This is a genomic window from Gammaproteobacteria bacterium, from assembly GCA_017999615.1.
In the GTDB taxonomy this organism is placed as follows: Bacteria; Pseudomonadota; Gammaproteobacteria; order JAABTG01; family JAABTG01; genus JAGNLM01.
Window position 1 is genome coordinate 55,223 of the sequence record JAGNLM010000008.1, and the last position, 44,967, is coordinate 100,189.

The window sequence follows — 44,967 nt, forward strand, 5'->3', positions numbered from 1 at the left end:
CGACCGTCTCGCGAAGCTCCTCCGGGTCGTCAGGGTAGAACATCCCCGCCACGGCGGGCCTGCGCACGACGCTCATGCTTGATTTTCCTCGCCACGAGGCCTACTTACGACGAGTATAGGAAAGTGCGGCGCGCGTGGGAGGGCCGGTCGTGACTTTCGAGGCGCAGGCGGTATCGTTGCGGGACCCCGGGGTGGTGCCGACCCGGTACTGGCACCGGCTCGAGGACGGACGCGTGCAGTGCGACGTGTGTCCCCGGTTCTGCAAGCTCCACGAGGGGCAGCGGGGTCTGTGCTTCGTGCGGGCGCGGGTCGAGAACCAGATCGTTTCGACCACGTTCGGGCGCTCGAGCGGTTTCTGTGTCGACCCGATCGAAAAGAAGCCCCTCAACCATTTCCTGCCGGGGACTCCGGTGCTCTCGTTCGGGACGGCCGGCTGCAACCTCGCCTGCAAGTTCTGCCAGAACTGGGACATGAGCAAGTCCCGGGAGATGGACACCCTGATGGATGCCGCGGACCCCGAGACCCTGGCGCGGGCCGCGGAGCGTCTCGGCTGCCGCAGCGTGGCGTACACCTACAACGACCCGGTGATCTTCCTGGAGTACGCGGTCGAGACGGCGAAGGCCTGCCGGCCCCGGGGGATCCAGTCGGTGGCCGTGACGGCAGGCTACGTGACCGCCGAGCCGCGGCGGGAGCTCTTCCAGTGGATGGACGCGGCCAACGTGGACCTGAAGGGATTCCGCGACGACTTCTATCAGCGGCTCTGTGGCGGGCACCTGCAGCCGGTGCTCGACACTCTGGTCTACCTGAAGCACGAGACCCGGGTCTGGCTGGAGCTCACCACCCTGTTGATCCCGGGGGAGAACGACTCGAGCGAGGAGATCGAGGCCATGACGCGCTGGGTGGTCGGGGAGCTCGGCCCCGACGTCCCCATGCACTTCACGGCCTTCCACCCTGCCTGGAAGATGACGGAGACCCCGGCGACCCCGCACGCGACGCTCACGCGCGCGCGCCGCATCGCGATGGAGAACGGGGTGCGCTACGCCTACGTCGGGAACGTCCACGACCCGCAGGGGGAGAGCACGTACTGCCATCAGTGCGGGCAGGTCCTGGTCGGGCGAGACGGGTACGTGCTGTCGACCTGGCACCTGACGGCCGACGGGCGCTGCGACCGTTGCGGGACACCCTGCGCGGGCGTCTTCGAGGCCCGGCCCGGCCAGTGGGGCGGCCGCCGGCAACCGGTTCGCCTCGCCTCCTACTCTGCCTGAGGATTCGAGCCCTGCGCCGGGCGGTGCGGTCCTGCGCGACGGCGCCGCGGCGCGACGGCGCGGGCCCCCCGAATTGCGCCGGGACCCTGGTACACTCCGGGCGAGACCGGGGGCCGCCGGCTGCGGCGGCCGGTGCGGCTGGAAGGCGCAGGCGAACGACACGGGAGAGGGGGCACATGGGCGGGCTGTGGACCGGTGAGGAGTGGACGGTGGCGGTGGTGCCGTTTCTGGCGGGGTTCGCCATCGGTGCCTTCACCGTCTACCTGGTGCTGCTCCCCGACCATCTGCAGCGGCGCCGGCTCCAGGCGGAGATCGACCGGCTCAACGCGGAATTGAAGGCCTACCGGGAGCAGGTCTATCAGCACTTCCGGCGGACCTCGGACCTGTTCCAGGGGCTCACCTCCTCCTACCGGGCCATCTACGAGCACATGGCGGGAGGGGTGCGGTCCCTCTGCAGTGCCGAGAGTCCGGCGCCGGCCCTGGAACTGCCCGAGAGGGGGCTTCTGGGGGGGGCAGAGGGCCTGGGCGGCCTGGGCGAAGAGCCTTCCGCGGACGCGTCCAGGAAGGGGTCAACGCCTTTCGGGTGACCCGGGGCGGGGGCGCGAAAGGGGGCGCCGGTGGGGCGCCCTCAGACGAACCGGCCGCTGCGCAGCAGCTCGATGATGTTCCTGCGGTTGCGCAGCAGCACCGCGAGGACCTTCGCCTGTGCCCGGTCTTCCTCGCCGTCCTGCGCCAGAAGCGTATCCATGCGTGACTGCAGTTCGTCGATGTTGCGTTCCAGGTCGTCTTCACTGACCCGAGGGACGTTGCCCAGCGCTTGCTCGTTTTCGAACATGACCTCTACCTGGCCGTTGCAGGGACCGCGCAGCAACCCCGCCCCCCATTCCCACCCCGGGAACGGTGCAGCGGCGAGGGCCGTGCGCCGTTGCGGCGCGTGCGCTGGCGCGAAAATGTAACAGGCCCGTCCCGCGCTGTCACCCGCCAGGGGGCGTCCCACGCATCGGGTCTGCCTTACTGCTTGTGCCTGTTCAAGCCTGCCATTACACTAAGCGGGTTCGGGTGCGGGGTGGAGCAGTCTGGCAGCTCGTCGGGCTCATAACCCGAAGGTCGCAGGTTCAAATCCTGCCCCCGCTACCAAGTTCGAAGAGAGGCCCCGACGTCGGGGCTTTTCTTTACGGTCGGCCAGGCAGTCCCCGGCCGGCGAGGTCGCCAGTGCGGACGTGAACAAGTGGGCCTCGCGCCCACTTTTTGTTTCTGAGGCCGGAAATGCGCAATGAGGCGGAGCGGCTACGCCGCCTTCTCGAGCCGAGCGTGGTGGGTCTGGGGTACGAGCTCGTGGGCGTCGAGCTCCAGGGGCAGGGGGTTCGCTCGCTCCTGCGCCTGTACATCGACCGGCCCGAAGGGGTGACGCTCGAAGACTGCGAGCGGGTGAGTCGCCAGGTGAGCGGCGTGCTGGACGTGGAAGACCCCATCCGTGGGGCCTACACGCTGGAGGTGTCCTCGCCGGGACTCGAGCGCCCGCTGTTCACGCCGGCGCACTTCGATCGTTTCGCGGGCGAGCGGGTCAAGGTGAAGCTGGACGTCCCGGTGGAGGGGCGGCGGAGCGTCACTGGCGTTCTGCGCGGGATGCGGGAGGGTTGCGTGGTCGTGCTGGAGGATGGGGTGGAAAGGGTATTGCCGCTCGATGCGATCCGGCGGGCGCACCTCGCGCCCGACCCGGCCTTCGGAAAGCGCTGATGGGGGCCTGGCGATGAGTAAAGAGATCCTCATGGTCGTGGACGCCGTCTCCAACGAGAAGGGCGTTGGCAAGGAGGTCATCTTCGAGGCGATCGAAGCGGCGCTCTCGAGCGCGACGCGCAAGAAGCACGGCGGCGAGATCGACGTGCGCGTGTCGATCAATCGGGAGACCGGCGCGTACGACACCTTTCGCCGCTGGGAGGTCCTCCCCGACGAGGCCCCGGTGACGGAGGAGGCGCCTTTCGTCCCCGAGCGGCAGATCCGGCTGAGCGAAGCGGTGCTGCGCAAGCCGGGTGTTCAGGCGGGCGAATTCATCGAGGAACCGATGGAGTCCGTCGCGTTCGGTCGGATCGAGGCGCAGACGGCCAAACAGGTGATCGTCCAGAAGGTCCGTGAGGCCGAGCGGGCCCAGGTCGTGGAGCAGTACCGTGAGCGCCAGGGCGAGCTCGTGACGGGCGTGGTGAAGCGGCTCGATCGGGGCAACGTGCTCATCGACCTGGGCGGTAATGCCGAGGCGGTGGTCCTCAAGGAAGAGCTGATCCCCCGCGAGGCGATTCGCCCCGGCGACCGGCTGCGCGGGTACCTGCGGGAGGTGCGCTCGGAGCCCCGCGGTCCGCAGTTGTTCGTGAGCCGCACGGCGCCCCAGTTGCTGATCGAGCTCTTCCGCCTGGAGGTGCCGGAGATCGCGGACGGGCTGATCGATCTGAAGGCCGCGGCGCGCGACCCGGGCTCGCGCGCGAAGATCGCGGTGCGCACCCGCGAGCAGCGCATCGATCCCATCGGGGCGTGCGTTGGCATGCGGGGCTCACGGGTTCAGGCGGTGTCGAACGAGCTCGCCGGCGAGCGTGTGGACATCGTGCTCTGGGACGAGAACCCTGCGAAGTTCGTCGTCAACGCGATGGCGCCCGCCGAAGTCTCCTCGATCGTGGTCGACGAGGAGGCGCACAGCATGGACGTCGCGGTCGCGGAGAACCAGCTCGCGCTCGCGATCGGCCGTGGCGGCCAGAACGTGCGGCTCGCCAGCGAGTTGACCGGGTGGACGCTCAACGTGATGACCGAGGGCGAGGCCGACGAGAAGAGCGAGGCGGAGGTCCAGGCGCTGCAGCGTTCGTTCATGGATCAGCTCGACGTCGACGAGGAGGTCGCGGCCATCCTGGTGCAGGAGGGCTTCACCACCGTCGACGAGGTCGCCTACGTTCCGCTGGACGAGATGCTGAAGGTCGAGGAATTCGACGGCGACATCGCCAGGGAGCTGCAGTCGCGCGCGCGCGACGTGCTCCTGACCCGCGCGATCGCGAGCGAGGAGACGGCCGCGGACCTGGACGAAACGTTGCTCGCCGTGGAAGGGATGACGGTCGACCTGGCGCGTTCGCTCGCCTCGCACGGCGTGGCGACCGGGGACGACCTGGCGGAGCAGTCGGTGGACGAGTTGGTGGAGCTGGTCGGGATGGACCCTGGAGAGGCGGGAAAGCTCATTATGGCCGCGCGAGCGACCTGGTTCGCCGAAGACCAAGCGGCGCAGGAGAGTTAGGCAGTCGAGGCTCAGGATTATGGCGAGCGTGACGGTAAGACAGTTTGCCGAGGTGCTGAAGGTCCCGGTCGAGCGGCTGCTCGGGCAGCTGCAGGAGGCGGGCCTGGCGCACAAGGAGGGCGAGGACCGCATCAGCGAGGAGGAGAAGGTCCAGCTCCTCGACCACCTGCGGGGCCGCCGCGGCAAGCCTGCTCCGACCGAAGAGCCCGCTGCGCATCCGATCACGCTCAAGCGCAAGACCGTCAGCGAGATCTCCGTCAGCGCGGAGAAGAAGGCGCGTGGCACGCTTGCGCCGCCCACGCGCAAGACGGTGACGGTGGAGGTTCGCACGAAGCGTGCCCTGGGCCGGCGGACGGAGTCGCCCACCATCGAGAGCCTCGAGCGCGGCCTGAACGACGAGGACATGCGCCGCCAGATGGACGTGGCCAAGCAGGCGCTGCTGGAAGAGGCACGCCGACGCCACGAGGAGGTCGGGGAGAAGCTGCGCGTCGAGGAGGTCGAGCGCCGCGAGGCGGAGGCGCGCCGGCGGATCGAGATGGAAGAGGAGGCGCGGCGGCGCCGGGAGGAGGAGGCGCTGCGGCTCGAAGAAGCCCAGCGGGCGGCCGAGGAGGAGGCGCGGCGCAAGGCCGAGGAGGAGACGCGGGCGCGCGAGGCGGCCGAGGAGCGCCACCGGGAGCGCAGTGCGCGCCCGACGCGAGAGCAGCGCGTGCTCGAGGCGGCGGTCGAGGACCTTCAGGAGGTCCCGGCTGCGCGCAGTGAGCTGCACGTGGCGAGCGACAAGAGCGGCCGCCGCCCGAAGAAGAAGACGCGTCCTCGGGGTGGGGTCGTCACGCCGGCGGCGCCTCGGCACGGGTTTGCCCGGCCGACGGCCCCGATCGTGCGGGAGGTGAACATCCCCGAGACCATCACCGTGGCCGAGCTCGCCCAGCGCATGTCGGTCAAGGCGACCGAGGTGATCAAGGCGATGATGCGCCTGGGCAGCATGGTGACCATCAACCAGGTGATCGACCAGGAGACCGCGGCAGTGGTGGTCGAGGAGATGGGACACCGGGGAAAGCTGCTGAAGGAGAACGCGCTCGAGGAAGAGGTGCTGGGCGCGGCCGAGGAGGATCGCGACCTGCTGCCACGACCGCCGGTCGTGACCATCATGGGGCACGTGGACCACGGCAAGACCTCGCTCCTCGACTACGTGCGCCGCACGCGGGTCGCCGCCGGGGAGGCGGGTGGAATCACCCAGCACATCGGCGCCTCCTCCGTGAAGACCCCGAAGGGGACCGTGACCTTCCTGGACACGCCCGGCCACGCGGCGTTCACGGCCATGCGCGCCCGGGGCGCGAAGGCGACGGACATCGTGGTCCTGGTGGTCGCGGCGGACGACGGCGTGATGCCGCAGACCGTGGAAGCCATCCAGCACGCGCGCGCCGCCGGCGTGCCCATCGTGGTTGCGGTCAACAAGATCGACAAGCCCGAGGCGGATCCGGACCGCGTGAAGCACGACCTCGCGAACCACGGGGTGATGCCCGAGGAGTGGGGTGGTGACGCGATGTTCGCGCACGTCTCGGCGAAGACCGGGGCGGGTGTGGACCAACTGCTCGAGGCCATCTTGCTGCAGGCCGAGGTGCTGGAACTGACCGCCCCGAGAGATGGACCCGCGGCGGGCGTCATCATCGAATCGCGGCTCGACAAGGGGCGCGGTCCGGTGGCGACCATGCTGGTCCAGAAGGGCACCCTGCGCCGCGGGGACATTCTGCTGTCCGGCCAGGAGTTCGGTCGGGTCCGCACCATGTTCAACGAGAGCGGTGGGGAGGTGGCGGAGGCGGGTCCCTCCATCCCCGTCGAGGTGCTCGGGCTCTCCGCGATGCCCAATGCGGGCGACGAGGCGGTGGTCGTTCCGGACGAGCGCAAGGCCCGCGAGATCGCGCTGTTCCGGCAGGGCAAGTTCCGCGAGGTTCGACTGGCGAAGCAGCAGGCAGTGAAACTCGAGGACGTCTTCTCGCAGATGGAGGAGGGGCAGGTTCACACCCTGAATCTCATCGTGAAGGCGGACGTCCAGGGTTCCTCGGAGGCCCTGCGCGATGCACTGGAGAAACTCTCCACGGATGAGGTCAAGGTGCGGATCCTGGCCACGGGTGTGGGCGGGATCAGCGAGACCGACGTGAATCTCGCGATCGCCTCGCGCGCGATCATGCTCGCTTTCAACGTGCGGCCGGACGGAGCCGCGCGCCGGGCCATCGAGTCGGGCGGCGTGGACGTGCGCTACTACAGCGTCATCTACGAGATCATCGACGACGTCAAGAAGGCGATGACCGGGATGCTGGCCCCGGAGGTGAGGGAGCAGATCGTCGGGGTCGCGGAGGTCCGGGACGTGTTCCGCTCGCCGAAGTTCGGCGCCATCGCCGGCTGCATGGTGGTCGAGGGCGTGGTGAAGCGCAACAACCCCATCCGTGTCCTGCGGGACAACGTGGTGATCTACGAGGGCAGCCTCGAGTCGCTCCGGCGCTTCAAGGAGGACGTGTCGGAGGTGAAGGCCGGCACCGAGTGCGGCATCGGCGTGAAGAACTACAACGACGTGCGCGTGGGCGATCACATCGAGGTCTTCGAGCGCGTCGAAGTGATGCGCACGCTCGGCTGAGGCGTGGCGGCACGTCCGTCATCGCTCGGGGCCCCCGCGCGGGGGCGAGGTGAGTCTGTCCCGCATGGGAAGGTGTCCCTGATTGGCTAGGGAATTCAGCCGTGTCGACCGGGTGGAGGAGGCGATCCACAGGGTCGTCGCCGAGTTGTTGCTGCAGGAGGTGGATGACCCGCGCATCAGCCACCTGACGGTGTCCCGCGTGCGGGTGTCCAGGGACCTCGCGAACGCCAAGGTCTTCGTCGTCGTGCCCGACGAGGAGGTCGCGGCGCGCGAGGCCCTGCGGGCGTTGCGCCGGGCCGCCGGGTTCCTGCGCCGGGGTGTGGCCCGCCGGTTGATGATGCGCATGGTGCCGGAGCTGCATTTCGCGCCGGATGCCTCCCTGGCGGAGGGCAATCGCGTGGCTGCGCTGATCGAGCAGGCAGCGGCCCGCGAAGAGGCGGACAAGAGAGAGGAAGATGACGAGGCAGCGGGCGAAGGGTAGGGACCTGGACGGCATCGTCCTGCTGGACAAGCCGCTCGGCCTCAGCTCGAACGACGCCCTGCAGCGTGTGAAGCGGCTGTTCAGCGCACGCAAGGCGGGGCACACGGGAAGCCTGGACCGGCTCGCCAGCGGTTTGCTGCCCATCTGCCTCGGGGAAGCGACGAAGATCTCCGGGTTCCTGCTGAATGCCGACAAGTACTACCTGGCCACCTTCCGGCTCGGAGAGCGCACGACGACCGGCGACGCCGAAGGCGAGGTGCTCGAGCGCCGCCCCCTCGAGGGGGTGACCCGGCAATCGGTGGAGGCGGCCCTCGCACGCTTCCTCGGTCCGATCGCCCAGATTCCCCCGATGCACTCCGCCATCAAGTACCAGGGCAGGCCCCTGTACAAGCTGGCCCATCAGGGCATCGAGATCGAGCGCCAGCCGCGCTCGGTGGTCATCCACGCGCTCGACCTGCTGGGCTTCGAGGGCCGCGACGCGGAAGTCTCGGTTCGCTGCTCCAAAGGGACCTACGTGCGCACGCTGGCCGAGGACGTGGGCGAGGCGCTCGGCTGCGGGGCCTATGTGTCCTCGCTGCGGCGGCTCGGGTCCGGCCCCTACCAGTCTCCTGAGATGGTGACCCTCGAGCGGCTCGAGGCCCTCGCCGCCGAGGGGACCGCTGCGCTCGACGAGGTCATCCTGCCCGTGGAGTCTGCGCTCGGGGATTGGCCGGGCATCCACGTGCCCGAGGACATGGCCTACTACCTGCGCCAGGGGCAGGCGGTCCTGGTGCCGCGCGCTCCCACGCGAGGCTGGGTCCGCATCTACGAGGGGGATGCCCGCCTGCTGGGTCTGGGGGAGGTGCTCGACGATGGCCGCATCGCGCCACGCCGGCTCTTCCACTCCCCGGAGTGAGGACGCAGGACCAGGAAATCACTTGTTCCCACAAGGCCGTGGGTAGTCTTTGGCCTTGTGACACCACGGGGGCGCGGCTAGAATAGCCCGCTCGCCAGAACGACGACCCGGGAGTAGGAATTCGATGCCCCTCACAGCGCAGCGCAAGGCGGAGATTGTCACCCAGTACCAGCGTGGACCGGCGGACACGGGCTCGCCCGAGGTGCAGGTGGCGCTCCTCTCCGCCGAGATCAACGAGTTGTCCGAGCACTTCAAGGTGCACCTGCAGGACCACCACTCGCGGCAGGGTCTGCTGAGGAAGGTCAGCCGGCGCCGTCAGCTTCTCGATTACCTGCGACGCACGGACGTGGAGCGGTATCGGGACCTGATTGGTCGCCTCGGTCTTCGTCGCTAGTACGTCGCCCCGACGACCCCATTCAGGCCAGGAAAAACCATGCCCGTGATCAAGAAGTCCATTCAGTACGGCTCACGCACACTTTCGCTCGAGACCGGCGAGATCGCCCGACAGGCCAGCGGCGCCGTCATGGCCGCACTGGGGGATACCTCGGTGCTCGTCACGGTGGTCTGCTCCAAGGAGCCGTCGCCCGAACGGGACTTCCTGCCGCTCACGGTCGACTACCAGGAGCGCACCTACGCCGCAGGGCGGATTCCCGGTAGCTTCTTCCGTCGTGAGGGGCGGCCCAGCGAGAAGGAGATCCTCACCTCCCGCCTGATCGACCGGCCCATGCGGCCGCTGTTCCCGAAGGGGTTCACCCACGAGATCCAGATCATCGCCACGGTGATGTCCCTCGAGCCCGAGGTCGACCCGGAGATCCCGGCCATGATCGGGGCCTCCGCGGCGGTCGCGCTGGCGGGTATCCCGTTCAACGGCCCCCTCGGCGCTGCGCGGGTCGGATACAAGGACGGACAGCTCCTGCTCAATCCGACCTTCAGCGAGCTCAAGACCTCCCAGCTGGACTTGGTCGTGGCAGGCACCGACAGTGCGGTGCTCATGGTGGAGTCCGAGGCGCACGAACTGCCCGAAGAGGTCATGCTCGACGCCGTGATGTTCGGGCACGAGCAGTCCCAGAAGGTGGTGCGGCTCGTCCGGGAGCTCGCCGCGGAGGTCGCCCCGAAGTCCTGGGGTTGGCAGGCCCCGGCCGTCCAGGCCGACGCATTGATGCAGGCCGTGGAAGGCCGGGCGGGGGCAGCGCTGCGGGAGGCCTACCGCATCGCGGAGAAGATGGATCGCTACGGGCGGTTGAACGCGGTGCGCTCCGATGTGGTGAAGGCGCTCAGCGAGGGCGATTTGCCTGCGTGGACCGCCCAACAGGTGGCGGCGGCGCTGGCCAAGCTGGAGCGGGAAACCGTACGCGGGCGCATCCTCGCCGGCGAGCCTCGGATCGACGGGCGCGACCGGAAGACGGTGCGTCCCATCAGCATCCGGGTCGGTGTGCTGCCGCGCACCCATGGCTCGGCCCTCTTCACGCGGGGGGAAACCCAGGCCCTGGTTATCACCACGCTCGGCACGGGGCGGGACGCCCAGATCGTCGACGCCATCGAGGGCGAGCGGCGTGAGCCCTTCATGCTGCACTACAACTTCCCGCCGTACAGCGTGGGCGAGATCGGACGGGTCGGCGCGCCGAAGCGCCGCGAGATCGGTCATGGGCGGCTCGCCAAGCGCGGTCTGCAGGCGGTCATGCCGAACATGGAAGAGTACCCGTACGTCGTGCGGGTGGTCTCCGAGGTGACCGAGTCGAACGGGTCGAGCTCGATGGCGACGGTGTGCGGCACCAGCCTGTCCCTGATGGACGCCGGGGTGCCCATCGGGGCGGGCGTGGCCGGCATCGCCATGGGGCTGGTCAAGGAGGGGGAACGCTTCTCGGTCCTCTCCGACATCATGGGCGACGAGGACCACCTGGGGGACATGGACTTCAAGGTGGCCGGGACGCGCAAGGGCGTCACGGCGCTGCAGATGGACATCAAGATCGACGGGATCACCCGCGAGATCATGGACACGGCCCTCGGCCAGGCGCGCGACGGTCGCCTGCACATCCTCGACAAGATGGAGGAGGTGATCCGTGAGCCGCGTCAGGAGATGTCCGACTACGCCCCGCGGATCATCACTCTGAAGATCAATCCGGAGAAGATCCGTGACGTGATTGGGAAGGGGGGGTCGACGATCCGGGCCCTGACGGAGGAGACCGGCACCACCATCGACATCAGCGACGACGGAACCGTGCGCATTGCGTCGGTGGACAGCGCGGCGAGCGCCGAGGCGCGCCGGCGCATCGAACAGATCGCCGCGGACGTCGAGGTGGGGGTGATCTACGAAGGCCGGGTCGTGAAGCTCATGGACTTCGGGGCCTTCGTGGCAATCCTTCCCGGCAAGGACGGACTGCTGCACATCTCCCAGATCTCCCACGAGCGGGTCCAGAACGTGAGCGACCGCTTGACCGAGGGCGACATCGTCCGCGTGAAGGTCCTGGAGGTCGACAAGCAGGGCCGCATCCGCCTCAGCATGAAGGCGGTCGAGCAGGAGTCCGAAGGCTGACGCCGAACGGGCCCGTGACCGCGGAAGAGAGGGGCCCGCGCGGCCCCTTCTTTCTGATATGCATCCCGACCTCCTGACTCGCGCCTTCCCGTACCTCGCCGCCGTGTTGGCGGCGGTGGCCGTGACGGATCCCGACCTGTTCCTGCCGTGGCGGGACGCTGTCGTCCCCCTCCTGGGGCTCGTGATGCTCGGCATGGGGCTCACCCTGAGCATGGAGAGCTTCGTCGCGGTGGCCCGGCGCCCGGCCCTGGTCGCCCTGGGCGTGGGGCTGCAGTTCCTCGTGATGCCGCTCGCGGGATGGCTGCTGGCCCTGCTGCTCGGGTTGCCGCCGCAGCTCGTGGCTGGCGTCGTGTTGGTCGGTGCGGCGCCCGGGGGGACGGCCTCCAACGTCATCACCTACCTGGCTCGCGGGGACGTCGCCCTGTCGGTCACCCTGACGGCGTCCTCGACCCTCCTGTCCGTCGTCCTCACGCCCGCGCTCACCTGGCTCTACGTGGGGCGCACCGTACCGGTGCCGGTCGGGGAGATGCTCCTCGGCATCGTCCAGGTGGTGCTCGCGCCCGTCGCTGTCGGGGTGCTCCTGAACCGCTGGCTCGGCCGGCGCCTGGACACGGTGCGGACCGTGTTCCCGGCGTTCTCGGTGAGCGCGATCTGTCTCATCATCGCCATCGTGGTGGCGACGAACCGCGAGGAGATCGGGCAGTTGGCGGCGGCCGCGGTGGCCGTCGTCGTGCTGCACAACCTGGTCGGGCTTGCCGCCGGTTACTGGGCTGCGCGCTGGCTCGGCTACGGGGAGGCGGAGTGCCGTACGCTCTCCATCGAGGTGGGGATGCAGAACTCGGGCCTCGCCGCCACGCTCGCGACGAAGTACTTCACCGCCGCCGCCGCTCTGCCGGGAGCGGTCTTCAGCGTCTGGCACAACCTCTCGGGCGCGAGCCTGGCGGCGCACTGGGTGCGGGGCGATCGGACGCGCGGACTCGGGCGGGAGAAGACTCCGGGCGGGTGACGCGCGCCGCGATGAACGCGGTGATCCGCCCCTCGAGCCACCACTGCGCCTGCCAGGGCCAGGGGCCGGCTACGAAGCCCACGTGTCCCCCGCCGCGATAGACCTCGAGCGTCAGCGTGGGGGGGATTTCGTCGTGCCCGGGTACGGCCGCGGGGCTCAGGAAGGGGTCGTCCAGCGCGTGCAGGACGAGGGTGGGCACACGGATCCCGCCGAGGTAGCGGCGGCTGCTCGATCGTGCGTAGTAGTCGTCGGCGCCGGCGAAGCCGTGCAGGGGTGCGGTGACGAGGTCGTCGAAGGTGCGGAAATCGCGCGCCCCAGCGTGGGCAGCAAAGGCCTCGGGCAGGATGCCGCGGGCCACCTTCTCCCGTACCCGGCGGGCCAGGCTGCGCATCAACCACCACTGGTAGAAGCGCGAGAAACCCCGCTCCAGACGGCGCGCGGCAGCGGCGAGATCGAAGGGTACCGAAACCGCGACGGCGCAGTCGACCGGGGCGGACTGCCCCGTTTCGCCGAGCCACTTGAGCAGCACGTTGCCGCCCAGGGAGTAGCCGACGACGGCCAGCGGCCGGGCGGGGTGCCTGGCGCGAAGGAGGGACACCACGTGGGCCAGGTCCCCGGTGTCTCCGGAGTGGTAACCCCGGGGTAACCGGTTCGGCTCCCCGCTACAGCCCCGGAAGTGCATGAGCACTCCCGTCCAGCCCTCGGCGTGGACCCGGGCCAGGAGTCCCCGCGCGTAGTGCGAGTTCGATGACCCTTCGAGGCCGTGCAGGACGAGCACGATCGGCGAGCCGTCCGCGTCCGCCGAGCGCCCTGTCTCCCCCTTCGGTCCCGCCCAGTCCAGGTCGAGGAAGTCGCCGTCGGGCAGTTCCTCGCGTTCCCGGATGAGCGGCACCCGGGGAAGCCTCCGGGCCACGGGGGGCCAGAGGGTCTGCAGATGGGGCGAAGGCAGCCACCAGGCGGGTCGGAACGGTTCGGCGCCGTCGGGAGGAGGGGGCGCGCTCGTCATGGGTCTGGACCCGGTCGCGGCTCCAGGTACCGGCTCGTGAGTCCCCCGTACGCGTCGATGCGGCGGTCCCGCAGGAACGGCCAGGCGCGCCGGACCTGCCCGGTGCGGGAGAGGTCCACCGCCACCACCTTCACCGCGGGCCGGTCGACGGGGGCCTCGGCGAGCACCTCCCCCTGGGGTCCGCACACGAAGCTCGCTCCCCAGAAGCGCTGTCCCCGGCCGGGGTGCGCTGGGTCGGGCTCCAGGCCCACGCGGTTGCAGGCTGCGAGCGGGATGCCGTTCGCGATCGCGTGGGCCCGCTGCACCGTGCGCCAGGCGTCGGCCTGGCGGGCCTGCTCCTCGGGGCTGTCCGCCGGGTCCCACCCGATGGCGGTCGGGTAGAGGAGGATCTCGGCCCCGGCGAGCGCCATCAGCCGGGCCGCCTCCGGGAACCACTGGTCCCAGCAGACGAGCACGCCCAGCCGTCCGAGGGAGGTGTCCACCGGGGTGAAGCCCAGGTCACCCGGGGTGAAGTAATACTTTTCGTAATAGCCCGGGTCGTCCGGGATGTGCATCTTGCGGTAGCGGCCCACCAGGCCCCGGTCGCGGTCCAGAACCACCGCGGTGTTGTGGAAGAGCCCTGCCGCCCGGTGTTCGAAGAGCGAGGCCACGAGGACCACGTCGAGCTCTGCGGCGAGGAGCGCGAGGGCCTCGGTCCCGGGGCCGGGCACGGGCTCGGCCAGGTCGAAGGCGGTGGGGTCTTCCTGCTGACAGAAATACCGGGTGCGGAAGAGCTCCTGGGTCAGCACCAGCCGCGCCCCGAGCCGGGCGGCCTCCCGCACCCCTTCCCGGCACCGCTCGAAGTTCTCGGCAGCGTCGTCACCGCAGGCGTGCTGCACCAGGCCCAGCGTCAAGGTGCGGTTCATGAAGGCCAGACTCCTCGTGGTATCTGCATGGTGGCACAGTGCAGGCTGCCGTGTTGAAGGACCAACGGCAGGCAGGGCACGCCCACCGCCGCGCGGTCCGGGAAGCAGGCTGCCAGCCGCTCGAGCGCCTCACGGTCGGCAGGGTCGTCGTAGGTCGGCACGAGGACAGCCCCGTTCACGACCAGGAAGTTGGCGTAGGTCGCGGGCAGCCGCGCGCCTTCGGGGTCTTGGCGGGCCCTGGGCCAGGGCAGCGGCACGAGCCGGTAGGGCTGCCCGTCCGCCCGGCGCAGTGCCCACAGCTCGGCCTCCATCGCGGAGAGCTCCGTGAAGTGGGAGTCGTGGGGGTCCGGGCAACGGACGTAGGCGATGGTGTCCGGGCTGCAGAAGCGCGCCAGGGTGTCGACGTGGCCGTCGGTGTCGTCGCCCTCGAGGCCGCCGTGGTGGAGCCAGATCATGCGCTGGGCCCCCAGCAGCGGCAGGATCTGGGCCTCGACCGATGCCTCGGTGGCGCCTGGTGCGGCGCGGGCGAGCAGGCAGCGCCGGGTGGTGAGCAAGGTTCCGGCGCCGTCGGAGTCGATGCTGCCGCCCTCCAGGACGATGCCCGGGGTGAGGAGGGCGCTCTCGCCGAACACGCCCTCGGCGTGCAGGCGGCGGGTGAGGGCGTCGTCCAGGCGCGCGGCATATTTTCCGCCCCATCCGTCGAAGGTGAAGTCGAGGAGCAGGGGCGTGCCACCCTCGAGGACGGTGATCGGCCCGTAATCGCGGACCCAGGTGTCGTTGCTGGGCACGATCGGCAGGTGGACGCGTTCCCGGGCCACACCGGCTCGGGAGAGGCGCTCGGCGACGTGCCGGGCGAGCCTCTCGTCGGCGCAGGCGATGACGAGAGGCTCCCGTGCGGCGATGGCGGCCGCCAGGGCCAGGTAGGTCTTCTCGACCTCCGCCAGCCGGGGCGCCCAGTCGGTGGCCGGGTGCGGCCAGGTGAGTAGCACCCCGTCCTGGGGCTCCCACTCGGCGGGCAGGCGCCGGGACACAGGTTGGGTTACCCCACCAGGGGCGACCGGGGCTTCGGGACGGGGGGGCCACTGGCTCACGCTCGGCTGCTCCGGGGCATGCTGGTCGGGGGTCTCGGCATGAGGTGTCCGCGCACCGCAGGGCCGCCTGACTTCGCGGGACGACCCGGGCGCCCGCGGGTGGAAGCAGGTGGGAATGGTATCACCCAACTGAGCTATGCTTGCCGCGAGGGCGCTCGCCCCCCCGACGAGAAGGACCTCGCCGATGCGTCACCCGGGACCCGACGACCCCCTGCATCTGACTCTGCGCGCCTCTCGCGGGCTCGCCCTGTTCCTCGTCGCGCTGCACGGGGGGGCCGCCGCCTGTGTGGGCCTCGCGTCGCTGCCGAGTGGGGTCCGTTGGGCCGGCCTCCTCGCCCTGGCTGCAAATCTGGGCCGTCACCTGCGGCGCCACGCCCTGCGCAGGGGGGCGGGGGCCGTGCTGGGCATCACTGCCGGCTCATCGGGGGATTGGACGCTGGTCCTGGCGAACGGCCGCGGGCTTACCGCCAGGCTCCTCCCCGGGAGCCTGGCACACCCCTGGCTCGTGGTGCTGCACCTCAGGGAGGGGACAGGGCGCCGGCGCTGGTCCGTCCCGGTCGCTCCGGACGCCGTCGACGAGGACACCCACCGCCGGTTGCGCATTCGGCTCGGCCTGCGGTCGGATGGGGGGCACTCAGGCCAGACACCCGATGTTCGTGCGGCCGGGACGGAGTAAACTGGGGCGGCCCATTCTGCCCTGGCTCGCCTGCGGGAGCGTCCATGGAGGTCTACTCCCTCGAAAAGCTCATCACCGAGGCCCGTCGGCTCGCCGCGGAGTATCGCCGCGCGACGGGTAAGTCTCTCGGCCTGACGAGCGAGATCGCGCGCTTCGACGCCGCGAGGCTCCTGGGCCTGGAGCTCGTTCCCGTGCAGGAGGGAGTCGCTTACGACGCCCTGGGCCGGGGGCGTTGGGAGGGCCTTCGGGTCCAGGTCAAGGGCCGGGCCATCTTTGAGGAAGGGAAGCCGGGCCAGCGTCTCGGACAGGTCAAGTCCGGACAGGACTGGGACGTGCTGATGTTGGTGCTCCTGGACGAGGGCTTCGAGCCCTTCGAGATCCACGAGGCGGACCGGGAGACCGTGCTCGAGGCCGTGGACGAGTCCCGCGACAGCCGGCGCAGCCGCCGCGGCCCGCTGTCGGTGGCCCGGTTCAAGGCCATCGGCCGACTCGTCTGGTCCCGGGCCAACGGTCTGGAGGACGAGGGCTACTGGGAAAACCGGGCCAGCGGCTAGGGGCCGCACCGGTGGGGGACGATCTTGGGGCTCTGGTGGCCGGGCATCTCGGCGAGGGAGGGTCGCTGTCGCGGCTCGTACCCGGCTTCGCCGTGCGTCCCGAGCAGGTCGAGATGTCACGCGCCGTGGCCCATGCGATCGGGACGGGGCGGACCCTCGTCTGCGAAGCGGGCACCGGCACGGGCAAGACCTTCGCCTATCTCGTCCCGGCGCTCCTCTGCGGCCGGCGGGTCGTGCTGTCGACGGCGACCCGCAACCTGCAGGAGCAGCTCTTTCACCGGGACATCCCCCTGGTGCGGCGGGCCCTCGGGGCCACCGCGCGCGTGGCCCTGCTGAAGGGGCGGCAGAACTACCTCTGCCTCGAACACCTGGAGCGTGGAGAGCTCGCCCCGCTGGGGGCCAGCCGGCGCGAGCTGGCGGCCCTCGCTCGGGTGCGCGAGTGGTCCCGGTTCACGCGCAGCGGGGACCTCGCGGAGCTGGTGGACCTGGCCGAGGATTCGCCCCTGCGGCGGGAGCTGACCTCGACGACCGATAACTGCCTCGGCCAGGACTGTCCGCACCTCGCAGATTGCCACGTGCTTCGGGCGAGGCATGCTGCGGCCGGAGCGGACGTGGTGGTGGTGAATCATCACCTGCTGCTCGCGGACCTGGCCCTGCGCCACGACGGGCTCGGGGAGGTCCTTCCCCCCTCGGAGGTGGTCGTCGTGGACGAGGCCCACCAGCTGGGTGAGCTCGTGAGCGAGCTCTTCGGCGAGACCCTCGGGAGCCGGCAGCTCCTGGAGCTCGCCCAGGACGCAAGCCGTGCCCACGCCCGGGAGGCGGGAGATCTCCCAGGCCTCGAGGCAGCCTCGGGGGCACTGGATGACGCGGTGTACCGCCTGAGGGAGACCCTCGGGTCGGAGTCCCGCCGGGTGCCCTGGGAGGCCATCGTCGAGGGGCATGCCGGGAGGGGCCTCGGTTTGCTCGCGGGGGCCCTCCGGCGTCTGGAAGAGGCCCTGAAGTCTGCTGCGGATCGGGGACCGACGCTGGGGCAGTGTCACCGGCGCGCCGAGCGCTACCGGGAGCGCTTGGATTCCATGACGGGGGCGGCGCCCGGGCAGCGGGTGCAGTGGCTGGAGGTGTTCCCCCGCGCGTTCGTGCTGCACGCGACGCCGCTCGAGATCGGCCCCGTCTTCGCGCAGCGGGCCCGTGCCCGGCGCTCGGCCTGGGTCTTCACCTCCGCGACGCTCGCGGTGGGGGCCAGCTTCGAGCACTTCTCCCGCACCCTCGCTCTCGAGGGTCGCGACGAGGCCCTGTGGGGCAGCCCGTTCGACTACCGCAGGCAGGCGCTCTGCTACGTGCCGCCCGGTCTGCCGGACCCCAATACCCCTGAATACACGGGACGCTGCACGGAAGCCGCTCTGCCGGTCCTCGAGGCCAGCGGGGGGCGGGCCTTCCTGCTCTTCACGAGCCATCGGGCGTTGCGGGAGGCGGCCCGGAGGCTCGGGGAGGTGGGCCGTTTCCCCCTGCTCGTACAGGGCGAGGCGCCCCGCTCGGAGCTGCTGCGCCGTTTCACGGAATCACCGGGGGCGGTCCTGCTCGGGACCAGCAGCTTCTGGGAGGGGGTGGACGTGCGCGGGGAGGCGCTGTCCTGTGTCGTGATCGACCGTCTACCCTTCGCGGCACCCGACGACCCGGTGGCGCGGGCGCGCGCGGCGGCCCTCACGAGGGCCGGGGGAAACCCCTTCCTCGAGCTCCAGTTGCCCCAGGCGGTGCTCGCGCTGAAGCAGGGGGTCGGGCGGCTGATCCGCGACGTTCACGACCGGGGGGTGCTCGTGCTCTGCGACCCGCGGTTGCTGCAGAGAAGCTACGGCCCGGTGTTCCTGCAGAGCCTGCCGCCCTTCCCCCTGACCCGGCAGCTGGCGGACGTACAGGCCTTTTTCGGGAGTGCGCCATGAAGATCCTCGCCTTCGAGACGTCGACGGACGCCTGCTCGGTCGCCCTCAGGGTCGGGGAAGAGACGCGGGAGCGCTTCGAGAAGGCCCCTCGCCGCCACGCCGAGCTGGTGCTGCCCATGGCCGAGAGCCTCCTCGCCGAGGCGGGCCTGGGGCCAGGGGACCTCGACGGGCTCGCGTTCGGGCGTGGCCCCGGGTCCTTCACGGGGGTGCGGATCGCCGCCGCGGTGGTCCAGGGGGTGGCGTTCGCCACGGGGTTGCCCGTCGCCCCGGTCTCGACGCTGCAGGCCCTGGCCGAGGGCGTCGCGCGCGAGATGGGCGAGGATTCCGTACTGGCGGTGCTCGACGCGCGGATGGGGGAGGTGTACTGGGGGGCCTACCGGCGGACGGCCTCGGGGCGGATGGAGGCCGTCGTCGAGGACACCTTGAGCGCGCCCGAGAGGGTCTCCGTGCCCGGGGCCGGGCCGTGGGCAGGGGCCGGAGACGGCTGGGCGGTGTACGGGGAAGTCCTGCGCGCGGTTCTCGGCGGTCGCCTGTCCTGCGAGCTCCCGGCGCGTCTGCCCAGGGCGGGGGACGTGGCTCACATCGGCACCGGGATCCTGGGGCGCGGCGAGGGCGTGCCGGCGGCTGCTGCCTTGCCCCTGTACCTTCGCGATCGGGTCGTGCACGTGTAGCATCACCCGGGGACATTTCGAAACCGAGGCATCATGTTCAGGCCCCTGGAGCTCTTCGTCGGTCTGCGCTACACGCGGGCCAAGCGGCGCAACCACTTCATCTCGTTCATCAGCCTCACCTCGATGCTCGGCATCGCCCTCGGGGTGACGGCGCTCATCACCGTACTGTCCGTGATGAACGGCTTCGAGAAGGAGCTGCGGGAGCGGATCCTCGGCATGGCGGCGCACGCGACGGTGTCGGGGGCGGAGGGGCGGCTCGAGGGTTGGCAGGAGGTCGCGGAGCGGCTCGCAGGCCATCCGAGGCTGCTCGGTCTCGCGCCCTACGTCCAGGCGGAGGGGATGCTCACCGAGGGTGACACGGTCCGGGGGACCCGGGTCCGGGGGATACTCCCCGAGGCCGAGCCTCGGGTCTCCACCGTCGGGTCCCAGATGATCGAGGGCCGGCTCGAAGACCTGGTGCCCGGCGCGTTCGGGATGCTGCTGGGGAAAGACCTGGCGCGGGTGCTGGGCGTGGGGGTGGGTGACCGGGTGACCCTGGTCGCGCCCCAGGCGAGGGTCACTCCGGCGGGGGTGCTGCCGCGCCTGCGCCGCTTCACCGTGGTCGGTGTCTTCGGGGTGGGGATGTACGAGTACGACGCGGGCCTCGCGCTCATCCACATCGAGGACGCGGCGAAGCTCTTCGGCCTGGGTGACGCGGTGAGTGGCCTGCGGCTGCGCATCGACGACATGTTCGCGGCGCCACGCGTGGCCCGGGAGGTCGCGGCGCAGCTCCCCGGGCGCTACTGGGTCTCCGACTGGACCCAGCAGCACGCGAACTTCTTCCGCGCGGTGCGCACGGAGAAGACGGTGATGTTCGTGATCCTCACGCTGATCGTCGCCGTGGCCGCGTTCAACATCGTCTCGACGCTCGTCATGGTCGTCTCCGACAAGAAGTCCGACATCGCCATCCTGCGCACCCTCGGGGCCAGCCCCCGCAGCATCATGGGGATGTTCATGGTGCAGGGCTCGATCATCGGCGTCGTGGGGACGGCCCTTGGAATCGTGGGTGGGGTGGCGCTCGCCCTGAACGTCGAGACGGTGGTCGCCGGGATCGAGGAGCTGTTCCGGGTCAAGTTCCTGTCGCCCGACGTCTACTACATCAGTGAGCTGCCTTCCGACATGCACTGGAGCGACGTGGCACGCATTGCCCTGGTCGCCCTGGTGCTCAGCCTGAGTGCGACTCTCTACCCCGCGTGGCGAGCGTCGCGCACCCAGCCGGCGGAGGCCCTTCGCTATGAGTGAGCCCGTCCTCGCGTGCCGCGGGCTGATCCGGGACTTCACCGAGGGCGGACTCTCGGTTCAGGTACTGAAGGGGCTCGACCTTGTGATCGAAGCCGGCGAGCGGGTCGCCATCGTCGGGCGGTCCGGCTCGGGCAAGAGCACGCTGTTGCACCTGTTGGGCGGGCTCGACACGCCGACTCGGGGCCGGGTCTGGCTCGAGGGGCGCGACCTCGCCACGCTCGGGGAGGTGGAGCGGGGCCGGCTGCGCAACCGCAGCCTCGGCTTCGTGTATCAGTTCCACCACCTGCTTCCCGAGTTCACCGCCCTGGAGAACGTGGCCATGCCGCTGCTCATCCGCGGCGCCTCGCCGGCCGCGGCCGCCGAGGCGGCCACCGACATGCTGTCGCGCGCGGGGCTCGGCGGGCGCCTGGAGCACAAGCCGGGCGAGCTGTCGGGCGGGGAGCGGCAACGTGCCGCGATCGCCCGGGCGCTGGTGACCGCTCCGCGGGCGGTCCTCGCCGACGAGCCTACGGGAAACCTGGACCGGGCGACGGCGGCCTCGGTGTACGACCTGATGCTCGAGCTGAACCGCGAGTCGGGCACCAGCCTGGTGGTGGTGACGCACGACGAGTCCATCGCGGCCCGCGCCGACCGGGTGCTGCACATGGTCGACGGGCGCTTGGAGGAGGGGATGGGCCAGACCCCGTGATGAGTGTGGCCCCGAGCGGCTGATGCCCTTTCGGAAGTCCGACGGGCTACGGGGAAGGGTTCAGGCGAAACGGTCGTCCGCGCGCTCGGGAAGAGGCGCGCAGGCGGCGACGGCGCAGGAGCGCCGCAACACAGGACGCAGGGACGCGTGCGCACAGGGGTTCTCGCCTTTCTTGCCGGGGTCCTGGCGGCCCTGCAGCTCGCGGAGCTGCCGGACCTGCGCCTGTGCTGGCTGTTGCCGGTCCTCCTCGGGCTTGCCGCGGCGAGCCGAATCGCGCGCCTGCCGGCCCTCGTGGTGGTCGGTTTCCTGTGGACCGTCCTGCGGGCCTCCTTCGCCCTGTCCGGGGCACTGCCCGCGGAGCTCGAGGGACGCGATCTCACCCTCGTGGGCACCGTGGTCGGCGTTCCCGAGCGCGAGGACCGCTCCTTGCGTTTCGAGCTCCGCGTGGACGAGGCCTCCGCGCACGGCGGCGCCTGGCGGCTTCCCGCCCGTGTGCGGCTCGACTGGTACGACTCGGCGCCCGAGCTGGCGCCCGGCGAGCGCTGGCGCCTGGCGGCCCGCCTGCGGCGCCCCAAGGGGCTCGCCAATCCCGGGGGGTTCGACTACGAGGCCTGGCTGCTGCTGCGCGGGGTGCGGGCGACCGGCTACGTGCGCCCCGGGCCCGGGGACGAAAGGCTGGACGCGCCAGGGGGCGCCCCCGTGTCCCGTCTGCGGGCCACCCTGGGGGCGGGGATCGACCGGGCGCTGGGTGCCCACCCCCACCGGGGCGTGGTGAAGGGGCTCGTCGTCGGCCTCACGGCCGAGGTCTCGCAGCGCCAGTGGGAGGTCTTTCGCGCGACCGGCACCACCCACCTGATGGCCATCTCGGGGTCGCACGTCGTCCTCGTGGCCGCCGCGGCCTACGCGGCGGCGCGCTGGCTATGGGCCGTCGCCGGGCGAATCGCCCTGCGGGTGGCGGCGCCGAAGGCGGCGGCGCTTCTCGCCCTGCTCGCCGCCGGCGGATATGCCGGGCTCGCGGGGCTCTCCGTGCCCACCCAGCGGGCCGTGGTCATGGTGGGCCTCGTGCTGCTGGCGCGCGCCTGGCGGGGCCGGGTGTCGGCCACGCACGCACTGGCGCTCGCACTGCTCGCCGTGCTGCTCGCAGACCCCCTCTCGCCCCTCTCACCGGGCCTCTGGCTCTCGTTTCTCGCCGTCGGGGTCCTGCTGCTCATCTCCCTGCCGGGCGGGGGTGAGCCGGGGCTGTGGGCGCGTTGGGGCCGGCCCCACGTACTGGTGGCGCTCGGGCTCCTGCCCGTGACCCTCGCGCTCTTCGGCGAGAACCCCTGGCTCGGCCCCGTGGCCAATGCCGTCGCCGTGCCCTGGGTGGAGCTGCTGGTGGTGCCCACGGCCCTCGTGGGGGGGTTGCTCACCCCGGTCTGGCCGGGGGCGGGTGGGCTGTTGCTGCGCTGGAGCGCGTGGGCGATGGACGGCCTCTGGCCGCTGCTGGAGTGGTTGGCAGGGCTCGACTGGACCTACCGGGGGCCGGTGGGGACCGGGGCCGCAGCCCTCGCTGCGGCGGGCCTGGGGGCGCTGGTGGCCCTGTTGCCGCGGGGGGTCCCGGGACGCTGGGTGGGGCTCCTGGGGTTCCTGCCCCTGCTCTTGCCGAGTCCCGCACGCCCGGCGGGGGGAGAGGTCTGGCTCACGCTCCTCGACGTGGGGCAGGGGCTGGCGGCCGTGGTGGAGACGGCGGGCCACACCCTGGTCTACGACACCGGACCCCGGTATGGCCCGGGGCGGGACGCCGGAGGCTCAGTCGTCGCGCCCTTCCTGCGCCACCGAGGTCTCTCTCGGGTGGACGTGCTGATGCTGAGCCACTCGGATACCGACCACGTGGGCGGTGCGGCCTCGCTCCTGCGGGCGACCCGCGTGGACGCGCTGGTGGGGAGCGGCGCGCCAGGCCGAGACCCCACGAGCCCCTGCCGGGCGGGGGACGGGTGGTCCTGGGACGGGGTGCGCTTTCGGGTGCTGCACCCCCCCGCCCTGGGCGAGAGGGGAGGCAACGACGCGTCCTGCGTCCTGCGGGTGGACACGGCGGGTGGGAGCCTCCTGCTGCCGGGGGACGTGGAGGCGGCCGCCGAGGCCGAGCTGGTGGCCTCCCAGGCCGATGTCCTGCGCGCCGACGTCCTGGTCGTGCCGCACCACGGTAGCCGGGGTGCCTCGTCCCAGGGCTTCGTGGCGGCCGTGCGCCCCCGGCACGCGCTCTTCTCGACCGGTTACGGCAACCGCTTTGGCTTCCCCTCCAGGGTGGTGCTGGCCCGGTATCGCGCCGTGGGGGCCTCGGTGCACGACACCGCGAGAGCCGGGGCGGTCACGGTGCGGATGGACGGGGAGGGGCGCACGGAACTGCGCCACCATCGCGTGGAGCAGCGGCGGTTCTGGCTCACGCCCCTGGAGACACCCTGAGACGGTCTCCCCGGACCGCAGGTGGGGTGCTAGAGTTACGCGTCACACCGGGAAGGGGATCGGGTCCGTGTACGAAATCATCAAGGCGGGCGGCTGGGTCATGTGGCCCATCCTGATCTCCTCGGTCGTGGCCACCGCCATCGTCCTCGAGCGTCTGTGGACGCTGCGCAGAGCCCGCATCGCCCCCGCAGGCCTGGTGCTCCAGGTCTGGCAGTGGGCGCGCGAGGGCAAGCTGGACGCGCGCCGTGTCCAGTCGCTTCGCGAGGGGTCGCCGCTCGGGCGGCTGCTGGCCACGGGGATCCTCAACCGGCACCACGGGCGCGCGGTGATGCAGGAGAGCATCGAGGACGTGGGCCGTCTCGTCATCCATCAGCTCGAGCGCTATCTGAACACGCTCGGTACCGTCGCCTCCGTCGCGCCCCTTCTCGGCCTGCTGGGCACGGTCTTCGGGATGATCCGGGTCTTCAACGTGATGACCCTGAAAGGCGTGGGCGACCCTTCGGCCCTGGCGGGGGGCATCGGCGAGGCCCTCATCACCACGGCCGCCGGCCTGCTGGTAGCCATCCCGGCACTCGCCTTCTACCGCTACCTGCGGGGGCGGGTGGACGAGCTCGTGCTGGTGATGGAGCACGAGGCGATGAAGCTCGTGGAGGTCATGCAGGGGCAGCGCGAGCGCGACGGAGAGGGCCTCTCGCTTTGAAGCTCCGCCGCAGAAGGAACGACGAGGCGCCGGAGGTCGTTCTCGTCTCCCTCATCGACGTGGTCCTCTCGCTGGTCATCTTCTTCATGGTGACGACGACCTTCAACCGCTTGGCTCCCATCGAGATCAGCCTGCCGGAGTCGAGCGCCGATCCGCGTGAGAAGCCGGAGCAGGCCATCGAGGTGAGCATCGACGCCCAGGGGCGCTACTACGTCGCAGGGCGGGAGCTCGTCAACACCCAGGTGGAGACCCTGAAAAGGGGTTTGCTGGAGGCGGCCACGGGGCGCACCGCCCCATCGGTCGTCCTGAGCGCGGACGCCAGGACCCCGCACCAGGCGGTGGTGACTGCCCTCGACGCGGCTCGGCAGGCCGGGCTCAACCGGCTCACGTTCGCTACCGCTCAGCGCGCCGACGAGGGTGGGCGCTGACGCCACGACGCTCGCCCGGGGCTCTCGCCGCGGCGCGGAACGGTGGGGGCGGGCCCTGGAGCGCCGCGTCACCGCGTGGGCCGAGCGGGTCTGGTACGCACGGCATCCTTCGGGCGTGCTGCTCGCGCCACTCGGCTGGGTCTACTGCGCGGCGGCCTCGCTGCGCAAACGGGCCCCCGGCACCGGCTGGGTGCGGCGGATGCGTCTGCCCGTGCCGGTTGTGGTGGTCGGCAACCTGACGGTCGGCGGGACCGGGAAGACCCCCCTGGTCGTCTGGCTTGCCCGCGCGCTCCGTGCGGACGGCCTGCGCCCCGGGGTGCTCGCTCGGGGTTATCGGGGGAAGGCGAAGGATTGGCCCCGTATCGTGAGCCCCGACAGCGACCCGGCCCAGGTGGGGGACGAGCCGGTGCTGCTCGCCCGCCGCACGGGATGCCCCGTCGTGGCCGGGCCCGACCGCGTCGCCGCCGCCCGACGGCTCCTGGAGACCGGGTCCTGCGACCTGGTGCTGTGTGATGACGGCCTGCAGGACCTGTCCCTCGCCCACGACGTGGAGATCGTGGTGCTCGACGGGGCGCGCCGACTGGGCAATGGCCGGTGTCTGCCCGCGGGGCCGCTGCGCGAGAGCGCCCGGCGCCTGGCCGAGGTCGACCTGGTCGTGTGCCGAGGGGAGGCGCGGTCCGGCGAGCTCGGCATGGCCTATCAGGCCGGTGTCCCCCGGAACGTGGACGACGAGGCGCAGGAGCGGGGCTTTGCCGAATTCCGCGGACGTGCGGTCCACGCGGTGGCCGGTGTGGGAAATCCCGAGGGGTTCTTCGGCCTCCTGCGGGGGGAGGGCCTCTCGGTGGTGGAGCACCGCTTCCCGGACCATCACGCCTTTGGCCCGGGCGATCTCGATTTCGGCGACGGTCTGCCGGTCATCATGACCGAGAAGGACGCGGTCAAGTGCCGGGGACTCGCGCCCGGCAGGGCATGGTACGTACCGGTCGAAGCCGTGCTGGAGGAGGCGTTCTCGGGGCGGCTGCGGTCGTTGCTGGCAAGAGGAGGGGAACGTGGACAAGAAACTGCTTGAGATCCTGGTCTGCCCGGTCTGCAAGGGGCCCCTGGTGTACCGCAGGAACGAGCTGGAGCTGGTGTGCTTCGGCTGCCGGCTCGCCTACCCGATCCGGGACGAGATCCCGGTCATGCTGGAAGAGGAGGCCCGGACCCTGGGGCCCGACGAGAAACGGGAGTAGCTGAAGCGCGATGGGCCGCCCCATGACGGAATTCACGGCCGTGATCCCGGCGCGCCTGGCCTCCACGCGCCTGCCGCGCAAGGTGCTGCTGGAGATCGGCGGCAAGCCGATGGTGCGTCACGCCTACGAGCGTGCCCTCGAGAGCGGTGCGTCGGAGGTGATCATCGCTACCGACGACGATGAGGTCGCGGGTGTCTGCAGGGCGTTCGGGGCGGACGTCCAGTTGACGGGAAGGCATCACCGCTCGGGGACCGATCGGATCGCCGAGGTGGCGGCGCTGCGCAAGCTCCCGCAGGACCGTATCGTCGTCAACGTGCAGGCCGACGAGCCGCTGCTCCCCCCGGCCCTGGTGCGCCAGACGGCCGAAGACCTGGAGGCTTCTCCCGGGGCGGGCCTGGCGACGCTCTGTACCCCCGTCACGAGCCGGGCCGAGGTCTTTGACCCGAACGTGGTGAAGGTCGTGGTGGACGGCGAGGGCTTCGCCCTCTACTTCAGCCGGGCCCCCATCCCCTGGCACCGGGAGGGTTTCCGCGAGGCGGCGCTGGGGTTGCCGGCAGGCGTGCCCTACCTTCGCCACGTGGGGCTCTACGCCTATCGCGTGGGGACCCTGCAGCGCCTGTCCGCCGAGCCTGCGGCCCCCCTGGAGCAGGCGGAATCCCTGGAGCAGTTGCGGGCCCTCACGGTGGGGGTGCGGGTCCACGTCGCGTTCGCGGCGGAGCCTCCCGGTGTCGGGGTGGACACGGCCAACGACCTGGAGCGCGTGCGGCGGCAGCTGGAAGCGCGAATGCGCTGACAGCAACGCCCGCCGACCCCGGTCATCCGTTCGCTGCGCCCCAACACCCTGCCGTTTTGTCGCGGGTTTTTACATCTCCGGAACCTCCGGGTCCGGAGTGTGACGCAGGTCTCGGAATCTTTTAGGGTTCTCGAACTGTGCACAGAACTTGCTTCGGCCGGCGGGTGACGCCTGTCCCGGAGTCCTCGGGACGAGCGTCGAATGGGTAGCCCGATCCAGCGTCCCGCCCCTCGACGAGGCCATGTTCGACGTCACCGCCTGTGCGGAGAACCCTGCAGTGATCCGCTTTCCGCTGAACGAGCGAGGGCGGGATTTCGTCGTGGGGGATATCCACGGAATGTTCGGGCACCTGGAAGCCCTCTTGGCCCGCACGGGGTTCGATTCGAGGGTTGACCGGCTCTTCTCGGTGGGCGACCTCGTGGACCGGGGCCCCGCGTCCCGGGACGCCCTGCGCTGGCTCTCTTACGGGTGGTTCCACGCCTGCCGCGGCAACCACGAGCAGTTCGCCATCGACTCCGTGCTGCCGGACGAGCTCGACCACTGGACTCAGTACAACGGCGGTGCCTGGTGGTCGCGGCTCTCACGCCTCGAGCAACGGATGTTCCGCGATGCGTTTCTCGCCTTACCGCTCGCGATGGAGGTGGAGACCGACGCCGGCCTGGTCGGGATCGTGCACGCGGACATCCCGCCGGCGCTGACCTGGGAGCGATTCGTGGGCTTGCTCGCCGCAGGGCACGAAGACGCGGCGCTCTACGCCCTGTCCTCGCGCTATCGCATCCAGGGTGAGAGGGCCCGCCTGGGACCGGTCGGCGGCGGGGTCGTCCGGGTCTACTGCGGGCACACGCCGGTGCGCGAGCCGCTCGCGATCGACAACGTCCACTTCATCGACACCGGGGCGGTCTACGTGCAGGACGGATACGGCGATGCGCGCCTGACCCTCATCGAGATCCAGCCCGAGCCCTATCGGGAGAGCTCCATCCGCTGCGACATGGAGCTCTGAGCCCCGAGGGCGGGGCCCGGCGCGAGAGGGGGGACGTCCGTGGCTGGCCGGAAAGCGCGGGGCGGCTAGCGGGCGCGGTATGTGATCCGGCCTTTGCTCAGGTCGTAGGGCGTGAGCTGCACGGTCACCCGATCACCCGTCAGGATGCGGATGTAGTGCTTGCGCATCTTGCCCGAGATGTGCGCCGTGACCACGTGTCCGTTGTCGAGCTGCACACGGAACGTGGTATTGGGCAGGGTCTCGACGACCATGCCTTCCATCTCGATTGCATCTTCTTTTGCCATGAGTCTCGACGGCCTGCCTCGCAGGCCGCGTAGTGTGCCAGAAGCGGTGGTGGGCCGAAAGGCGCGGCTTCGTGCGGCGCGGTGGCCGGGGGGCGCTGGCCGGTCCCGGCGCCCCCAATGGGGGTTCCTCAGGGCGGCTCGCGCCGCCAGATGCCCTCGTGCAGGAACTCCAGCGGCCGGTAGTCCGCCTTGTAGCGCATCTTCGGCGACTCCCGGACCCAGTAGCCGAGGTACAGCCAATCGAGTCCGAGCCGCCGCGCCTCCTGGATCTCCCACAGCACCACGAGAACCCCGGGGCTGCGGTCTGCCGCGTCGGGGTCGAAAAACGTGTAGACCGCGGAGAGGCCGTCGTCCAGCCGATCCACGACACCCACGGCGAGGAGCCCTGCAGGCGTTCGAAATTCGTAGAACGTGGTCTCCGACCAGGGGCTGGTCAGGAACTCGAGGTACTGACCGGGCGTCGGGGCGTCCATGCCCCCACCCGCATGGCGGGTCTTCACGTAGCGGGCGTAGAGGGCGTACTGCTCGGCGGTGAGCGCGGGTGCCACTGCACTCACCTGCACGTCGCCGTTGGCCCGCCACGCTCGACGCTGGCTGCGCCGGGGCTGGAACTCCTGCACCGGAACCCGGACCGGAATGCAGGCGTCGCAGTCGGGACACTGCGGCCGGTAGACGTGGGGACCGCTGCGGCGAAAGCCGTGGCGGGAGAGCGCGGTGAAGGTGGCGCGGTCGGGAGAGGACGCCGGGTGCGCGAAAACGGTCACCGCCTCCCGCCCCTCGAGGTAGCTGCAGGCGTGCGGGGGTGTCGCGAAGAACGCGATGGGCTCCGCTTCGCCGTGGGAGCTCACGCCGGGCGCCCGGGAAGCGCGGGGGCCGGTCCCGGCGCCTCGCACCAGGCGTCCAGGTGAGCGAGAAACAGCGGGCGCGGGATCTCGACGGCACCCATCCGCGCCAGGTGCTCGCTCGGCACCTGGCAGTCGATCAACCGGAATCCCATCCGGGCGAGGGCGACCAGCGCGACCTTGGAGGCGTCCGCCGCCAGGCTGAACATCGACTCGCCGAAGAAGACCCCGCCGAGCGCGACGCCGTAGAGCCCGCCGACCAGGACTCCGTTCTGCCAGGTCTCCACGCAGTGGGCTGCGCCCTCCCGGTGCAGTCTGGCGTAGGCAGTGGCCATGTCCTGCGTGATCCAGGTCCCGTCCCCACTGGCCCGGGGTGCCGCGCAGGCTTGTACGACGGCGTCGAAGGCGGTGTCCACCCGGACCTCGAACCGCCCCTGGCGCAGGACCTTGCGAAGGCTTCGGGACACCCGGATGTCCCCGGGATAGAGCACTGCCCGCGGGTCGGGTGACCACCAGAGGATGGGCTGACCGTCGCTGAACCAGGGGAAGATGCCGCGGCGATACGCCGCCCGCAGGCGGGCCGGGCTCAGGTCCCCGCCGAGTGCCAGGAGCCCGTTCGGCTCGGTGAGGGCACGGCTCAGCGGCGGGAAGGCGTCGGCCGGGGCGCCCGCCGGGATCAGGTGGGGGAGGAGGGCTCTCCTCATCCCGGCCCCTGTACCCCCCCTCAGCGCAGGGTGTCCAGATAGCGCTCTGCGTCGAGCGCCGCCATGCACCCGCTACCCGCCGAGGTCACGGCCTGGCGGTAGACCTGGTCCATGACGTCGCCGGCGGCGAAGACGCCGGGAATGCTGGTGGCGGTGGCGTTGCCCTCGAGGCCCGAGCGCACGCGGATGTAGCCGTTGACCATCTCGAGCTGGCCTTCGAAGAGCGCAGTGTTCGGCGTGTGCCCGATGGCGACGAAGATGCCGGTCAGCTCCAGGTCCCGCACCGTGCCGTCCTTGACGCTGCGGACCCGGGCCCCGGTGACCCCGCTGGCGTCGCCCAGCACTTCGTCGAGCACCGCATCCCAGAGCAGGGTGACGTTGCCGCTGCGTGCCTTCTCGAACAACCGCTCCTGCATGATCTTCTCGGCGCGCAGGGAGTCCCGGCGGTGGATGAGCGTCACGTGGGAGGCGATGTTCGACAGGTAGAGCGCCTCCTCGACCGCGGTGTTCCCCCCGCCGATGACGGCAACCGTCTGCCCCCGGTAGAAGAAGCCGTCGCACGTGGCGCAGGCCGAGACGCCGCGCCCCTTGAATGCCTGCTCGGAGGGCAGGCCGAGGTATCGCGCGGAGGCGCCCGTCGCGATGACGAGTGCATCGCAGGTGTACACCGCCGAATCGCCGTGCAGGCGGAAGGGCCGTTCGGTCAGAACGGCCTGGCTCACCTGGTCGAACACGATGTCCGTTCCGAAGCGCTCCGCGTGCCGGCGCATCCGCTCCATGAGCTCCGGTCCCTGGACGCCCCCGTCGTCGCCTGGCCAGTTGTCCACCTCGGTGGTCGTCATCAACTGGCCGCCCTGTTCCAGCCCGGTGACCAGGAGCGGCTTCAGATTGGCGCGCGCGGCGTAAACCGCTGCCGTGTAACCGGCAGGGCCGGAGCCGAGGATGAGCAGGCGAGAGTGTCGGACATTCGTCATGATGGGGATGCTCCAGAAAAGAACCCCGGCACGCCCGAAGAGGTGTTCGTGCGCGCGCTTGTAAATGTTGCCGGAAATGGTAAGGCATGGCGCGGGGTGGGGCAAAGGACGTGTCGCCCCGTCCTCGAGGCCGCGGTGGCCGGCCCCCCGTGAAGGGTGGTGATATCATCGGAGCCTCGAGGGCTGGGGTGGCCGGGCAAAGGCGCCCCGACTCGTGGCATACTAATTAGAGAGTTACGGGAAGATACTCGAGCGGTTTATCGTTTTGGCGCAGGCGATCCCCAAAAAAACCAACCGGTCGGTGGCCCTCGGGGCCCATCTCGGCCGTGGACTTCGCGAGGTCCTGTTCATCGTCGGTGGTGTCACTGCCGTCTACCTGCTGGTGTCGCTTCTCAGCTACCACCCGACCGACCCCGGGTGGTCCCAGGTCGGTACTGCGGGCCGCGTCGCGAACCGTGGCGGCATCGCCGGCGCCTGGCTCGCGGACGTAGGCCTCTATCTCTTCGGTTATCTCGCGTACCTGTTTCCGGCGCTGCTGGCCGTGGCGGGTTGGTCCATCTACCGGGGCGGCAAGCTCCCCACTCCCGGCTCGTGGCACGCCGCGGCGAGCCGGGCGAGCGGATTCCTGCTGACACTCACCGCCGGCTCGGGTCTCGCGACGCTGCACTTCGCCGCCCGCGGCCTGCCGCTGGCCGCGGGCGGGGCCCTCGGCGACGTGGTGGGCCGAGGGCTCGCGGGGCTCTTCAGCCCCCTCGGGGCCACGCTGTTCCTGCTGGCGCTGTTCCTCGTGGGCGTGACACTGTTCACCGGCCTGTCCTGGTTCGCCGTCATGGACGCGGTCGGGCACTTCACGGTCGAGGCGCTGTCCTGGGTCGCGGGTCTCCCCCGCAGGCTGAGGGAGGCGCTGCGGGCGCGCAAGGCGAGGCAAGAACGGGAGACGGTGGTCGCTCGCGCCAAGGCAAAGACCACGCGCCGCGCGCCACCTCGAATCGAGCCCGTCGCCGGTCCCTTGCAGCCGAGCGTTCGGGTCGAGAAGGAGCGGCAGGTGCCCCTCTTCGAGCCGTCTGGGGAGGGTGGGCTGCCGCCGCTGTCGCTGCTCGACCCCGCGCCCGTGTCCCAGACACCCATCGGGAAGGCGGCCCTGGAGGCCATGTCCCGGCAAGTCGAGGTGAAGCTGCTCGACTTCGGGATCGAGGTACAGGTGGTGGCGGTGCACCCCGGGCCGGTGGTCACGCGCTTCGAGCTGCAGCCCGCCCCGGGCCTGAAGGTCAGCCGCATCAGCGCCCTCGCGAAGGATCTGGCGCGCTCGCTGTCGGTGGTGAGTGTGCGCATCGTCGAGGTGATCCCGGGGAAGTCGGTCATCGGCCTGGAGATCCCCAACGAGCACCGGGAGCTCGTGGTGCTCAGCGAGATCCTGAAGTCCAAAGAGTACGACGAGCTCTCTTCGGCCGTCGCGCTCTCGCTCGGCAAGGACATCGGGGGACGCCCGGTGGTGGTGGACCTCGCGCGCATGCCGCACCTGCTGGTGGCCGGTACGACCGGATCGGGGAAATCCGTGGCCATCAACGCGATGGTGCTGAGCCTGCTCTACAAGTCTTCACCGGCCGAGGTTCGCCTCATCCTGGTGGACCCCAAGATGCTGGAGCTCTCGGTGTACGAGGGGATCCCCCACCTTTTGGCGCCGGTCGTGACCGACATGAAGGAGGCGGGGAACGCGCTGCGCTGGTGCGTGGCGGAGATGGACCGCCGGTATCGAGTGATGTCCGCCCTCGGGGTGCGTAACCTCGGTGGGTACAACCGTAAGGTCAAGGAGGCCTCCTCACGCGGAAGCCCGCTGCGCGACCCCGTGTTCAAGGGCGGGGAGGGCGAAGAGGTCCCGCTCCTGACGACGCTGCCGCTCGTGGTCGTGGTCATCGACGAGCTGGCGGACATGATGATGGTGGTGGGCAAGAAGGTCGAAGACCTTATCTGCCGTCTCGCCCAGAAGGCGAGGGCCTCCGGCATACACCTCATCCTGGCGACCCAGAGGCCCTCCGTGGACGTCATCACGGGGCTCATCAAGGCCAACATTCCGACCCGCATCGCGTTCCAGGTCTCCTCGAAGGTGGATTCGCGCACCATCCTGGACCAGATGGGGGCCGAGCACCTCCTGGGCCACGGCGACATGCTCTACCTTCCGCCGGGGAGCGGCGCTCCGATCCGGGTCCACGGGGCGTTCGTGTCGGACAACGAGGTCCACCGCGTCGTGGAGCACCTGCGCGCGCACGGCAAGCCGGACTACGTGCACGAGATCCTGCAGGCCGCGGAGGAGCAGGAGAACGGTGAAGGTGGCGAGGCCGCGGGAGGAGAGAAGGACCCGCTCTACGACCAGGCGGTGGTCATCGTCATGGAGAGCCGCCGCGCTTCCATCTCGGGCGTGCAGCGACGCCTCAAGATCGGTTACAACCGGGCAGCCCGCATGATCGAGGAAATGGAGCGGGCGGGTCTCGTGGGCCCGCTCCAGTCCAACGGCAGCCGCGAGGTGCTCGTGCCTTCGACGCCACGCTGAGCGCCGCGGCTGAAGCGCCTGTCAACCTCCCTCAGGTCCCTGCCCCTATGACCCCCATCTTGAAAGTCGCATTCCTGGCCGTACTGCTCTCGGTGAGCAGCGGCGCTGGCGCGGACGTCGCGCGGCTCAAGACCTTTCTCAGCGAGATGAAATCGCTCGAGGCCGCCTTCGAGCAGACCGTCGAGGACGAAAAGGGACGCAACCTGGAGAGCTCCTTCGGCCGCTTCTACCTGTCGCGGCCGGGCCGGTTCCGCTGGAGCTACACGGTGCCCTACGTCCAGGAGATCGTCTCGGACGGGGAGGAGGTCTGGATCTACGACAGCGAGCTCGCTCAGGTCACGGTGAAGAGCGCGCGGGAGGCGCTGGCGAATGCCCCAGGGCTGTTGTTGAGCACGAATCGCCCCCTGGAGGCGGAATTCGTCCTCACCGACCTCGGCCGTAAGGGGGACCTGGAGTGGGTGGAGCTCACCCCGAAATCCACCGACGCGCCCTTCCGCAAGGTGCGCATCGGACTGCGCGGGCGGGACCTGGCCGAGATGGAGTTGGCGGACGGATTCGGTCAGCTGACGCGCCTGCGTTTCAAGGGCGCGGTCAAGAACCCGAAGTTGAGCCCTGAGCTCTTTCGCTTCGAGCCGCCGGATGGAGTGGACGTCATGCGCGACCCCAGCGGGACGCGCTGAGGGCGCTCGTCGCCGAGCCTGCCTTGAGCGAGACCCCCTCCCACGCCCCCCTCGCGGACCGCGTGCGGCCCGACCGGGTCGAGGACCTCGTGGGACAGGAGCGCATCCTCGGGCCTGGGCGGCCCCTACGCGAGGCGTTGCAGACCGGGCGCCTGCACTCCATGGTGCTCTGGGGTCCCCCGGGGACGGGCAAGACGACCCTGGCGCGCCTGCTGGCCCGCTCTGCCCACGCGCAGTTCATTCCCCTGTCCGCCGTCCTGGCGGGAGTCAAGGACATCCGCGAGGCCGTGGCCCGGGCGCAGGCATACCGGCAGGCCGAGGGCGGGGAGACGATCCTGTTCGTCGACGAGGCCCACCGCTTCAACAAGGCTCAGCAGGACGCATTCCTTCCCTACGTCGAGGACGGCACCCTCACCTTCATCGGGGCCACGACGGAGAACCCCTCCTTCGAGCTGAACAGCGCGCTCCTGTCGCGCTGCCGGGTGTATGTCCTGGAACCGCTCGGGCCCGAGGACGTCCGCCGGGTGATCGACCGCGCGATCGAGGACCCGCAGCGCGGACTCGGCGCTGCGGGGCTGCGGATGGCGGATGCCGAGCGTGACCGGTTGGCCCGGGCCGCGGACGGTGACGCCCGCCGGGCCCTGAACGTCCTCGAGGTCGCCGCGGAGCTCGCGTCGGGGGGCGGGCGTGGCGGTGAGGTCAGCGCCGAGGTGCTGGACGCGGTGCTGACCGGTGACGTCCGGCGGTTCGACCGCGGGGGCGATGTCTTCTACGACCAGATCTCCGCGCTCCACAAGTCCATCCGGGGCTCCGACCCGGACGCCGCGCTCTATTGGCTCGCGCGCATGCTCGACGGGGGCTGCGACCCCCTCTACCTGGCGCGCCGTCTGGTCCGGGTTGCCAGCGAGGACGTGGGAAACGCGGACCCCCGGGCCCTGTCGCTGGTGCTCGCGGCCTGGGACGTGCAGGAGCGGCTCGGTCACCCGGAGGGGGAACTGGCCCTTGCGCAGGCCGTCACCTACCTCGCCAGCGCGGCCAAGAGCAACGCCGTCTACGTCGCATTCGGCGAGGCCCGGGAGGACGTGCGGCGCCTGGGATCCCTGGCGGTGCCCCTGCACCTGCGCAACGCCCCCACCGCCCTGATGCGCCGTCTCGACTACGGCGCGGCGTACCGCTACCCTCACGACGAGCCGAACGCCTACGCGGCCGGCCAACGGTATTTCCCGGACGGGATGCCCGAGCGGCGCTACTACCGGCCCGTGCCGCGGGGGCTGGAGAGCCAGATCGCCGAGAAACTCGAGCGCCTGCGGGCCCTGGATTCGGCTGCGGCCGGGACGACGGCGAAAGGGCGGGGCAAGGAGAAGGGAGGGTAGGCGCGGGAAGCGCTCACGACGACAACCGGCGCTCGCCCACGCCGGAGGGCCGGTCCCGGCGCGCCCGAAATCCCCGGTCCGGCCGGGCCACCTTTCCACCTGGGATGCAACCTTCAACGGCGACTTCTCATGCTAGACCCGAGGCTGTTCCGCAACGAGTTGGAAGACACCGCCCGCCGCCTCGCCCGCCGGGGGTACACGCTGGACACGGAGCGCGTCGCCAGGCTGGAGGCGGAGCGCAAGGCCGTTCAGGTGCGCACCCAGGAGTTGCAGGCCGAGCGCAACGCCCGCTCTCGGCTCATCGGGAAGGCGAAGGCGGGCGGCGAGGATACGGCTCCGCTACTCGCCGAGGTGGGGCGCCTCGGCGAGGACCTGAAGGGGGCGGAGGCCCGCCTCGAGGCGCTGCAGACCGAGATCGAGGGGTTCCTGCTCACGGTTCCCAACATCCCCCACGAGAGCGTGCCGTCCGGGGGCGGAGAGGGCGACAACGAGGAGGTCCGGCGCTGGGGGGAGCCGCGCGCCTTCTCCTTCGAGCCCCGGGACCACGTGGACCTCGGTGCCGCGCTCGGGCTGCTGGACTTCGAGACCGCGGCCAAGATCTCGGGTAGCCGCTTCGCGGTCCTGGCGGGGCCGCTCGCGCGCCTGCACCGGGCGCTCACCCAGTTCATGCTCGACCTGCACACCAGCCGCCACGGCTATCGCGAGGTCTACGTCCCCTATCTGGTCAACGCCGCGAGCCTGACCGGTACCGGGCAGCTGCCGAAGTTCAAGGAGGACCTCTTCCACATCCCGCTGCAGGACTACTACCTGATCCCGACCGCCGAGGTCCCCGTGACCAACATCGCCCGCGACCTCATCTTCGAAGCGGACGAGATGCCCAGGCGCTTCGTCTGCCACACGCCTTGTTTCCGCAGCGAGGCGGGGTCCTACGGAAAGGACACCCGGGGGATGATCCGCCAGCACCAGTTCGAGAAGGTCGAGATGGTCCAGATGGTGCCGCCAGGGGATTCCTACCGCGCCCTGGAAGAGCTCACGGGGCACGCCGAAGCGGTCCTGCAGGCCCTCGGGCTGCCGTACCGGGTCGTGACGCTCTGCACCGGTGACCTCGGCTTCTCGTCGGCCAAGACCTACGACATCGAGGTCTGGCTGCCGGGCCAGCAGCGCTATCGCGAGATCTCCTCCTGCAGCAACTTCGAGGACTTTCAGGCGCGGCGCCTGAAGGCCCGCTGGCGCAATCCGGACACGGGCAAGCCCGAGCTGCTGCACACCCTGAACGGCTCGGGGCTCGCTGTCGGGCGCGCCCTGGTGGCAGTCATGGAGAACTGCCAGGAGGCGGACGGGCGGATTGCCGTCCCCGAGCCGCTACGGGCCTACATGGGCGGCGCCACTCACGTGGGCTGACCGCCCGTGCCGGTCTAGAGCGCGGCGAGGATTGCGTCGACGCTCTTCTTGGCGTCGCCGAAGAGCATGCGGGCGTTGTCCTCGAAGAACAGCGGGTTCTCGACCCCGGCGTAGCCGGTGGCCATGCTGCGCTTCATGATCACGACCGTCCTGGCCTTCCACACCTCCAGCACCGGCATGCCCGCGATGGGGCTGTCCGGGTCGGTCTGGGCGCTCGGGTTGACGATGTCGTTGGCCCCGATGACGAGGACGGCGTCGGTGCGCGGGAAGTCGGGGTTGATCTCGTCCATCTCGAGCACGATGTCGTAGGGCACCTTCGCCTCGGCCAGGAGCACGTTCATGTGCCCGGGCATGCGCCCCGCGACCGGGTGGATGGCGAAACGCACCTTGACGCCGCGCGCCCGCAGCTTCTCCGAGATCGCGGCGATGGGGTACTGGGCCTGGGCGACGGCCATGCCGTAACCGGGAACGATGACGACCTGGTCGGCATCCTTCAGGAGCTGGGCGGTGTCCTCCGCCGTGATGGGGTTGACCGCTCGTCCCTCCGCGACTCCGGCGCCGGACGCGCCCTTGGGCGTCCCGAAGCCTCCGGCGATCACGGCGAGGAACTTGCGATTCATCGCCCGGCACATGATGTAGGAGAGGATCGCACCGCTCGAGCCCACCAGGGCACCCGTAACGATCAGCAGGTCGTTCGACAACATGAAACCGGTCGCCGCGGCTGCCCACCCGGAGTAGCTGTTCAGCATCGAGATCACCACGGGCATGTCCGCGCCGCCGATGGCGATGACCATGTGGATGCCGAAGAGGAAGGCGAGCAGCGTCATGAGGAGCAGCGCCACCAGGCCGCCCCTGGGGTCCGCTTGCAGGAACTCCCACCCGAGCCAGAGGCTGACGAGCAGCAGGCCCAGGTTCACCCAGTGCCGGGCCGGGAGCAGCACGGGCTTGCTCGTGAAGATCCCCTGCAGCTTGCCGAAGGCAACGACCGAGCCGGTGAAGGTCACGGCGCCGATCAGGACGCCCAGGTAGATCTCGACCTCGTGGATCGTGCGCTCGACCCCGTGATGCTGCACGGAGGGGTCGAGATAGCTGGCGTACCCGACCAGAACGGCGGCGAGGCCGACGAAGCTGTGCAGCATCGCGACCAGCTGCGGCATCGCCGTCATCACCACACGTCGTGCGACCACGATCCCAATCACCGCCCCGATGCCCATGGTGACGGCGATCAGGGCGTAGGCGTTCACGTGGGGCAGGGCGAGCGTCGCCACGATGGCGATCGCCATGCCGACCATCCCGTAGAGGTTTCCCCGGCGCGCCGACTCCGGGTGCGAGAGGCCACCGAGGCTCAGGATGAAGAGGACGGCGGCGACGAGGTATGCGCTGCTGATCAGTCCCTGAGACATGGGTCGGTCCTCTACTTGCGGAACATCTGCAACATGCGCTGCGTGACGAGAAAGCCGCCCGCGACGTTGATCATCGAGAGCAACACCGCGAAGGCGGCAAGGACCGTGACCACGCCGGGAAAGGGTCCGGAGATCTGGAGCAAGGCGCCGAGCACGATGATCCCGCTGATTGCGTTCGTCACGCTCATGAGGGGTGTGTGCAGGGCGGGGGTGACGCTCCAGACCACCTTGTAGCCCACGAAGATGGCGAGCACGAACACGGTGAGGTGGTTCAGGAGCTCACGGGGCGCCACGGTGCCGACGGCGAGGAAGGCGAGTGCGCCCACGAGCAACGCGATGGCCGACCCGAGGCCGGCCCGCGCGGCCGGCTCCTCTTTCGCGGGCTGGGCCGGTTTCGCGGAGACCGGGGATTTCGGGGGGGCCTTCGAGAGCTTGGGGGCAGGGGGTGGCCAGGTGATCTCGCCTTCCCGGATCACGGTCGCGCCGCGGATGACCTCGTCCTCCATGTCGACCACGATCCGCCCGTCCTTCGCGGGGGTCAGGTCCGTCAGCAGGTGGCGCACGTTCGTCGAGTACAGCCGGCTCGACTGGGTCGGCAGGCGGCTCGGCAGGTCCGTGTAACCGATGATGGTGACCCCGTGGCGCACGACCACCTTTCCCGGCTCGGTGAGCGCGCAGTTGCCGCCCTGCTCGGCCGCCAGGTCGACGATCACGCTGCCGTCGGCCATGGACTGCACCATCTCCTCGGTGATCAGTTTCGGGGCAGGCTTCCCCGGGATCAGCGCGGTCGTGACGATGATGTCGACCTCGCGCGCCTGCGCGGCGAAGAGCGCCATCTCGGCCTTGATGAAGGCCTCGCTCATCACCTTCGCGTAACCACCCGCCCCGCTGCCTTCCTCCTCGAAGTCCAGCATGAGGAACTCGGCCCCCATGCTCTTCACCTGGTCCCTTACCTCCGGCCGGGTGTCGAAGGCGCGCACGACTGCACCCATGCCGTGGGCGGTGCCGATGGCGGCGAGGCCCGCCACGCCCGCGCCGATGATCAGCACCTTGGCCGGCGGAACCTTGCCCGCTGCGGTGATCTGTCCGGTGAAGAAGCGCCCGAAGTGTCCCGCGGCCTCGATGATGGCGCGGTAGCCCGCGATGTTGGCCATGGAGGAGAGGGCGTCGAGCTTCTGCGCCCGGGAGATGCGGGGCACGCTGTCCATGGCGATGACGGTCGCCTTGCGCGCCGCGAGCCGCTGCATCAGCTCGGGATTCTGGGCTGGCCACAGGAAGCTCACGAGGGTAGCGCCCTCCCGGAGCAGTTCGGCCTCGTGCACGCCGAGCGCCGGATGGGGCTCGGGCGCGCGGACCTTCAGGACGAGGTCGGCTGAGGCCCACAGGGCTTGGGCGTCGTGTGCGATCTCCGCTCCGGCTTCCCGGTAGAGGTCGTCCGGGAAGTGGGACAGCGCCCCGGCGCCTGCCTCGACGGACACCGTGAAACCGAGCTTGACGAGCTCTCGGACGGACTCGGGCGTCGCCGCCACGCGCGCCTCGTTTTCGTGGATCTCCCGCGGAATTCCGATTCTCACGTCCCGGGTCTCCTCGCTGCCTGTGGGGCGTTTCGAGCCCCTGGAGGGGGCGGCGGATTATAGCCGAAAACGTGGACCGGCCTTGCGCCCGGGGCAAGCCGGTTCGTCGAAGGGGCCAGAAACGGCGAAGCCCCGGTGTCGGCCGGGGCTTCGGGTGGGGTACTGCGGCGAGCGGGTGCCTATTCGTCGCCGCCGAAGACCCCCAGCAGGTGCAGCAGACTGCTGAAGAGGTTGTAGATGGAGACGTACAGCGTCACGGTGGCGGAGACGTAGTTCGTCTCGCCGCCGTGGATGATTGTGCTCGTTTCCCAGAGGATCAGCCCGGACATCAACAGCACGAAGATCGCCGAGACGGCGAGCGACAGCCCGCTCAGCCCGAACAGGATCGCGGCGAGGCCTGCCAGGAAGGCTACGAGGATCCCCGCCATGAGGAAACCGCCGAGGAAGCTGAAGTCCTTGCGGCTGGACAGAGCGTACGCGGACATGGCGATGAAGATGACGCCGGTGCCGGCGAGCGCCATCGCCACGACCTGACTCCCGTTCGGCAGGGCGGTCATGTAGTGGTTCAGGATGGGACCCAGGGTGAGGCCCATGAAGCCGGTCAGCGCGAAGACGAAGAGCAGCCCGAGGCTGCTGTTGCGGAACTTGTTCGTGAGGAACAGCAGCAGGAAGTAGCCGCCGAGCGTCACCAGCAGGCCGGGGTGCGGCATGCGGGTGGCCATCGCGACGCCGGCCGTCAGGGCGCTGAACAGCAGCGTCATCGCGAGAAGAAGATAGGTGTTGCGCAGGACCTTGTTGGTCTCGAGGACCGATTCCATCGGTCGGGAGTAGGCCGGGAAGGTCTGGCTCATGTCGTTCTCCGTGCTTGGGTGCGTTTGCCCACGGACATCTCAGACCTCGCTGGATGACCGGAGGTTCCGCGATGATATCGGGCGCCCTGGACCCGTCAACCCGAGGAGAGCCCGGGCGGGGCCTGGTCGCGACGATTTGCGCTATGCTTGGCGCTCCCCCTTTCCGAGGAGGGTGGGTTGGCCGAGCGGTTGAAGGCACTAGTCTTGAAAACTAGCAAGGGAGCAATCCCTTCCTGGGTTCGAATCCCAGACCCACCGCCATCACCACACGTCGCAAGGCCTTCGCTGGCGTCGTGCGACACCTCGAGCCTGCCGTCAATCGCGCCGGTAGGTCCCCATGAGATGCGCCCGTCCGATCACGTGCCCCTCCATGGCCTTCTCCAACGTCGCCTTGGTGGGCTTGCCGAGTTCCGGGAGCACCACGTCGAGGGCATAGAGCTTGTGGAAGTAGCGGTGGCGCCCGATGGGCGGACAGGGACCTCCGTAGCCCGTGCGCTTCCAGTCGTTCACGCCCTCGCGGGTGCCGGCGGGCAGACCGGCCGAAGCCACGGCCTCAGGCAGGCCGCTCGAGTCCGCCGGAAGGTTGTAGAGGACCCAGTGGACCCAGGTCATCTTCGGCGCCGCGGGGTCGGGGGCGTCCGGGTCGTCGACGATCAGGGCGAGGCTCTTCGTGCCGGCGGGCACCCCGGACCACGCCAGGGGGGGTGAGTGGTCCTTGCCGTCGCAGGTGTACAACGTGGGAATCGCACCGTCGGGTGCAAACGCGGTCGAGGTGATGGTCAGGCTCATGGCGCGATCTCCTCCGGCTGCGCCGACGGCGGGGCCCGTCGTCGCGAACGCCGCCAGGGCGCCGAGCAGCAACACCCCCATCAGCGGCAGGATGCGCTGCCGCCAGGCGCTCGTGTGACTGGACATGGGTTGATGTGTGCGCTCCGCGCCGTCCTGCCAGTATCATGCGCTGCGGTTCCGACCAAAGGAAGCCGATCGTTCATTCCCATCTCGTCAAGGTGAACTATGGACCTTTCCAGCGATTACCTGGGTTTCCGGCTCAAGCACCCCGTGATGCTGGGGGCCTCGCCGCTCGTGCAGGATTTGGACAAGGTGAAGCAGGCCCAGGACGCGGGGGCGTCGGCCATCGTCATGCACTCCCTGTTCCAGGAACAGATCGAGCACGAGCGGCGGCTCGAGGAGCGTCGTGCGGAGGTCAACGAATCCTTTGGCGAGGCCCTGAGCTACCTGCCGGCCTCGAGCGAATACCTGGTGGGTCCCGACGCCTATCTGGAGAAATTGCGCAAGGTCAAGGAGGCCGTGGACGTCCCCGTGATCGGGTCGCTGAATGGCACGACCCAGGCGGGCTGGCTCGACTACGCCCGACTCATCGAGCAGGCCGGGGCGGACGCGCTGGAATTGAACGTCTACACCGTGGGCGGTGATCCGGCCGAGGACTGTTCCACCATCGAGAAGCGATTGGTCGACATGGTGGCTGCGGTGGCCGGCAAGACGAAGCTGCCCATTGCGGTGAAGCTGTCTCCGACCTACACGGGGCTCTCCCACCTCGCGCGCCAGTTGTCCGCGGCCGGCGCCAAGGGGCTGGTGCTCTTCAACCGGTTCTACCAGCCCGACATCGACGTGGAGAACCTGGACGTCGCGTTGAAGCTCGAGTTGTCGACCTCGTCCGAATTGCTCTCGCGGCTGCGCTGGATGGCGCTCCTGTCCGGGCGCGTCGACGTCTCCCTCGGGGTGACGGGTGGGGTGCACACGCCCAACGACGCCCTCAAGGCGGTGATGGCCGGCGCGCACGGCGTGCAGGTCGTGTCGGCGGTGCTGAAGAACGGTGTGGGCGTGGTGACCCGGTTGGTCGAGGGGCTCGACCGGTGGCTCACCGAGCACGAATACGAATCCCTGGAGCAGGCGCAGGGCAGCATGAGCCTCTGGCGCAGCCCCAGGCCCGAGATGTACGAGCGCGGAAACTACATCCGCATCCTGCAGGGCTACTCGCGCTCCTGGCGCTAGGGCGGATGCAGGGGTAGCGAAGGTGGGCGCAAGGGCGGCGGAGGCCCGATGGGTCTCCGCCGGGCCCCGTAACGGCTGGGCCCGCGCTCTGGGCGCTACGGCAGGATTGGGTTTGGCTCCCCGGGACGGGCTCGAACCGCCGACCTAGTGATTAACAGTCATTCCGGTCCGCCTCAAGCCCCCTCACACCTTACCCCTTCCGATCCGCCTGAAACCCGCGCTCCGCCTTGCGTTGCGGGGTGTCTGGGCCTATGCTTCCTAACAGGCCCAAACACCCCTTAACGCCCCGAGTCTGTTACCCAACTGTTACCCAAGCCCTGAACCCGTCACTCGGCCTGTTCGGGTGACGGATCGTCACTCTAGGAAGGGGGCGTTGGGTAACAAGCCGCGCGAGGTTACCCATGAAAGCGAAGCTGACCGACCTTGCCGTTGACCGTCTGAAGCCCCCCGCCGCCGGCCGGGTCGACGTGTTCGACGCCGTGCTCCCGGGGTTCGGCGTGCGCGTGTCTGCGACCGGCCGCCGGACGTGGTTCGTCATGTACCGCCACAACGGCAAGCAGGTACGCCAGGCCCTCGGGGAGGCCCGCCGCCCGGTCGACCCCGAGGGGGTCGGGGTGTCGCTGGCCGAAGCCCGTGACGCCGCACGCAAGGCGATCGCTCTGGTCGACCGTCACGAGGATCCCCGGCGCGCGCCGGCCGAGGTTCTGCCCGAACAGGCCCGGGAGTCCTTCGCCCGCGTGGCGGAGGACTACCTGCGGCTCTACGCCATGCCCCGGCTCAAGGGGGCGCGCGCCGTCGCGGCTGTGATCCGCGGCAAGCTGATCCCTGTGTTCGGCTCGAAGCCGATCACGACGGTCGCCCGCCGCGACGTGCTCGACGTGGTGGACACCCTCGCCGCGGCGGGCAAGGGCACCATGGCGAACCGGACGCTCGCCTATACCCGCAAGCTGTTCAACTGGGCTGTCGAGCGTGGTGTGCTCGAAGCCTCCCCGCTCGCCGGGGTTGGGCTCCCCAGCAAGGAGCAAAGCCGCGACCGTGTGCTCGACGACCGGGAGCTCGCCGGCGTGTGGGAGGCCGCGGGCCGGCTCCCCTACCCCTGGGGATCGTTCGTGCGGCTCGCCGCGATCACCGGGCAACGGCCGGCCGAGATCGCGGGCATGCGCCGGGGGGATCTCGACGGCTCCCTGTGGTCGATCCCCGATCCCAAGAACGCAACCCCCCACCTGATCACTCTGCCCCCGGCTGCCCTCGCCGTGCTGGCGGAGTGCCCCGAGCTGGAGGGGCCGTTCGTGCTCTCGACGACCGGGGGCGGCAAGGCGATCCGGCCGGGCTCGAACCTGAAGGCGGAGCGCGACCCGCGCCGGACTCCTCGCAAGGGGGAGAAGCCCGAGCCGTGGGCGCCCGGGCGGCTCGACAAGGCCCTCGCCGAGCTCCATGCAGAGGACCCCCAGCGCTGGCCCCTGCCGGCCCCCTGGCGGCTCTACGACCTGCGTAGAACGGCCGCGTCGGGCATGGCGCGGCTCGGGGTCGCCCCCCATGTGATCGAGCGCGTGCTGAACCACCGGAGCGGCCAGATCAAGGGCGTCGCCCGGGTCTACAACCGGTTCGACTACCGCGAGGAGGTCGCCCACGCGCTGCGGCTGTGGGCACACCATGTCGAGGGGCTCGCCCTCGCGCCGGCTCCCGGGTCGACCGTGGTCGCCCTGCGGAGATCCTGATCGTGCCCCGCGTATGGTTCGAGGCCGAGCTCGCCCGGCGCGCGCTTCGGGAGCTCCGGGCCCAAGGCGTGTCGCCGCGGGTCGCCGCCTGCTTTGGCTTGTGCTTCGAGCCCGAGCTCTGGAGCGCACACGCGGAGTGGCTTGTGCCGCTGGCCGAGTACGAGGACCTCACCGATCGTCAGCGGGCCCTCTGCATGCTGGCCGGCGCGGCCCTGGCAGTCGCCCGCGAGGCCCAGCGACGTGCCGGGCCGCTCCAGGACCCGCGCGAGCGCGCCATGCGCGAGGAGCTCGGGCGACTCAATGAGGAGGTGTTCGGCGCCGCGGATCGGGAGCGCGAGCGGCAAGGCGAGCTCGGCCGACGGCACGGGTACGCGGACGCCCGGGAGCTTGCCCGCCGGCTCTACCTCACCCACCTGGCGGGCGACGTGCCGCACCTGCCCGCGCCGGACTTCGCGCGCTTGCTGGAGCCGTTCATGCGCGCCGCCCCCGAGCGCTTCGGGCTCCGGCGCGACCTGCTGCTGCGACCGAAACTTCCGCCGCTCGCGACCGTCGCCGACTGGCTCCGGCCGATCGAGCCGCCGGCCCTGCGCCGGGGCCGCGGACGCCCGAGAAAATAGGGACAACCGGTTTTCCCTATTTAATTCAAGCGCTTACATGTAGACACCCCTAAAAAGGGCTGCTAAACCTGCTCTCAGGCTCCACAACCCGAGAGTAGCGACCATGAAGAAGTTGATCAGCGCCAGGGCGATCAGGGAAAAGTTCGTCTCGATCGGCCGCAAGGACGGCGCGCCGAAAGCCCCCTCCGACATGTGGCTCCGCCGCCAGATCGACCGCGGCAACCTGCCCCCGCACGACGCCCTGATCAGCGGGATCCGCTACTGGCGCGAGGAGTCGGTCGACGCCGCGATCGAGCGCTTGATCGCGAACCCCAGCCGCACGAAAACGAACCGGCCGCCGGCCCGCAAGCCGCAAGGCGGCGTGTCGTGAGGGCCGCAATGGGCCGGCCGGGCGGGGGGCGCCCGGCCGGGAACAGCGAGGGGGGGGGAACGCGACCCGAGCGGGCCGCTGGTCAAAAAATAACCAATTCGGCGACTGTCCGCAACGGACACTTGTTCGCG

At 70.2% G+C, this 44,967-nt stretch carries 44 protein-coding genes and 2 tRNA genes (1 of these 46 running past the window's edge); 33 read left to right on the top strand and 13 right to left on the bottom strand.

The window, feature by feature from the left end:
* A protein-coding gene (gene amrB, locus KA217_08355; protein ID MBP7712459.1) for an AmmeMemoRadiSam system protein B crosses the window boundary here: on the bottom strand, window positions 1–76 show its 5' end (the start). 710 nt of this gene lie to the left of the window's left edge; the window shows 76 of its 786 coding nt (coding positions 1–76); it begins with the start codon at window positions 74–76; the stop codon falls past the left edge of the window.
* A 100-nt stretch (window positions 77–176) separates the two neighbouring features.
* Here amrB and amrS point away from each other — a divergent pair, with 100 nt between their 5' ends.
* Together amrS and KA217_08365 are read left to right on the top strand one after the other, a co-directional pair.
* Window positions 177–1,265, top strand: coding sequence for an AmmeMemoRadiSam system radical SAM enzyme (amrS, locus tag KA217_08360; protein ID MBP7712460.1), 1,089 nt, complete (start codon window positions 177–179; stop codon window positions 1,263–1,265).
* 176 nt (window positions 1,266–1,441) lie between these two features.
* On the top strand, window positions 1,442–1,852 hold the full coding sequence (locus tag KA217_08365; protein ID MBP7712461.1) for a DUF1043 family protein: 411 nt from the start codon (window positions 1,442–1,444) through the stop codon (window positions 1,850–1,852).
* A 41-nt stretch (window positions 1,853–1,893) separates the two neighbouring features.
* Here the strand turns inward: KA217_08365 and KA217_08370 are convergent, their stop codons facing one another.
* Window positions 1,894–2,100 (bottom strand): hypothetical protein, encoded by a 207-nt coding sequence (locus tag KA217_08370; GenBank protein MBP7712462.1) that lies wholly within the window; start codon window positions 2,098–2,100, stop codon window positions 1,894–1,896.
* A 225-nt stretch (window positions 2,101–2,325) separates the two neighbouring features.
* On the opposite strand from KA217_08370, the gene KA217_08375 reads away from it, so the two are divergent.
* From KA217_08375 to KA217_08415, 9 genes are all read left to right on the top strand, one after another.
* A tRNA-Met gene (locus tag KA217_08375) sits at window positions 2,326–2,402 on the top strand.
* A gap of 129 nt (window positions 2,403–2,531) precedes the next feature.
* Window positions 2,532–3,002, top strand: a complete 471-nt coding sequence (gene rimP / locus KA217_08380) for a ribosome maturation factor RimP (GenBank protein ID MBP7712463.1) — start codon at window positions 2,532–2,534, stop codon at window positions 3,000–3,002.
* 13 nt (window positions 3,003–3,015) lie between these two features.
* Complete coding sequence (gene nusA / locus KA217_08385; GenBank protein ID MBP7712464.1) at window positions 3,016–4,533, top strand: transcription termination/antitermination protein NusA; 1,518 nt, start codon at window positions 3,016–3,018, stop codon at window positions 4,531–4,533.
* A gap of 19 nt (window positions 4,534–4,552) precedes the next feature.
* Window positions 4,553–7,165 carry a translation initiation factor IF-2 gene (infB, locus tag KA217_08390; protein MBP7712465.1) on the top strand — a complete coding sequence of 871 codons (2,613 nt, stop codon included), beginning with the start codon at window positions 4,553–4,555 and terminating at the stop codon, window positions 7,163–7,165.
* Window positions 7,166–7,247: 82 nt separating this feature from the next.
* Window positions 7,248–7,646 (top strand): 30S ribosome-binding factor RbfA, encoded by a 399-nt coding sequence (rbfA, locus tag KA217_08395; protein ID MBP7712466.1) that lies wholly within the window; start codon window positions 7,248–7,250, stop codon window positions 7,644–7,646.
* Window positions 7,621–8,541, top strand: coding sequence for a tRNA pseudouridine(55) synthase TruB (truB, locus tag KA217_08400; protein MBP7712467.1), 921 nt, complete (start codon window positions 7,621–7,623; stop codon window positions 8,539–8,541). The genes rbfA and truB overlap by 26 nt, the downstream gene beginning before the upstream one ends.
* Window positions 8,542–8,665: 124 nt before the next feature.
* Window positions 8,666–8,935, top strand: a complete 270-nt coding sequence (gene rpsO, locus KA217_08405; protein MBP7712468.1) for a 30S ribosomal protein S15 — start codon at window positions 8,666–8,668, stop codon at window positions 8,933–8,935.
* A gap of 39 nt (window positions 8,936–8,974) precedes the next feature.
* A complete protein-coding gene (gene pnp / locus KA217_08410; protein ID MBP7712469.1) occupies window positions 8,975–11,074 on the top strand; it encodes a polyribonucleotide nucleotidyltransferase in 2,100 nt (699 codons plus the stop codon).
* A gap of 58 nt (window positions 11,075–11,132) precedes the next feature.
* The gene (locus KA217_08415) at window positions 11,133–12,080 is read left to right on the top strand and encodes a bile acid:sodium symporter family protein (GenBank protein MBP7712470.1); all 948 of its coding nucleotides are present in this window, start codon (window positions 11,133–11,135) and stop codon (window positions 12,078–12,080) included.
* Here KA217_08415 and KA217_08420 read toward each other — a convergent pair.
* The 3 genes from KA217_08420 to KA217_08430 are packed head-to-tail and all read right to left on the bottom strand — an operon-like array spanning window position 11,980 to window position 15,022.
* Window positions 11,980–13,086: a hydrolase gene (locus tag KA217_08420; protein ID MBP7712471.1), complete on the bottom strand. Its 1,107-nt coding sequence runs from the start codon at window positions 13,084–13,086 to the stop codon at window positions 11,980–11,982. The genes KA217_08415 and KA217_08420 overlap by 101 nt on opposite strands.
* Window positions 13,083–13,991, bottom strand: coding sequence for a carbon-nitrogen hydrolase (locus tag KA217_08425; protein ID MBP7712472.1), 909 nt, complete (start codon window positions 13,989–13,991; stop codon window positions 13,083–13,085). Before KA217_08425 ends, KA217_08420 begins: the two co-directional genes overlap by 4 nt.
* A complete protein-coding gene (locus tag KA217_08430) occupies window positions 13,988–15,022 on the bottom strand; it encodes an agmatine deiminase family protein (GenBank protein MBP7712473.1) in 1,035 nt (344 codons plus the stop codon). The genes KA217_08425 and KA217_08430 overlap by 4 nt, the downstream gene beginning before the upstream one ends.
* A gap of 244 nt (window positions 15,023–15,266) precedes the next feature.
* Here KA217_08430 and KA217_08435 point away from each other — a divergent pair, with 244 nt between their 5' ends.
* From KA217_08435 to KA217_08495, 13 genes are all read left to right on the top strand, one after another.
* On the top strand, window positions 15,267–15,758 hold the full coding sequence (locus KA217_08435; protein MBP7712474.1) for a hypothetical protein: 492 nt from the start codon (window positions 15,267–15,269) through the stop codon (window positions 15,756–15,758).
* A gap of 44 nt (window positions 15,759–15,802) precedes the next feature.
* Window positions 15,803–16,312 (top strand): hypothetical protein, encoded by a 510-nt coding sequence (locus KA217_08440; GenBank protein ID MBP7712475.1) that lies wholly within the window; start codon window positions 15,803–15,805, stop codon window positions 16,310–16,312.
* Between the two features lie 113 nt (window positions 16,313–16,425).
* Window positions 16,426–18,249 (top strand): ATP-dependent DNA helicase, encoded by a 1,824-nt coding sequence (locus KA217_08445; protein MBP7712476.1) that lies wholly within the window; start codon window positions 16,426–16,428, stop codon window positions 18,247–18,249.
* Window positions 18,246–18,920, top strand: a complete 675-nt coding sequence (gene tsaB, locus KA217_08450; GenBank protein ID MBP7712477.1) for a tRNA (adenosine(37)-N6)-threonylcarbamoyltransferase complex dimerization subunit type 1 TsaB — start codon at window positions 18,246–18,248, stop codon at window positions 18,918–18,920. Before KA217_08445 ends, tsaB begins: the two co-directional genes overlap by 4 nt.
* A 33-nt stretch (window positions 18,921–18,953) precedes the next feature.
* Window positions 18,954–20,201 (top strand): lipoprotein-releasing ABC transporter permease subunit, encoded by a 1,248-nt coding sequence (locus KA217_08455; protein MBP7712478.1) that lies wholly within the window; start codon window positions 18,954–18,956, stop codon window positions 20,199–20,201.
* A complete protein-coding gene (lolD, locus tag KA217_08460; GenBank protein MBP7712479.1) occupies window positions 20,194–20,889 on the top strand; it encodes a lipoprotein-releasing ABC transporter ATP-binding protein LolD in 696 nt (231 codons plus the stop codon). Before KA217_08455 ends, lolD begins: the two co-directional genes overlap by 8 nt.
* Before the next feature lie 147 nt (window positions 20,890–21,036).
* Window positions 21,037–23,331: a ComEC/Rec2 family competence protein gene (locus KA217_08465; protein MBP7712480.1), complete on the top strand. Its 2,295-nt coding sequence runs from the start codon at window positions 21,037–21,039 to the stop codon at window positions 23,329–23,331.
* 67 nt (window positions 23,332–23,398) lie between these two features.
* The gene (locus KA217_08470) at window positions 23,399–24,031 is read left to right on the top strand and encodes a MotA/TolQ/ExbB proton channel family protein (protein MBP7712481.1); all 633 of its coding nucleotides are present in this window, start codon (window positions 23,399–23,401) and stop codon (window positions 24,029–24,031) included.
* Window positions 24,028–24,459, top strand: coding sequence for a biopolymer transporter ExbD (locus KA217_08475; GenBank protein ID MBP7712482.1), 432 nt, complete (start codon window positions 24,028–24,030; stop codon window positions 24,457–24,459). The genes KA217_08470 and KA217_08475 overlap by 4 nt, the downstream gene beginning before the upstream one ends.
* A 55-nt stretch (window positions 24,460–24,514) precedes the next feature.
* Complete coding sequence (locus KA217_08480) at window positions 24,515–25,528, top strand: tetraacyldisaccharide 4'-kinase (protein ID MBP7712483.1); 1,014 nt, start codon at window positions 24,515–24,517, stop codon at window positions 25,526–25,528.
* Entirely contained in the window at window positions 25,509–25,691 is a 183-nt protein-coding gene (locus tag KA217_08485; protein MBP7712484.1) for a Trm112 family protein, read from the top strand. Before KA217_08480 ends, KA217_08485 begins: the two co-directional genes overlap by 20 nt.
* 22 nt (window positions 25,692–25,713) lie before the next feature.
* On the top strand, window positions 25,714–26,484 hold the full coding sequence (gene kdsB, locus KA217_08490) for a 3-deoxy-manno-octulosonate cytidylyltransferase (GenBank protein ID MBP7712485.1): 771 nt from the start codon (window positions 25,714–25,716) through the stop codon (window positions 26,482–26,484).
* Between the two features lie 241 nt (window positions 26,485–26,725).
* Window positions 26,726–27,484: a metallophosphoesterase gene (locus tag KA217_08495; GenBank protein MBP7712486.1), complete on the top strand. Its 759-nt coding sequence runs from the start codon at window positions 26,726–26,728 to the stop codon at window positions 27,482–27,484.
* A gap of 65 nt (window positions 27,485–27,549) precedes the next feature.
* Here KA217_08495 and infA read toward each other — a convergent pair whose 3' ends face one another.
* The 4 genes from infA to trxB form a co-directional block, all read right to left on the bottom strand.
* A complete protein-coding gene (gene infA / locus KA217_08500) occupies window positions 27,550–27,768 on the bottom strand; it encodes a translation initiation factor IF-1 (GenBank protein ID MBP7712487.1) in 219 nt (72 codons plus the stop codon).
* 128 nt (window positions 27,769–27,896) lie between these two features.
* A complete protein-coding gene (locus KA217_08505) occupies window positions 27,897–28,616 on the bottom strand; it encodes an arginyltransferase (GenBank protein MBP7712488.1) in 720 nt (239 codons plus the stop codon).
* The gene (locus KA217_08510; protein ID MBP7712489.1) at window positions 28,613–29,314 is read right to left on the bottom strand and encodes a leucyl/phenylalanyl-tRNA--protein transferase; all 702 of its coding nucleotides are present in this window, start codon (window positions 29,312–29,314) and stop codon (window positions 28,613–28,615) included. The genes KA217_08505 and KA217_08510 overlap by 4 nt, the downstream gene beginning before the upstream one ends.
* A gap of 20 nt (window positions 29,315–29,334) precedes the next feature.
* Window positions 29,335–30,288, bottom strand: coding sequence for a thioredoxin-disulfide reductase (trxB, locus tag KA217_08515; GenBank protein MBP7712490.1), 954 nt, complete (start codon window positions 30,286–30,288; stop codon window positions 29,335–29,337).
* Window positions 30,289–30,553: 265 nt separating this feature from the next.
* On the opposite strand from trxB, the gene KA217_08520 reads away from it, so the two are divergent.
* The 4 genes from KA217_08520 to serS all read left to right on the top strand — a co-directional run bounded on the left by KA217_08520 (window position 30,554) and on the right by serS (window position 36,290).
* Window positions 30,554–32,836, top strand: coding sequence for a DNA translocase FtsK 4TM domain-containing protein (locus KA217_08520; GenBank protein MBP7712491.1), 2,283 nt, complete (start codon window positions 30,554–30,556; stop codon window positions 32,834–32,836).
* Window positions 32,837–32,895: 59 nt separating this feature from the next.
* On the top strand, window positions 32,896–33,516 hold the full coding sequence (gene lolA / locus KA217_08525; GenBank protein MBP7712492.1) for an outer membrane lipoprotein chaperone LolA: 621 nt from the start codon (window positions 32,896–32,898) through the stop codon (window positions 33,514–33,516).
* Between the two features lie 23 nt (window positions 33,517–33,539).
* Entirely contained in the window at window positions 33,540–34,889 is a 1,350-nt protein-coding gene (locus KA217_08530; protein MBP7712493.1) for a replication-associated recombination protein A, read from the top strand.
* 129 nt (window positions 34,890–35,018) lie between these two features.
* Window positions 35,019–36,290: a serine--tRNA ligase gene (gene serS / locus KA217_08535; protein MBP7712494.1), complete on the top strand. Its 1,272-nt coding sequence runs from the start codon at window positions 35,019–35,021 to the stop codon at window positions 36,288–36,290.
* Between the two features lie 14 nt (window positions 36,291–36,304).
* Here the strand turns inward: serS and pntB are convergent, their stop codons facing one another.
* The 3 genes from pntB to KA217_08550 all read right to left on the bottom strand — a co-directional run bounded on the left by pntB (window position 36,305) and on the right by KA217_08550 (window position 40,118).
* A complete protein-coding gene (gene pntB / locus KA217_08540; protein ID MBP7712495.1) occupies window positions 36,305–37,693 on the bottom strand; it encodes a Re/Si-specific NAD(P)(+) transhydrogenase subunit beta in 1,389 nt (462 codons plus the stop codon).
* Between the two features lie 11 nt (window positions 37,694–37,704).
* Window positions 37,705–39,267 carry a Re/Si-specific NAD(P)(+) transhydrogenase subunit alpha gene (locus tag KA217_08545; protein MBP7712496.1) on the bottom strand — a complete coding sequence of 521 codons (1,563 nt, stop codon included), beginning with the start codon at window positions 39,265–39,267 and terminating at the stop codon, window positions 37,705–37,707.
* A 179-nt stretch (window positions 39,268–39,446) separates the two neighbouring features.
* On the bottom strand, window positions 39,447–40,118 hold the full coding sequence (locus KA217_08550) for a Bax inhibitor-1/YccA family protein (GenBank protein MBP7712497.1): 672 nt from the start codon (window positions 40,116–40,118) through the stop codon (window positions 39,447–39,449).
* Window positions 40,119–40,289: 171 nt separating this feature from the next.
* Between KA217_08550 and KA217_08555 the strand changes: the two genes are divergently transcribed.
* Window positions 40,290–40,379 (top strand) — tRNA-Ser (locus tag KA217_08555).
* A 54-nt stretch (window positions 40,380–40,433) separates the two neighbouring features.
* Here KA217_08555 and KA217_08560 read toward each other — a convergent pair.
* Window positions 40,434–40,907, bottom strand: coding sequence for a YbhB/YbcL family Raf kinase inhibitor-like protein (locus KA217_08560; GenBank protein ID MBP7712498.1), 474 nt, complete (start codon window positions 40,905–40,907; stop codon window positions 40,434–40,436).
* Between the two features lie 225 nt (window positions 40,908–41,132).
* Between KA217_08560 and KA217_08565 the strand changes: the two genes are divergently transcribed.
* The 4 genes from KA217_08565 (at window position 41,133) to KA217_08580 (ending at window position 44,836) form a co-directional block, all read left to right on the top strand.
* Entirely contained in the window at window positions 41,133–42,131 is a 999-nt protein-coding gene (locus KA217_08565; GenBank protein ID MBP7712499.1) for a dihydroorotate dehydrogenase-like protein, read from the top strand.
* 401 nt (window positions 42,132–42,532) lie between these two features.
* Window positions 42,533–43,849: an integrase family protein gene (locus KA217_08570; GenBank protein ID MBP7712500.1), complete on the top strand. Its 1,317-nt coding sequence runs from the start codon at window positions 42,533–42,535 to the stop codon at window positions 43,847–43,849.
* Window positions 43,850–43,851: 2 nt separating this feature from the next.
* The gene (locus tag KA217_08575; protein MBP7712501.1) at window positions 43,852–44,466 is read left to right on the top strand and encodes a hypothetical protein; all 615 of its coding nucleotides are present in this window, start codon (window positions 43,852–43,854) and stop codon (window positions 44,464–44,466) included.
* Window positions 44,467–44,569: 103 nt separating this feature from the next.
* Entirely contained in the window at window positions 44,570–44,836 is a 267-nt protein-coding gene (locus tag KA217_08580; protein ID MBP7712502.1) for a hypothetical protein, read from the top strand.
* Window positions 44,837–44,967: the final 131 nt, after the last annotated feature.

Bases quoted from the DNA above. Each gene is read 5' to 3' on its own strand.
- KA217_08365 (MBP7712461.1), top strand. From the start codon at position 1,442: ATGGGCGGGCTGTGGACCGGTGAGGAGTGGACGGTGGCGGTGGTGCCG.
- KA217_08370 (MBP7712462.1), bottom strand. From the start codon at position 2,100: ATGTTCGAAAACGAGCAAGCGCTGGGCAACGTCCCTCGGGTCAGTGAA.
- rimP (MBP7712463.1), top strand. From the start codon at position 2,532: ATGCGCAATGAGGCGGAGCGGCTACGCCGCCTTCTCGAGCCGAGCGTG.
- nusA (MBP7712464.1), top strand. From the start codon at position 3,016: ATGAGTAAAGAGATCCTCATGGTCGTGGACGCCGTCTCCAACGAGAAG.
- infB (MBP7712465.1), top strand. From the start codon at position 4,553: ATGGCGAGCGTGACGGTAAGACAGTTTGCCGAGGTGCTGAAGGTCCCG.
- truB (MBP7712467.1), top strand. From the start codon at position 7,621: ATGACGAGGCAGCGGGCGAAGGGTAGGGACCTGGACGGCATCGTCCTG.
- rpsO (MBP7712468.1), top strand. From the start codon at position 8,666: ATGCCCCTCACAGCGCAGCGCAAGGCGGAGATTGTCACCCAGTACCAG.
- pnp (MBP7712469.1), top strand. From the start codon at position 8,975: ATGCCCGTGATCAAGAAGTCCATTCAGTACGGCTCACGCACACTTTCG.
- KA217_08415 (MBP7712470.1), top strand. From the start codon at position 11,133: ATGCATCCCGACCTCCTGACTCGCGCCTTCCCGTACCTCGCCGCCGTG.
- KA217_08420 (MBP7712471.1), bottom strand. From the start codon at position 13,086: ATGACGAGCGCGCCCCCTCCTCCCGACGGCGCCGAACCGTTCCGACCC.
- KA217_08425 (MBP7712472.1), bottom strand. From the start codon at position 13,991: ATGAACCGCACCTTGACGCTGGGCCTGGTGCAGCACGCCTGCGGTGAC.
- KA217_08435 (MBP7712474.1), top strand. From the start codon at position 15,267: ATGCGTCACCCGGGACCCGACGACCCCCTGCATCTGACTCTGCGCGCC.
- KA217_08440 (MBP7712475.1), top strand. From the start codon at position 15,803: ATGGAGGTCTACTCCCTCGAAAAGCTCATCACCGAGGCCCGTCGGCTC.
- KA217_08445 (MBP7712476.1), top strand. From the start codon at position 16,426: ATGTCACGCGCCGTGGCCCATGCGATCGGGACGGGGCGGACCCTCGTC.
- tsaB (MBP7712477.1), top strand. From the start codon at position 18,246: ATGAAGATCCTCGCCTTCGAGACGTCGACGGACGCCTGCTCGGTCGCC.
- KA217_08455 (MBP7712478.1), top strand. From the start codon at position 18,954: ATGTTCAGGCCCCTGGAGCTCTTCGTCGGTCTGCGCTACACGCGGGCC.
- lolD (MBP7712479.1), top strand. From the start codon at position 20,194: ATGAGTGAGCCCGTCCTCGCGTGCCGCGGGCTGATCCGGGACTTCACC.
- kdsB (MBP7712485.1), top strand. From the start codon at position 25,714: ATGACGGAATTCACGGCCGTGATCCCGGCGCGCCTGGCCTCCACGCGC.
- KA217_08495 (MBP7712486.1), top strand. From the start codon at position 26,726: ATGTTCGACGTCACCGCCTGTGCGGAGAACCCTGCAGTGATCCGCTTT.
- infA (MBP7712487.1), bottom strand. From the start codon at position 27,768: ATGGCAAAAGAAGATGCAATCGAGATGGAAGGCATGGTCGTCGAGACC.
- KA217_08510 (MBP7712489.1), bottom strand. From the start codon at position 29,314: ATGAGGAGAGCCCTCCTCCCCCACCTGATCCCGGCGGGCGCCCCGGCC.
- trxB (MBP7712490.1), bottom strand. From the start codon at position 30,288: ATGACGAATGTCCGACACTCTCGCCTGCTCATCCTCGGCTCCGGCCCT.
- serS (MBP7712494.1), top strand. From the start codon at position 35,019: ATGCTAGACCCGAGGCTGTTCCGCAACGAGTTGGAAGACACCGCCCGC.
- pntB (MBP7712495.1), bottom strand. From the start codon at position 37,693: ATGTCTCAGGGACTGATCAGCAGCGCATACCTCGTCGCCGCCGTCCTC.
- KA217_08550 (MBP7712497.1), bottom strand. From the start codon at position 40,118: ATGAGCCAGACCTTCCCGGCCTACTCCCGACCGATGGAATCGGTCCTC.
- KA217_08560 (MBP7712498.1), bottom strand. From the start codon at position 40,907: ATGAGCCTGACCATCACCTCGACCGCGTTTGCACCCGACGGTGCGATT.
- KA217_08565 (MBP7712499.1), top strand. From the start codon at position 41,133: ATGGACCTTTCCAGCGATTACCTGGGTTTCCGGCTCAAGCACCCCGTG.
- KA217_08570 (MBP7712500.1), top strand. From the start codon at position 42,533: ATGAAAGCGAAGCTGACCGACCTTGCCGTTGACCGTCTGAAGCCCCCC.
- KA217_08580 (MBP7712502.1), top strand. From the start codon at position 44,570: ATGAAGAAGTTGATCAGCGCCAGGGCGATCAGGGAAAAGTTCGTCTCG.